The sequence below is a fragment of the Pseudomonas sp. H3_A02 genome, from assembly GCF_054671965.1.
Map to the genome: position 1 here is coordinate 460468 of NZ_CP162807.1, position 57671 is coordinate 518138.

General features: G+C 62.7%; 50 protein-coding genes (2 of these 50 only partly in view). 32 read left to right on the forward strand and 18 right to left on the reverse strand.

What is annotated here, in order from left to right:
- The 5 genes from AB4N80_RS01925 to cobG form a co-directional block, all read right to left on the reverse strand.
- On the reverse strand, positions 1–3595 hold the 5' portion of the coding sequence (locus tag AB4N80_RS01925; protein WP_460080438.1) for a TcdA/TcdB pore-forming domain-containing protein. It extends 3461 nt beyond the left edge of the window; the window shows 3595 of its 7056 coding nt (coding positions 1–3595); the start codon lies at positions 3593–3595; its stop codon lies off the left edge, out of view.
- A 380-nt stretch (positions 3596–3975) separates the two neighbouring features.
- Positions 3976–5673, reverse strand: a complete 1698-nt coding sequence (cobJ, locus tag AB4N80_RS01930) for a precorrin-3B C(17)-methyltransferase (protein WP_460080442.1) — start codon at positions 5671–5673, stop codon at positions 3976–3978.
- Entirely contained in the window at positions 5673–6404 is a 732-nt protein-coding gene (locus AB4N80_RS01935) for a precorrin-2 C(20)-methyltransferase (RefSeq protein ID WP_018608198.1), read from the reverse strand. The genes cobJ and AB4N80_RS01935 overlap by 1 nt, the downstream gene beginning before the upstream one ends.
- Entirely contained in the window at positions 6404–7030 is a 627-nt protein-coding gene (locus AB4N80_RS01940) for a precorrin-8X methylmutase (RefSeq protein ID WP_003197389.1), read from the reverse strand. The genes AB4N80_RS01935 and AB4N80_RS01940 overlap by 1 nt, the downstream gene beginning before the upstream one ends.
- Entirely contained in the window at positions 7023–8342 is a 1320-nt protein-coding gene (cobG, locus tag AB4N80_RS01945; RefSeq protein WP_460080446.1) for a precorrin-3B synthase, read from the reverse strand. Before cobG ends, AB4N80_RS01940 begins: the two co-directional genes overlap by 8 nt.
- Before the next feature lie 505 nt (positions 8343–8847).
- Here cobG and cbiE point away from each other — a divergent pair.
- The 22 genes from cbiE to ureC all read left to right on the forward strand — a co-directional run bounded on the left by cbiE (position 8848) and on the right by ureC (position 30947).
- The gene (gene cbiE, locus AB4N80_RS01950; protein WP_460080449.1) at positions 8848–10059 is read left to right on the forward strand and encodes a precorrin-6y C5,15-methyltransferase (decarboxylating) subunit CbiE; all 1212 of its coding nucleotides are present in this window, start codon (positions 8848–8850) and stop codon (positions 10057–10059) included.
- Entirely contained in the window at positions 10052–11149 is a 1098-nt protein-coding gene (locus AB4N80_RS01955; protein ID WP_460080451.1) for a cobalt-precorrin-5B (C(1))-methyltransferase, read from the forward strand. The genes cbiE and AB4N80_RS01955 overlap by 8 nt, the downstream gene beginning before the upstream one ends.
- Positions 11146–11883: a cobalt-precorrin-6A reductase gene (locus AB4N80_RS01960; protein ID WP_460080454.1), complete on the forward strand. Its 738-nt coding sequence runs from the start codon at positions 11146–11148 to the stop codon at positions 11881–11883. The genes AB4N80_RS01955 and AB4N80_RS01960 overlap by 4 nt, the downstream gene beginning before the upstream one ends.
- 329 nt (positions 11884–12212) lie before the next feature.
- Positions 12213–12611 (forward strand): DUF2946 domain-containing protein, encoded by a 399-nt coding sequence (locus tag AB4N80_RS01965; RefSeq protein ID WP_460080458.1) that lies wholly within the window; start codon positions 12213–12215, stop codon positions 12609–12611.
- 46 nt (positions 12612–12657) lie between these two features.
- Entirely contained in the window at positions 12658–13137 is a 480-nt protein-coding gene (locus AB4N80_RS01970; protein ID WP_460080461.1) for a copper chaperone PCu(A)C, read from the forward strand.
- 57 nt (positions 13138–13194) lie between these two features.
- Positions 13195–13581, forward strand: a complete 387-nt coding sequence (locus tag AB4N80_RS01975; RefSeq protein ID WP_305471143.1) for a DUF2946 domain-containing protein — start codon at positions 13195–13197, stop codon at positions 13579–13581.
- 84 nt (positions 13582–13665) lie between these two features.
- Positions 13666–15792: a TonB-dependent copper receptor gene (locus AB4N80_RS01980; protein WP_122567253.1), complete on the forward strand. Its 2127-nt coding sequence runs from the start codon at positions 13666–13668 to the stop codon at positions 15790–15792.
- Between the two features lie 163 nt (positions 15793–15955).
- Entirely contained in the window at positions 15956–17335 is a 1380-nt protein-coding gene (locus AB4N80_RS01985) for a PepSY-associated TM helix domain-containing protein (protein ID WP_460080465.1), read from the forward strand.
- Between the two features lie 200 nt (positions 17336–17535).
- Complete coding sequence (locus tag AB4N80_RS01990; RefSeq protein WP_122567255.1) at positions 17536–18324, forward strand: ABC transporter ATP-binding protein; 789 nt, start codon at positions 17536–17538, stop codon at positions 18322–18324.
- Positions 18321–19268 (forward strand): ABC transporter substrate-binding protein, encoded by a 948-nt coding sequence (locus AB4N80_RS01995; RefSeq protein WP_122567256.1) that lies wholly within the window; start codon positions 18321–18323, stop codon positions 19266–19268. Before AB4N80_RS01990 ends, AB4N80_RS01995 begins: the two co-directional genes overlap by 4 nt.
- Complete coding sequence (locus AB4N80_RS02000) at positions 19265–20275, forward strand: FecCD family ABC transporter permease (RefSeq protein WP_305469519.1); 1011 nt, start codon at positions 19265–19267, stop codon at positions 20273–20275. The genes AB4N80_RS01995 and AB4N80_RS02000 overlap by 4 nt, the downstream gene beginning before the upstream one ends.
- Positions 20276–20605: 330 nt before the next feature.
- Positions 20606–21871, forward strand: coding sequence for an urea ABC transporter substrate-binding protein (gene urtA / locus AB4N80_RS02005; protein ID WP_025211599.1), 1266 nt, complete (start codon positions 20606–20608; stop codon positions 21869–21871).
- Positions 21872–22031: 160 nt separating this feature from the next.
- Positions 22032–23534, forward strand: coding sequence for an urea ABC transporter permease subunit UrtB (urtB, locus tag AB4N80_RS02010; RefSeq protein WP_460080470.1), 1503 nt, complete (start codon positions 22032–22034; stop codon positions 23532–23534).
- On the forward strand, positions 23534–24613 hold the full coding sequence (gene urtC / locus AB4N80_RS02015) for an urea ABC transporter permease subunit UrtC (protein WP_460080473.1): 1080 nt from the start codon (positions 23534–23536) through the stop codon (positions 24611–24613). Before urtB ends, urtC begins: the two co-directional genes overlap by 1 nt.
- Positions 24610–25470, forward strand: coding sequence for an urea ABC transporter ATP-binding protein UrtD (gene urtD / locus AB4N80_RS02020; RefSeq protein ID WP_122567260.1), 861 nt, complete (start codon positions 24610–24612; stop codon positions 25468–25470). The genes urtC and urtD overlap by 4 nt, the downstream gene beginning before the upstream one ends.
- Positions 25471–25637: 167 nt before the next feature.
- Entirely contained in the window at positions 25638–26336 is a 699-nt protein-coding gene (gene urtE / locus AB4N80_RS02025; protein WP_122567261.1) for an urea ABC transporter ATP-binding subunit UrtE, read from the forward strand.
- A gap of 30 nt (positions 26337–26366) precedes the next feature.
- Positions 26367–27218 carry an urease accessory protein UreD gene (locus AB4N80_RS02030; RefSeq protein WP_460080477.1) on the forward strand — a complete coding sequence of 284 codons (852 nt, stop codon included), beginning with the start codon at positions 26367–26369 and terminating at the stop codon, positions 27216–27218.
- Positions 27219–27416: 198 nt separating this feature from the next.
- Positions 27417–27719 carry an urease subunit gamma gene (locus AB4N80_RS02035; protein ID WP_016967035.1) on the forward strand — a complete coding sequence of 101 codons (303 nt, stop codon included), beginning with the start codon at positions 27417–27419 and terminating at the stop codon, positions 27717–27719.
- 9 nt (positions 27720–27728) lie between these two features.
- Positions 27729–28262 carry a GNAT family N-acetyltransferase gene (locus tag AB4N80_RS02040; protein ID WP_305469513.1) on the forward strand — a complete coding sequence of 178 codons (534 nt, stop codon included), beginning with the start codon at positions 27729–27731 and terminating at the stop codon, positions 28260–28262.
- Between the two features lie 7 nt (positions 28263–28269).
- Positions 28270–28803, forward strand: a complete 534-nt coding sequence (locus tag AB4N80_RS02045) for a GNAT family N-acetyltransferase (protein ID WP_060739380.1) — start codon at positions 28270–28272, stop codon at positions 28801–28803.
- Positions 28800–29105, forward strand: a complete 306-nt coding sequence (locus AB4N80_RS02050) for an urease subunit beta (protein WP_014336352.1) — start codon at positions 28800–28802, stop codon at positions 29103–29105. Before AB4N80_RS02045 ends, AB4N80_RS02050 begins: the two co-directional genes overlap by 4 nt.
- Positions 29106–29246: 141 nt before the next feature.
- A complete protein-coding gene (gene ureC, locus AB4N80_RS02055) occupies positions 29247–30947 on the forward strand; it encodes an urease subunit alpha (protein ID WP_305469508.1) in 1701 nt (566 codons plus the stop codon).
- A gap of 159 nt (positions 30948–31106) precedes the next feature.
- Here ureC and AB4N80_RS02060 read toward each other — a convergent pair whose 3' ends face one another.
- The 3 genes from AB4N80_RS02060 to AB4N80_RS02070 all read right to left on the reverse strand — a co-directional run bounded on the left by AB4N80_RS02060 (position 31107) and on the right by AB4N80_RS02070 (position 37645).
- Positions 31107–36131, reverse strand: a complete 5025-nt coding sequence (locus AB4N80_RS02060) for an NEL-type E3 ubiquitin ligase domain-containing protein (protein ID WP_460080483.1) — start codon at positions 36129–36131, stop codon at positions 31107–31109.
- Between the two features lie 123 nt (positions 36132–36254).
- Entirely contained in the window at positions 36255–36554 is a 300-nt protein-coding gene (locus tag AB4N80_RS02065; protein WP_305469505.1) for a chaperone modulator CbpM, read from the reverse strand.
- A 152-nt stretch (positions 36555–36706) separates the two neighbouring features.
- A complete protein-coding gene (locus AB4N80_RS02070) occupies positions 36707–37645 on the reverse strand; it encodes a DnaJ C-terminal domain-containing protein (RefSeq protein ID WP_122567268.1) in 939 nt (312 codons plus the stop codon).
- Positions 37646–37939: 294 nt separating this feature from the next.
- On the opposite strand from AB4N80_RS02070, the gene AB4N80_RS02075 reads away from it, so the two are divergent.
- On the forward strand, positions 37940–39214 hold the full coding sequence (locus AB4N80_RS02075; protein WP_305469502.1) for an Hsp70 family protein: 1275 nt from the start codon (positions 37940–37942) through the stop codon (positions 39212–39214).
- Positions 39215–39347: 133 nt separating this feature from the next.
- Here the strand turns inward: AB4N80_RS02075 and AB4N80_RS02080 are convergent, their stop codons facing one another.
- The 4 genes from AB4N80_RS02080 to AB4N80_RS02095 all read right to left on the reverse strand — a co-directional run bounded on the left by AB4N80_RS02080 (position 39348) and on the right by AB4N80_RS02095 (position 42719).
- On the reverse strand, positions 39348–40361 hold the full coding sequence (locus AB4N80_RS02080) for an AI-2E family transporter (RefSeq protein ID WP_092171427.1): 1014 nt from the start codon (positions 40359–40361) through the stop codon (positions 39348–39350).
- 219 nt (positions 40362–40580) lie between these two features.
- Positions 40581–40862, reverse strand: a complete 282-nt coding sequence (locus AB4N80_RS02085; RefSeq protein WP_122567270.1) for a PsiF family protein — start codon at positions 40860–40862, stop codon at positions 40581–40583.
- Between the two features lie 208 nt (positions 40863–41070).
- Complete coding sequence (locus AB4N80_RS02090; RefSeq protein ID WP_122567271.1) at positions 41071–41961, reverse strand: lipase family alpha/beta hydrolase; 891 nt, start codon at positions 41959–41961, stop codon at positions 41071–41073.
- Between the two features lie 119 nt (positions 41962–42080).
- A complete protein-coding gene (locus AB4N80_RS02095) occupies positions 42081–42719 on the reverse strand; it encodes an FMN-dependent NADH-azoreductase (RefSeq protein ID WP_122567272.1) in 639 nt (212 codons plus the stop codon).
- A 136-nt stretch (positions 42720–42855) separates the two neighbouring features.
- On the opposite strand from AB4N80_RS02095, the gene AB4N80_RS02100 reads away from it, so the two are divergent.
- Entirely contained in the window at positions 42856–43797 is a 942-nt protein-coding gene (locus AB4N80_RS02100; protein WP_122567273.1) for a LysR substrate-binding domain-containing protein, read from the forward strand.
- Between the two features lie 57 nt (positions 43798–43854).
- Entirely contained in the window at positions 43855–44385 is a 531-nt protein-coding gene (locus AB4N80_RS02105; RefSeq protein WP_060739387.1) for a ferritin-like domain-containing protein, read from the forward strand.
- Positions 44386–44502: 117 nt separating this feature from the next.
- On the opposite strand, the gene AB4N80_RS02110 is transcribed toward AB4N80_RS02105, so the two are convergent.
- On the reverse strand, positions 44503–46578 hold the full coding sequence (locus AB4N80_RS02110) for an AsmA family protein (protein ID WP_460080493.1): 2076 nt from the start codon (positions 46576–46578) through the stop codon (positions 44503–44505).
- A gap of 376 nt (positions 46579–46954) precedes the next feature.
- Here AB4N80_RS02110 and AB4N80_RS02115 point away from each other — a divergent pair, with 376 nt between their 5' ends.
- From AB4N80_RS02115 to AB4N80_RS02145, 7 genes are all read left to right on the forward strand, one after another.
- Positions 46955–47488: a hypothetical protein gene (locus AB4N80_RS02115; RefSeq protein WP_354338488.1), complete on the forward strand. Its 534-nt coding sequence runs from the start codon at positions 46955–46957 to the stop codon at positions 47486–47488.
- 158 nt (positions 47489–47646) lie between these two features.
- Complete coding sequence (locus AB4N80_RS02120) at positions 47647–48279, forward strand: TetR family transcriptional regulator (RefSeq protein ID WP_122567276.1); 633 nt, start codon at positions 47647–47649, stop codon at positions 48277–48279.
- 274 nt (positions 48280–48553) lie between these two features.
- Entirely contained in the window at positions 48554–49054 is a 501-nt protein-coding gene (gene ureE / locus AB4N80_RS02125) for an urease accessory protein UreE (RefSeq protein ID WP_305469494.1), read from the forward strand.
- Positions 49051–49740, forward strand: coding sequence for an urease accessory protein UreF (locus AB4N80_RS02130; protein WP_305491617.1), 690 nt, complete (start codon positions 49051–49053; stop codon positions 49738–49740). The genes ureE and AB4N80_RS02130 overlap by 4 nt, the downstream gene beginning before the upstream one ends.
- A 9-nt stretch (positions 49741–49749) precedes the next feature.
- Positions 49750–50364 (forward strand): urease accessory protein UreG, encoded by a 615-nt coding sequence (gene ureG / locus AB4N80_RS02135; RefSeq protein WP_060739393.1) that lies wholly within the window; start codon positions 49750–49752, stop codon positions 50362–50364.
- A gap of 31 nt (positions 50365–50395) precedes the next feature.
- Positions 50396–50968, forward strand: a complete 573-nt coding sequence (locus AB4N80_RS02140; protein WP_122567278.1) for a HupE/UreJ family protein — start codon at positions 50396–50398, stop codon at positions 50966–50968.
- A gap of 228 nt (positions 50969–51196) precedes the next feature.
- On the forward strand, positions 51197–52330 hold the full coding sequence (locus AB4N80_RS02145) for an AGE family epimerase/isomerase (protein ID WP_122567279.1): 1134 nt from the start codon (positions 51197–51199) through the stop codon (positions 52328–52330).
- A gap of 159 nt (positions 52331–52489) precedes the next feature.
- Here AB4N80_RS02145 and AB4N80_RS02150 read toward each other — a convergent pair whose 3' ends face one another.
- From AB4N80_RS02150 to AB4N80_RS02170, 5 genes are all read right to left on the reverse strand, one after another.
- On the reverse strand, positions 52490–53254 hold the full coding sequence (locus AB4N80_RS02150; protein ID WP_095963256.1) for an SDR family oxidoreductase: 765 nt from the start codon (positions 53252–53254) through the stop codon (positions 52490–52492).
- Between the two features lie 850 nt (positions 53255–54104).
- Complete coding sequence (locus AB4N80_RS02155; RefSeq protein ID WP_122567281.1) at positions 54105–54821, reverse strand: ABC transporter ATP-binding protein; 717 nt, start codon at positions 54819–54821, stop codon at positions 54105–54107.
- Positions 54818–55690, reverse strand: coding sequence for an ABC transporter ATP-binding protein (locus AB4N80_RS02160; protein ID WP_122567282.1), 873 nt, complete (start codon positions 55688–55690; stop codon positions 54818–54820). The genes AB4N80_RS02155 and AB4N80_RS02160 overlap by 4 nt, the downstream gene beginning before the upstream one ends.
- The gene (gene livM, locus AB4N80_RS02165) at positions 55687–56970 is read right to left on the reverse strand and encodes a high-affinity branched-chain amino acid ABC transporter permease LivM (RefSeq protein ID WP_122567283.1); all 1284 of its coding nucleotides are present in this window, start codon (positions 56968–56970) and stop codon (positions 55687–55689) included. Before livM ends, AB4N80_RS02160 begins: the two co-directional genes overlap by 4 nt.
- 3 nt (positions 56971–56973) lie before the next feature.
- Positions 56974–57671, reverse strand: the 3' portion of a protein-coding gene (locus tag AB4N80_RS02170) for an ABC transporter permease subunit (protein ID WP_046064350.1). Its footprint extends 217 nt past the window's final position; only the last 698 of its 915 coding nucleotides appear in the window; the start codon falls outside the window, past its right edge — the gene reads right to left on this strand; the stop codon is at positions 56974–56976.

Consider the following 57671-nt stretch of genomic DNA (forward strand, 5'->3'; position numbering starts at 1 on the left):
CATTGCCATGCACCAACTGCGCATAGTTGACGTAGGCGTGCAGGCGCACCGCAGTGGTCAGCGTTCGGTCATCCCCTTCCCGGCCGCGCAAGACATTCATCAAGGCCTGGATGGTGAAACCGGCATTGAGGGTATGGACACTGCTGGCCTCGGTCGGGTCCAGGACACCAGCCGTTTCCACGGGTTTGCGCGCCAGGGTCGAAAACTGTTCCGACAGCCAGTTCTTGATCCGCAACAGGCGCTGATCGTCGCTGAGCACCTGAACCGGCTGTTGCGGTTGCGCGGGATCGATCAGGCTCACCCGGTATTTGCCTTCGGGGGTGATTTCCAGCGTGTCGAACAAGGGCACCAGCGACGTCGCCGAGTCATGCAAATCCTGCAAAGCGACCGTTGCCTGGGCGATCTGCTGGCCCCACCAGTGGCTATCCAGCTCGAGCAAACTGCTGCCCAGGTGTGAGTTGTCCACCAGGGATCTACCGTGGGCACTGTTCAGCCGCTGGCGAATCGCGAGCGCCGGTTTTCCGGGCAACGGGTCGGGCTTGAGCAGGTGCTCCACGGTGAACCCGTCAGCCAGTTCCAAGCCGGCGATCTTTTGGCTGTGCAGATCAATCAGATCGAATTCCGGTCGAGCGTCAGGGCCATAGGCGGCGTAGTAGCGAGCCATGCCCTCGATCCGGAAAAACGTCTCCAGCGCCCGTTGCAGGCCATCCGCATGGTCGAACTTGCACAGGCCGAAGTTGGGGTCGAAAAAATGATAGGCGACACGTTCTCCGCTGACGGTCTTGGCCACCAGCATCGAATGGTTGTCCGAGTTGAGCATCAGCGTACGAGGGCCAATGTGCTTCTCGAGCGTAGCCCTGACCTGATCCAGGCTCGCCTGCCCCAGACGCGTTCCGACATCCGTCATCGGTACGTCCCGCAGCGCTTCCAGGGTTTGCAGGAAGGCTTGGGAATCGGCTTGCCCGGGGTCGAGCACCGCGAGGAAGAAACGCTCGCGCAAGTGCCCGGAGGAAGCATCGCCCTGGGCAAGCGCTGCGCTCATCACCAACGCCAACGGATAGCAGCGCCCGCCAATGGCCTCGCCATCACCGTTGAGCAGCAAATCCTGGGGGACCATTTGCACACCGGCATGACCGAATCCGTCCAACACTTGCGCGGAGCGTTCGACGACCTGGAGACGGTGCTCCAGGGTCGCCACTTTCTGGATCCGCGCGACATGACGGCCCCACTGAAGCAGCGTCCGCGCCTGTTTCAAGGCGGTTTTCTTCAGCTCCAACGCGCTGTCGGACGGCAGCGGGGTATCCGCCGGATCGCTCACCAGGCCGTTCATGAACCCTGCCGCCTTGCGCTTGAACAATTGCCGCTCGATGACCGCGTAACGGCCGGACACACCCTGTTCGGCAACGCTGTTGGCCAGGTTCTCCAGCTCACTGGTGGAAGCGTTGAAGCGCGGGTTATCCAAGGTGTCCAAACCGAGCAACACGCCCAGTGACAACCTTTGCACAGGGCTGACCTCAATGACGCGCCGGGTACCGCTGGCGATCTCGTTCAGCACGTCGTCGATCCCCAGGCTTTGCATCTTGGCATCGCTCAGGAACACCGGCACCAGCGTATCGGGCGCCTGGCGCCGGATACGCTGGCGATCATCGAAACTCAGCGGCAACGGCTTGTCGAAACGGATTTCACCGTCATGGCCCTGGCTCATCGCCTCGAGGAACGGCTCACCGAGCCCCTCGACCAATCGTTCCAGCACATCGGTCAGCAGCACCGCCCGCCCCTCGATCAGCGGCCAGCCCTGTTGGAACTCCACGGTCGAATGCTTGAGCAACTGCGTGATGTCGCCGCTGTAGCGCGTGCGGTACTGACCTTCACGCCAGCGTGCCTGCTCATTGGCGACCCATTTTTCGGGTTGGTTGCCATTTTCTTTCCAGGAGTGGTCCTGCTCTTCTTCGGTGGCGCTGTTCACCGTCAGGTGGGGGGCGATGCCCGCCTCCTCGCGCAAGGTCTTGGCAACTGCCGTGCTCAAGTGCGCGTTCGCGTAGTCGGCCATGCCGTCGCGCATGGCACCGGGGCCCGTCAGATGGACAGTGCCTTCGCTCTCAAAGCGAATGCCGTCGCCGAAATGGGTGGCCACGGCCGATATTCGCGCGATAGCCCTGAGCACTTCACCCATCGGCAGGCGGCTCAGCGGTCCATCGGTTTGTTCGAAGATTTCTTCCACCAGCCCCAACATGCCAGCAACGTCGCTCAGGGCAACATCGCGCTGGGCGGCCAGTTGGACCGACGCTTCAATCAGCGCGTAGTTGGAGCGCATACGATCAATCACGCTTTTAAGAATCCCGGCGCCCGGATGGGCCATCAGAAAGGCATTGGATAACGACAGCTCCATGCTCAAGGCCCGTAGCGCGAAAGGCCGGGCCAGCCGCTCCGCCGGCAGCTCGAAGACCTCGCTCAAGCTTGGCCGGCTTCGCGCGAACGCTTCCAGTGCCGGAAGGTGCTCGGCAGGTATATGCACACGATAACGGGAGGAGGCCTGGCGACCCGGCATCCATTCGGGGTTCTCGTTCAGCAGCAATTGCAGAGTGCCCAGACGGGCATCGTAGTCAAAACCGCTGATGTCGACGCCGCCCAGGGTCGCCGATAACGGCGGAAGGTGGTCGATATCGGTATAACTGCCACCTTCGGCGTACAGGACTTCCGCGCGCACCACATCCGATGCCGCCGCCATATTGCCGAGCAAGCGCATCTCCCGGTCATAGACCTCCTGCAACTGCAGCGAAACCGCACCAGCGGCAAGATCACGCAACGTGAAGCCGTCCATGTCCAGGACAGTGCGCCGATTGCGTTCCAACTGTTGGCGCAGCACTTGCGCATCCTGACCGTAGGCGCGGGTCAATAAATCGATCCGGGCCTCATCGGCGGATCCGCCATTCGCCACCGTGGCATTGATATGGGCCTGCATCTGTTGTTTCAGAACAAGGGCATGTTCGTTGTACAGGCCACCCAACTCGACTTCGGTAATACGCTCATCCGGGTCTTGTAAAAAAACATTGGCCTTGGCGGCCTCGACAATAAGCTTATTGGTTTGCCAAGCCAGTAATGCATCGCTGTCATACCAGAGATTGAGGGTATAACCTTGTCGGGCCAACACCTCTCGCCATACAGTGAGGTAATCGCGCTGAATATCGCCAAGGCCACCGCCGAGCCAGACGAAGTGAAACGTCTTAGGCACTTGCGTGGGCAACTTTTTCATCTGCTCGGTACTGAACTGAAGGCGCGCTTCATGCTGTTCGACTCTGTCGTATATCTGCGGCAGGTCAATCCCGGCACCGGCAGGACTGGAGATATGCGTATCCTGGCTGCGCTTGACCCTGCGCTTGCCCACCAGCTTGGCGAGCGTCTGCTTCAAGAGCCCTAATGGCTCGAGCAGCCTGTGGGAATCCGGCATGCCGATACAGGCAAAGTAATAACGGATGACCGTGTCGTAGTGCTCAGTGTTCTTGTAAGGCAACAGTGCCCAGTCGAGGTCGGCCAGTTTGAAAAGGCTGATGAAACCGACCGAGCTTTCGCCGGTCTTGATGTTCGCTTCCTGCATAAAAGATACTCCTCGGCCTGTTCTGCCACATAAAGAACAGGCACATAAAAACGCCGCCACCAGAACGTGTTCTGGCGAGCTGTTATTCAACTAATATTTTGCAACTTGGCGATCCCTGAACGTTTCGCCAAACACTGACAAGCGCACACCGACAACTTATCAGGCATGCAAACTAACGCTTAAAACCCAGCAACTCAAACAGGAAGGCTTTCAATGCATTTCAAAGGAGAAATAAGACTACAACTTGCTATTTTATTTATACGGACGACAACTAAAGTGAAAAAATCGAGAGCGCAATTCTGAAGCCCATATTCATCCTGTGGCGAGGGAGCAAGCTCCCTCGCCACGCTAACTCCCCCAGCCCAGAACAGGGTCGCGGTTCAGGCAGGTTTGGCCCCATACCAACGAGGCGTGTACACCCAGCTCCCACCGGATGCGCGCGGGAACACGCAGGTGGTGGAAGAACCGATCAGCACCATGGTGCGCATGTCGACCTGCTCCGGGGTCAGTTGCCCCAACGTAGTGACACGCAAGGTCTGGCCCGGGCGGCCGATATCACGCCCCAACACCACCGGCGTCTCCGGCGTTCGGTGCAGGGCGACGATCTCCAGCGCACGTCCCAATTGCCACGGTCGCGCACGGGAAATCGGATTGTAGAAGGCCAACGCCAGGTCGGCTTGGGCAGCCAGGTCCAGGCGTTTTTCGATGATCGACCAGGGCTTGAGATTGTCCGACAGCGACATCACGCAGAAGTCATGCCCCAACGGCGCACCAGCCTGGGCAGCGGTGGCGAGGGAGGCGGACACGCCGGGCAGGATCTCCAGGTCAACCTGATGCCAGGCTGGGTCGCTGGAGTCGTGCAGCGCTTCGAGCACCGCCGCCGCCATGGCGAAGACACCCGGGTCGCCGGATGACACCACGATCACCGAACGGCCTTGGGCAGCCAGTTCAAAGGCGTGGCGAGCGCGCTGCATTTCTTCGCGGTTGTCGGTGCAGTGCAGCACTTGATCGTCGCGAAACGGACCGGCCATGCGCACATAGGTTTCGTACCCGAGCACATCGGTGGCTCGCGCCAGTTCGGCTTTCACCGCCGGGACCATCAACTCGGCCGCGCCCGGTCCCAGGCCGATCACCGCCAGGCGTCCACGCGGACGACCGATCCGGGCCACCTCCAAGGGCTGCGCGGCGACGGCGATGGCCAGGTTGTCCGTCGTCGAAAGGAGGGTCGCCGCCGGCACCGAATCGCGGGCCAAGGTGGCGGCATCGCCGGTCGCCGCCACAAAGCGCAGCGCCACCCCGAACTCCAACGCGGCTTCACGCAAGGCCGTGCTGGCCATCAGCGTCTCCGCCGCCACCAGGCACGCCAGGCTCGCAATCGCCACGTTGGCTTGCTGCAACGCTGCACGAACAGCGCTTGGCAAATCAGCCACCTCGGCGCTCACCACCACCGCGACACTGCGCGGATAAATCAGCAGCTCATGGGCACTCGCCTCACGTTCGGCATGGCCAACGTGGATCGTGCGTCGGGCTTGCGGATCTTGCGGCAACTGCGCCTGATCCAGCCACGGTGCTGCGCCTTCGATGCGCACCGATTCACCGGCCAACAGGTCGGAGACGAAGCGCTTGCCTTGCTCCAGGTCGCCAAGGCTGTAGCCGCTAGGCGGGTTGAGCAGGCAGGTGCCAAAACGCAATTCGCCGCTGGTGGTGATCGCCGGCGCGACATGCAGCGTGGCCGCGATGTCCCGGGCCATACCATTCACCCCGCCCAGGCCGCCCAACAGCGGCACCACGGCGCTGCCGTCCTCGGCCACTGCCAGCACCGGCGGCTCGGCGCCTTTTTCCAGCAACAGCGGCGCCAGGGTACGGATGACAATACCCGCCGCGCACAGGGCGATGATCGGGGTGTCCTGTTGATAAAGTTCGCGCAATGTCGCGCCGAACTCAAGGTATTGCCGATCCCCCTCGACCCGCCCGGCCAGGCCGTGGATCAGGGCTTCGGGATAGCGCTGCTGGATCCGTCGCGCCGTTGCCAGGCTGCCGGGGCCGAGGATGACGATGGCCGGCGTCTTGGCGGCCATCAACCCTGCCACCGTTCGCCCGGCACGATGATCAGCGAGAAGTACGGCGACGACATCGGCTCGACTTCATCCAACGGCACGATTTTCTGGTTGGCCATGGTCGCTCGCTCGACGTACAGCGCCCGCCCATCCATGCCCAGTTCCTGAAGCACTTGGCGAACCTTGGGAAAATTGCGTCCCAACTTCATGATCACCGCCGCATCGGCGTCGGCCAGGCGCCGCTTGAGATCGTCGTGGGGCAAGACGCCGGAGAGCACCGACAGGCTCTGGTTGCGATAGACCAGCGGTGCACCGAGCACCGAAGCGCCGCCCAGCATCGAGCACACGCCGGGAATGACTTGGGCCTCATAGCGCTCGGCCAGGCGATCGTGCAGGTACATGTAGGAGCCGTAGAAGAACGGGTCGCCCTCGCAGATCACCGCCACGTCGCGACCGGCATCCAGGTGCACGGCCAACTGTTCGGCGGCGGTGTCGTAGAAATCGGCGATCACCTGCTCGTAGGACAGCGGCGCAGGCAGCGCTTCGGTGGTGACCGGGTAGACCAGTGGCAGCAACGTCTGCGCATCCTGCAAATGGGCCTCGATGATGCCGAAGGCGTTGCCCTTCTTGCCCTTGGCGACGAAGTACGCCACCACGGGCGATTCACGCAGCAGGCGCAGGGCCTTGACCGTAATCAGTTCCGGGTCACCGGGGCCCACGCCGAGGCCGATCAGACGTCCAGGCTGCTGCATCATTCAATCTCCGTGGCGAGGGCGTTGACGGCGGCGGCGGCCATGGCGCTGCCGCCCAGGCGGCCTTGCATGATCACGAATGGCACGCCACGGCTGTTGGCCGCCAGCATCGCCTTGGACTCGGCGGCGCCGACGAAGCCCACCGGGAAACCGAGGATCAATGCCGGTTTCGGCGCGCCGGCATCGAGCATTTCCAACAGGTAGAACAGCGCGGTCGGTGCGTTGCCGATGACCACGACGCTGCCCTCAAGGTGTGGGCGCCACAACTCCAGCGCAGCGGCCGAACGGGTGTTGCCCAGTTCAAGGGCCAATGCCGGCACGCTTTCGTCGCGCAAGGTGCAGATAACCGGATTGTTGGCCGGCAGGCGAGCGCGGGTCACGCCCTCGGAAACCATCCGCGCATCGCACAGGATCGGCGCGCCGGCAGCCAGCGCCTGGCGCCCAGCCGTGCCCGCGCCCTCGGAAAACTGCAAGCCATCGATGGCCTCGACCATGCCGCAGGCGTGGATCACCCGCACCGCGAGTTTCTCCAAGTCGGCCGGAATGCGCGCCAGGTTGGCTTCGGCGCGGATGATCGCGAAGGAGTTGCGATAGATCTCCTGACCGTCGCGGATGTAATCAAGCATCAAGGGGGCTCCGGGGGCGAGCGTCGAGCCAGTGGCCGAGCGCTTCAATAGTCAGATTGTGTGCCTGCAACGCGCCGAAACCCGGCAGCGTGGCATCGCGAAAATACAGGTTGTAACGACCGGGGGCGACCGCCAGCAAGGTGGCAGGCGCGACATGGGCCGCCGCGCAGGAACGCGGGCAGCCCGACAGATGAACCTTCAGGGTTTGGCCCTCGCGTTGCAACTGCTCGGCCAGTTGGCGGGCGTCGGCCTTGGTGTCGGCCAGGGCTTTGCCGCAGCCACTGGAACCGGTGCAGGCGATGAGTTGCGCCAGGGGTTGGTCGACCGAAACCAGCAGGCCCAGCGTTTGGAGCTGCGCCAGCACTTCGTCGGCATCCTCGATGCACACGTTGGGCAGCAACAGGCTTTGCCAAGGCGTGAAACGAAGGCTGCCGTCGCCCTTCTCCCGTGCCAACTGCGCCGCCTCCCGCAGCATGACCGCATCGAGCCGGCCAAGGGGCGCTGCGGCGCCGACGTAGACACGATCGTCGTGCTGGGGATGGACGCCGATGTGCAGTCCGTCGTTGGACATATCCCGCTGCCAATCCAGGCAAGCTTGCAGCGGCACGCGACGGGTCAACTGGGCCATGAATTCATCCATGGGGATTTCAGCCAGCAAATGGCGCATGCGGATCTGGTCCGGGCGGGCCAGGTCGAGGAACAGCTCCAGCACCGCTACCACCAAGGCATGCCCCTGGGCCAGGGGCACCCTGCCTGCCGGTTCATCCAGCGGGGTGCCGGCCAAGCCGAAGGCCAGCCAGGGCTCGCCGTCATGGACAAGGGCCGAGAGCCACAGGTCGTGGTGATGTTCGAGCATCGCCATGGCTTCACCGCCGTCCAGTTGCACGGCGAACTTGGCCGACAGTTCATGGAAACGTTCATGGGTTTGCAGGGTGACGAGGATCTGCTCGGCCAATGGACGGGTGTCGAACAGCATCTGCCGATCGATCCCGGCCGCGGGGCTGAGCATCAGATTGCGCACGTCATCGCCAGTCGGGGTTCGAGGCCCAAGCCCGGCGGCCAGCAATTGTTCGATCAACGCAGCGTGTTCGAGGCCAATGCCGCGGACTTGCAGGTTGCCACGGTTGGTCGCCTCGATCACGCCCCCGGCAAACCGCTCGGCGGCCGACGCCACGGCTTCGGCCTGATCCGCCTGGATGGCCCCGCCATCGAGCTTGATCCGACAGATCCCACCGTCCAACGCCTGGACAACACGCAGCAACCCCGGGCAACCCGAAGGGCGGATGACGTTGGAGGATGGACGTTCGTTCAAGGGATAACCGGTAGATAGGCACGCCGCAACGGCGAAGGAGCGCCATTATGCCTGCTTTGCCGGGGGTCATGAAAAGCTTGCTGGTCGGATTGAAGCGAGATTGCTCAAGAACACGGGCGGCTTGTTCCAATGAGGTTGGCTGTTGCGCCGCCATCGCGAGCAAGCTCGCTCCCACAGTTTTGATTGGGTTGTGCACAAACTCTGTGTTCACCCCAGATCCCCTGTGGGAGCGAGCTTGCTCGCGATAGCGGTCTGTCTGAAAAGCTGATGCTGAATGGACCGCCGCCTTCGCGAGCAAGCCCGCTCCCACAGTTTTGGTCAGGTTGTGCGCAAATCCTGTGTTCACCACAAATCCACTGTGGGAGCGGGCTTGCTCGCGAAAGCGGTCTAGCAGCCACAATGATGTTGCGCCAGGCGCCTGATCCGCCGGGGCGCGGTATGATGGCGGCCCGGTTCGCGGCGGCAACGCGCCTGTCGATCAACCCCATTCATTCGAGGAACAGAGATGACCCCCTGGCTGACCGTAGTGGGCATCGGTGAAGACGGCTTCAAGGGCCTGGGCCGAACGGCTCGCCATGCCTTGCTGCGGGCGTCACACATTGTCGGTAGCGACCGGCAACTGGCGCTGCTGCCACTGTGTATCCGCGGCGAGCGGGAGCTGTGGCCGAGCCCGTTCTCCCTGGAACCGCTGCTCGCTCGGCAGGGTGAACCGGTGTGTGTACTGGCCAGCGGCGATCCGATGTTCTACGGCGTAGGCGCCAGCCTGGCGAAACAGGTGCCAAGTGATCAGATGCTGGTCATCCCCGCGCCCTCCTCCTGTTCGCTGGCCGCGGCGCGCATGGGCTGGCCGTTGCAGGAGGTGGTCACGCTGTCGCTGGTGGCGCGTCCCCTGACGGCGCTCAATGGGCATTTATCCACAGGCGTCAGGCTGTTGCTGCTGAGCAACGACCGCCACAGCCCTTCCGCCGTGGCGGCGTTACTATGCGAGCGCGGCTTCGCCCCGAGCGCCATGACCGTGCTGGAGCATTTGGGCGGTGCGGCAGAACGACGGATCGACGGCTGCGCCGCGCAATGGTCCGATGACACCGTCGCCGACCTGAACCTGATCGCCGTCGAATGCCGGGCCGAACCGTCGACACAGCGCCTGTCGCGCCTGGCCGGTTTGCCGGACACCGCGTTCGAGCATGACGGCCAGTTGACCAAACGCGACGTGCGTGCCATCACCCTCGCCCGCCTCGCCCCAACCCCCGGCGAGTTGCTCTGGGATGTCGGTGCCGGCAGCGGCTCCATCGGCATCGAATGGATGCGTAGCCACCCCAGTTGCCGGGCCCTGGCCATCGAAGCCGACGAAGGTCGCCAAGCCTTGATCGAACGCAACCGCGATACCCTCGGCGTGCCCGGCCTGCAACTGATTCGCGGCAGCGCCCCGCAGGCGCTGGAGAACCTGGAGCGGCCAGACGCGGTGTTCATCGGCGGCGGCGTCACCCGCGAAGGCGTGCTCGACGCCTGCTGGGCCCAACTCAAGCCCGGCGGTCGGCTGGTCGCCAACGCCGTGACCCTGCAAAGCGAAATGACCCTGATGCACTGGCGCGAACGTCACGGCGGTGAACTGACCCGGATCCACATCGCCCAGGCCCAGCCATTGGGCGAATTCGACACCTGGCGCCAGGCCTTGCCGATTACCTTGCTGGACCTGACGAAACCTCTCGATGCGTGACGAAACCGCCGAACAACCCGCCCCCCTGCGCAGCGGCTTGACCACCGGCAGTTGCGCCACGGCCACCAGTCTGGCGGCAGCCCGCTTGCTGCTGCGCGGCACCGAAGCCGACGCCGTGGAAATCGTGCTGCCCAAGGGCAAGCAAGTACAGATGCGCCTGGAGTTCTGCCGACTGACCGAGCAAGGCGCCGAGGCCGGGACGATCAAGGACGCCGGCGATGACCCGGACGTGACCCACGGCGCCCTGCTGTTTTCCCAGGTGCGCTTGATCGCCGAACCCGGCGTGCGTTTCGTCGCCGGTCGCGGCGTGGGCACGGTGACGCGACCGGGGTTGGTGCTGGACGTCGGCGAGCCGGCGATCAACCCGGTACCGCGCAAAATGATCAACGATCACCTGGGCCGTCTGGCCGAGGAAAGCGCTTATGCCGGTGGTTTCGAAGTCACGGTCAATGTTCAGGACGGCGAAGCCCTGGCGCTGAAAACCATGAACCCGCGACTGGGCATCCTCGGCGGCCTGTCAATCCTCGGCACCAGCGGCATCGTCCGGCCGTTCTCCTGCGCGGCCTACATTGCCTCGATTCATCAAGGCATCGACGTGGCGAAAACCAACGGCTACCTGCACATCGCCGCCTGCACCGGCAATGCCAGCGAAGACACCATGCGCCGGGTCTACAACCTGCCGGAAATCGCCCTGATCGAAATGGGCGACTTCGTCGGCGCCGTGCTCAAGCATGTGCGCAAGGTGCCGGTGGAAAAACTCAGCCTCTGCGGCGGCTTTGGCAAGATCAGCAAACTCGCCGCCGGCCACATGGACCTGCACAGCCGCCACTCGAGCATCGACCTGCGGCAACTGGCCGAATGGGCGGCCGCCATCGGTGCCGATGAGGCGTTGCAGCAGGGCATCCGAGCAGCCAACACCAGCCAACAAGCCCTGGCCATGGCCAGCGCCGCCGGCATCGCCCTTGGCGACGCGGTGTGCGAGCACGCGCTGGCCTTCGCCCGCAGTGTGGTGCCGGCCCAGGTTCAAGTCGAAGTCTTCGCCATCGACCGCCAGGGTGGGATCGTCGGCCACGCCGGAGCTTTATCATGAAGAGCGTTGTCACGAAACGCATCCTGCTGCTCGGTGGCGTCACAGAAGCCCTGGCCATCGCCCGCACCCTCGGGCCCCGACACATCTACAGCCTGGCCGGCATCGGTCGCATCCCCACGGACCTGACCTGCCAGGTGCGCGTCGGCGGCTACGGCGGCGCCGAAGGGCTGGCGCAATTCATCCGCGCCGAAGGTATCGACCTGCTGCTAGACGCCACCCACCCCTACGCCGCCCAGATCAGCCACAACGCCGCCCACGCGGCCCGTGCCTGTGGCATTCCCTGCTGGGCGCTGCGCCGTCCGGCCTGGCAACCCCGGGCCGGCGATGACTGGCGCGAAGTGGCTGACTGGAGCGAACTGATCCAGGCCCTGCAACCCTTCCACCGCCCGCTGTTCACCCTCGGTCGTGAGCCGCTGCAACATCTGCATGAAATTCCGTTAGAGCAATTCTGGACCCTGCGCGCCCTGGACGTTTACCCCGGTAATGAGCGCTGCGACGTGATTGGGGCCCGTGGGCCGTTTCACATCGAGAGCGAGCGTGAACTGTTCGAGCGACGGCGAATCGACGTACTGGTGAGCAAGAACAGCGGCAGCACGGCTACTGAACCGAAACTGGACGTGGCAAGGGAGCGAGGGGTGCCGGTGTTGGTGTTGAAGCGGCCGGTGTTGCCAGAGGTGGATCGGGAGTTTGGGACGGTGGATGAGGTGTTGCAGGAGCTGCAACAGTTGGCCTGACCGTACAGCCGCACCGTGGCGAGGGAGCTTGCTCCCGCTGGGCTGCGCAGCAGCCCCAAAGAGGTCTCCCGATGAGGGGCCAGCCATGGTCGAAAAATTCACGCGCTTCGACGCTGCCACCTATCTCAATACACATGAGGAAATGGTCGCTTATCGGGTTGCCTGTTTCGAAGAAGATGACGGTGATGGGATACTGGGCGCCTACTTGAAAATCTATTGCTACTGTTAACACCAACCCTGCGACCCTACACCGCACGTGGCTTTTTTACTTCTCAACCCCGATCAGGCTAAATACCGCCACCTGATCGCCCAACCGAGCGGATTGCCCCATGTCCCGACAACGGCTTGCATTTGCCTGGATCGCCTGCTTCGCAGTGCTGTTCAACATGCTTGCCATGCCGCTTTCCAACAGCGCTGGCGCGACGGCCAACTCGCCAGCCGAGCAACTGCTGTGGGGCAGTTTCTGCTCGTCCAGCGGCACGAAAATGGTCGCGGTGTCCCTGGGCACGTTCGAGCAGGGCACGCCACAGCAAGACAATCACTCGACGATGCAACATTGCTGGTGCTGCTCGGGTCCGGCGCCGTTGGTGGCGCTTGCCGGGCATGTCCCGCAGTTGTATCTGGATGCACAACTGGTCCATCGCGGTGCCGTGCACTCGACGCTCGACAGCCCCACGCCACGCCAGCAATGGCCGAGCCTCAATCCCCGCGCCTCCCCTCTGGCCTGATTCTTCCCGCATAAAACTGCGCCCTGAATCGTTCCGGAGAATTGCCATGTTGAACAGACTTATCCTGGCGGCTGCCCTGCTGCTTCCCGTCGGTTTCGCCCAAGCTCACCAGTACAAGGCAGGCGATCTTGAAATCGCCCACCCATGGTCTCAAGAGTTGCCGCCCAATGCGCCGACCGTGGCCGCGTATTTCGTCATCCACAACAGCGGCAAGACGGCGGACAAACTGCTCAGCGTCGAATCGCCCATCGCCGGCAAGGCCGAGCTCCATGAGCATGTGATGCAAAACGACCTGATGAAGATGCAACCGGTGCCCGTCGTCGAGATCGCCCCCGGGGCGACCGTCACCTTCGCGCCGATGGCGTATCACGTGATGCTGCTGGAGCTAACAGACCGCAGCCTGCTCATCGATGGCAAACGTTTCCCCATGACCCTGCATTTCGAAAAAGCCAGGGATGTCACGGTCGACGTTGCGGTGCAGAAAAAAGCGCCCGACGGCACCAAGACACACGTGCACGCCCAGTAGACGTAGCCGCCCGTGCAATCTCTTCGCGCCAGACTGTCCATGCCCCGCCGTCAGCCCATGAGCCTGACACGCGGCAGCTGGATCAGCCTGTTCGCCATGCTGATGATCTTTATCGGTCCGCTGATTTCCCAGTCGATGCCGATGGATCAGCGCATGTCCATGCCTGTGAGCATGAACATGGAGATGAGCATGGACATGACGGCGCACGAAGCGCCGGCAGCCGAACATTGCCCGCCCCAGAGCAGCGAGCATCATGCGCTTTGGGAAAAATGCGGTTATTGCAGCCTGCTGTTTAACTGCCCGGCGCTACCCGGCGGCCACACCTTCGCCGTCTTCGACACACCTCACACCAACACCTACACCAGCCCTTCCCCACGCCTGGGCCATGCCCGGCCAGCGCTCTTCCCGGGTGCCCGCACCCGCGCCCCGCCCCTCGACGCGTAAGCCCGACACTTACCTCACCCCGGTCGCACAAGACAGCCTCAGGCTGCCCGACCGTGTCGTTTATGTCTGTTCGATGGAATCATCATGTCCAGGTTTTCTGCTGGCATCGCGTTGGGCTCTGCCCAGGTTCGCTGCCCCCTGAACGAGCCACGGGTTCGTTTGCGCCAAACCATCGCCGCACTGTGCGGCCTGCTACTCACCCCACTCGTGCTGGCCGATGAGCACGAACATCACGACCATCAGGTCGAAGAACTGAGCCCGACGGTCATCACCGCCATCGCCCCCAGCTCGCCCCTGACCGTCGTCACCAACCCCAAGGATCCGCGCCAACCGGTACCGGCCAGTGATGGTGGCGACTACCTCAAGACCATTCCCGGCTTCGCCCTGGTGCGCAACGGCGGCACCAATGGCGACCCGGTGTTGCGCGGCATGTTTGGCTCGCGGCTGAACATCCTCACCAACGGCAGCATGCTGCTGGGTGCTTGCCCGGGCCGGATGGACGCGCCGACGTCCTACATCTCGCCGGAAACCTACGACAAGCTCACCGTCATCAAAGGCCCGCAAACCGTACTCTGGGGCCCCGGCGCATCGGCCGGGACCGTGCTGTTCGAGCGCGAGCCGGAGCAGTTCGGCGAGCTGGGCACCCGGGTCAACGCCAGCGTGCTGGCCGGCTCCAACGGCCGCTTCGACAAAGTGGTGGATGCCGCCGCCGGTGGCCCGCTGGGTTACGTACGGGTGATCGGCAACACCGCCCATTCGGACGATTACCGCGACGGCAACAACGACACCGTGCCATCGCGCTATGACAAGTGGAATGGCGATGTCACCCTCGGCTGGACACCGGACGCCGACACCCTGTTGGAATTGACCGCCGGCAAGGGCGACGGTGAAGCGCGCTACGCCGGGCGCGGCATGGACGGCTCGCAGTTCAAGCGCGAAAGCCTCGGGCTGCGGTTCGAGCGCTCGAACATCGGCGAGGTGCTGGACAAGATCGAGGCCCAGGTCTACTACAACTACGCCGACCACGTGATGGACAACTACACGCTGCGCACGCCGTCCGGCACCGGAATGATGGCCGGGCCCATGGCCTCCAACGTCGACCGTCGCACCCTCGGCGCCCGCGTCAAGGCCACTTGGCGCTGGGCCGATGTGCAATTGATCAGCGGCCTGGACGCCCAGACCAACGAGCATCGCCAACGCAGCAGCATGGGCGTGGATACCTATAAGGACCTGCCGTACACCAAGGACGCCGACTTCCACAATTACGGGGTGTTCGGCGAACTGACCTGGTACGCCGCCGACCGCGACCGGGTGATCACTGGCGCCCGGCTCGACCGCGCCTCGGCCAAGGATTACCGCCAGAGCATCGGTTCCGGCATGTCCGCTCGCCCCAACCCCACCGCCGACGACACTCGCGCCGACACACTGCCCAGCGGTTTCGTCCGTTACGAACACGACCTGGACGACAGCCCCACTACCCTCTACGCAGGCGTCGGTCACGCGCAACGCTTCCCGGACTATTGGGAGCTGTTCTCGGCGAACGTCGGCCCCAGCGGCTCGTTGAATGCCTTCGACGCGATCAAGCCGGAGAAAACCACCCAGCTCGACTTCGGCCTGCAGTACAAGACCGACACTCTCGAAGCCTGGGCTTCGGGTTATGTCGGACAGGTGCGCGACTACATCCTGTTCGACTACACCCCCGGAATGATGGGTACCACCTCCCGAGCCGAGAACATCGATGCGCGGATCATGGGCGGTGAATTGGGTGCGGCCTACAAGCTGAGCGAGCGCTGGAAAGCCGACGCCACCCTGGCCTATGCCTGGGGCAAGAACAGCAGCGACGGCAGCGCCCTGGCGCAAATGCCGCCACTGGACGCACGCCTGGGCCTGACCTACAGCGAAGACCGCTGGAGCGCCGGGGCCCTGTGGCGGGTGGTGGCGGCGCAACACCGGGTCGATGAGAACAAGGGCAACGTGGTCGGCAAGGACTACGGTAAAAGCTCGGGCTTCGGGGTCTTTTCCCTCAACGGCGCCTACCGCATCAATCAACACTGGAAGGTCAGCAGCGGTGTCGACAATCTGTTTGGCAAAGCCTACGCCGAGCACTTGAACCTGGCCGGCAACGCCGGGTTCGGCTACCCGGCGAGCGATCCCCAGGCCATCAACGAACCGGGGCGCACGCTCTGGACCAAGGTGGATATGAGTTTCTAAAAGCATCGCGGGCAAGCCTTGCTCCCACAAGTACTCCATTGCTGAGGGAACACAACGGGGCCCACAGCAATGACAAAGACTGTGGGAGCAAGGCTTGCCCGCGATCGGTTGCGCAGCAACCGAAAAACATAACAACCCAATTAGCCCTGCGGAGCGCTTTGCAATGAGCCAACCGAAACCGAATTTCTACAACCTGGCCTGGCGCTGGCATTTCTATGCCGGGCTGTTCGTGGCGCCGTTCATGGTGATGCTGGCCCTGACCGGCATCATCTATCTGTTCAAGCCGCAACTCGACCCACTGATGTACGGCAGCCTGTTGAACGTACAGGCCGGGCATCACACCCTGGCGGCGGACGACCTGCTCAAGCAGGTCCGCCAGGCCTACCCCAAGGGCCAGGTCAAACAGTACCTGCCACCGGTCAACGCCGAGCGCAGCGCGCAGTTCGTGGTGATCGACCAGGGCCGGGAACTGAATGTGTTCATCGACCCGTACCACGGCGATGTGCTCGGCGATCAAGATGCGAAAAACAACCTGCAAGCCATGGCCCGGGCGATCCATGGCGAGTTGCTGATCGGCACCGTCGGGGACCGGCTGGTGGAAATGGCCGCCGGCTGGGGCGTGGTGCTGGTGGTCTCCGGCCTGTACCTGTGGTGGCCGCGCGGGCAATCCTCGGCCGGTGTGCTGTGGCCGCGCTGGCACGCGCGCGGTCGGCTGTTCTGGCGTGACTTGCATGTCGTCGTCGGTTTCTGGGGCGCGGCGTTCCTGCTGGTGATGCTGCTCAGCGGCATGACCTGGACCGGCTTCTGGGGCAAGCAATACGCCGACCTCTGGAACCGCTTCCCGGCGGCGATGTGGAATGACGTGCCCAAGTCCGACGTCGAGGCCGGCAGCCTCAACAACGCCCACCGCCAGACCGTCCCGTGGGCGGTGGAAAACACGCCGATGCCGATGTCCGGCGACCATGCCGAACACATGGGCCACGGCAGCATGCACGAAGGCCCCGCCGCCCCGACCGTCAGCCTGCAAGCGGTGCAGGATATCGCCACCGAGCGCCAGGTCACGCCCGGCTACAGCATCACCCTGCCGACCACTGCCAGCGGCGTATTCACCGTCGCCGTGTTCGCCGATGACCCACGCAATGACGCCACCCTGCACGTGGACCAGTACACCGGCAAGGTCCTGGCCGATGTGCGCTGGGAGCACTACAGCGTCGTGGCCCGCGCCACCGAAACCGGCGTGATGCTGCACGAAGGCAAGATGTTCGGCCCGGTGAACCAAATCCTCGTGCTGCTGGTTTGCCTGATGATCCTGCTCAGCGCCGTGAGTGGCCTGGTGATCTGGTGGAAGCGCCGGCCCCAGGGCAAGTTCGGCGTGCCGCCGCTGCGCCACGATCTGCCGACCTGGAAAACCGGGGTGTTCATCATGCTGGCCCTGGCGCTGGTGTTCCCGTTGGTGGGGGCTTCGCTGGTGGTGGTGTGGCTGTTGGACCGGCTTGTTACCCGGTTCAATCGCCAGCCTGAGGCGGCTTCATCTTCAAGCTGAAGACAGTGCGTTAACGGAAGGCGGTGCGAAACCTCTACAATCGTGCCCGCCTTTCAAACACAGAACACCCTCCCCTGTGGGAGCGAGCTTGCTCGCGATGGCGGCAGCACTTCAACAAAGATGCAAGCTGAACCACCGCTATCGCGAGCAAGCTCGCTCCCACAAGGGATGCTTGCGCCACCCATGATTTGAGTAGATGCATGACCTCGCTAACCCTCTCCCATCTCGCCTGGACACCCCTGGGCCATGGCCACTGTCATCACCAGTTCCAGCTGCGTGACGCCACGTTGCAGGTGACGCCCGGGGAGTTTGTCGGGTTGATCGGGCCCAACGGCAGCGGCAAGACCAGCCTGTTGCGCTGCGCCTATCGCTTCAGCCGGCCGGAAAGTGGCGAGGTAAAACTCGAACATCACAACGTCTGGAAACAGTCCTCGCGCTGGTGCGCCCAACGCATCGCCGTGGTGCTGCAAGAGTTTCCCGACGCCTTCGGCCTGACGGTAGAAGAAGTGGTCGCCATGGGCCGCACGCCCCACAAAGGCCTGTTCGACAGCGACAATCACGACGACCGCCGGTTGGTGCTCCAGGCCCTGGAATCGGCCGGACTCGCAGGCTTTGGCGACCATGCATTCGCCACGCTCTCGGGCGGTGAGAAGCAACGGGTGATCCTTGCCCGGGCCCTGGCCCAGCAGCCGCAGTTGCTGATCCTCGACGAGCCGACCAATCACCTCGACCCTCACTATCAATTGCAATTGCTGCAACTGATCAAGGGTCTGGGCATCGGCACCCTCGCCAGCCTCCACGACCTGAACCTGGCCGCCGCCTTCTGCGACCGCCTGTACGTGATCGAACACGGGCGCATCGTTGCCAGCGGCACGCCCAAGGACGTCCTCACCGCCGAGCTGCTGCGCGCGGTGTTTGGCGTCGAGGCCCTGGTGGATGAACATCCGCTGTCCGGCTACCCACGAATCACCTGGATAACCCAACCATGACCTTGCGTTCCCTGCTGTTGCTGCCCCTGCTGCTGGGCAGTGCCCATGCCCTGGCCGAAGCCACCCACTACCCGTTGACGATCCAAAGCTGCAACCGCCAGGTGGTGTTCAACGAAGCCCCTCGGCACGCCGTCAGCCATGACATCAACATGACCCAGATGATGCTCGCCCTGGGCCTCAAGCCACGCATGGTCGGCTACAGCGGCATCAGTGGCTGGAAATCGGTGACGCCCGAGATGGCGAAGATCCTCGATGGCCTGCCGGAGCTGGCCGCCAAATACCCCTCGGTGGAAACCCTGCTCAATGCCAACGTCGATTTTTTCTTCGCCGGTTGGGACTACGGCATGCGCGTGGGTGGCGACCTGACCCCGCAGACCCTGCAACCGCTGGGCATCAATGTCTACGAGTTGACCGAATCCTGCGCGTTCGTGATGAAGCGTCCGGCGGCCTCCCTGGAGGACACCTACAACGACCTGCGCAACCTCGGCAAGATCTTCGACGTGCAGGATCGCGCCAACGCGCTGATCGCCACGATGCAGGCCCAGGTGGCCGACGTGCGCAAGCACTTGCCCGCCCGGCAACCGCGGGTGTTCCTGTATGACAGCGGCGAAGACCGCGCCATGACCTCCGGCCGCCTGGGCATGCCCCAGGCCCTGATCGACGCGGCCGGCGGGCGCAATATTCTCGACGACGTGGAAACCAGTTGGACCCGGGTGAACTGGGAGAACGTGGTCGAGCGCAACCCGCAGGTCATCGTGATCGTCGACTACGGCGAAGTCAGCGCCGAGCAGAAGCAACAGTTCTTACTGAACAACCCGGCCCTGCAGTCGGTGGAAGCGATCCAGCAGCGGCGCTTCATTGTGATCCCCTACGTGCAAGCCACGCCGGGCATCGATAACGTGCTGGCAGTGCAAACGCTGGCTCGGGGTTTCCACGGCCAATGAACGGTCGTCGCTACGGTGCCCTGCTGATCGTCCTCGGCGCACTGCTGCTAGTGTCGTGCGTGGTGTCCCTGGGTTTCGGGCCGGCGCGGGTGCCGGTGGCCGTGGTCTGGGACCTGCTGCTGTACAAGGCCTTCGGTGTGGGCGAGGTGCATTGGACGCCCGGCCAGGAGCATATCGTCTGGCTGATCCGCGTCCCTCGGCTGTTGCTCGGTGCCTTGGTAGGCGCCGGGCTGGCGTTGATCGGCGCGGTGCTGCAAGCGGTCACGCGCAACCCGCTGGCCGATCCGCACCTGCTGGGCGTCACCTCCGGCGCGACCCTGGGAGCGGTGATCGTGGTGTTGCATGTCGGGGAAATCATCGGCCTGTTGACCCTGCCCTTGGCCGCCTTCATCGGCGCATTGCTGAGCATGCTGCTGGTGTTGGCCATCGCTGCGCGCCAAGGTCGTCTGGAAAGTGATCGCCTGTTGCTGTGCGGCGTGGCGGTGTCCTTCGTGATGATGGCGGCGGCCAATCTGCTGTTGTTCCTCGGTGACCATCGCGCCAGTTCGGCGGTGATGTTCTGGATGCTCGGTGGCCTGGGCCTGGCCCGTTGGGAGTTGCTCGCGGTGCCAGCCGCCAGTGTGTTGCTGGGATTGGTTCTGCTGCTGGGCATGGCCCGGCCGCTGAACGCGTTGATGGCCGGCGAACAGACCGCCGTGACCCTGGGCCTGAATGCGGCGAAGGTGCGGTTGTGGATCTTCTTGATCGCCTCGCTGATGACCGGCGTGCTGGTGTCCATCAGTGGCTCGATTGGTTTTGTCGGGCTGATGGTGCCGCACATTGCCCGGCGCCTGGTGGGTGCCGAGCATCGGCGATTGCTGCCGGCCTGTGTGCTGCTTGGCAGCCTGTTCCTGGTGTGGGTGGATGTGGCGGCACGGACGTTGATCGCGCCGGAGGACTTGCCGATCGGGGTCGCTACAGCGGCTATCGGTGGGCTGTTTTTCATCGGCCTGATGCGCCGCCGCTGAGCCATCCTCTTTTCCTGAATCACAAAGCCAACCTGTGGGAGCGAGCTTGCTCGCGATAGCGGTAGATCACTCAGATTAGAAGTGACTGACACACCGCCATCGCGAGCAAGCTCGCTCCCACAGAGGACTTGCAACTCTCTCGCCCCAATGTGGCGCACCTCCTCGCACCAGCCCCCGCAATGCGTTCACTCATGGTGCGTCCGCGCGCACGCATACCCCGCCAACCCCGCGTTTCAACGCCTTCCCCCAACCGGGCACACCCCTTGCAAAAGCGCCTTCAGCGTTTGCATCTGCCATCCAGAAAAACACAAAGACCACGGAGATCGCACAATGAAGCGTCGTAGCTTGATCAAGGCTTTTACACTCTCGGCAAGCATTGCCGCGATGGGCATGGCCTGGACCGTCCAGGCCGCCGAGACCATCAAGGTCGGCATCCTGCATTCGCTGTCCGGCACCATGGCGATCTCCGAAACGTCCCTCAAGGACATGGCACTGATGACCATCGACGAGATCAACGCCAAGGGTGGTGTGAACGGCAAGAAGCTTGAAGCAGTGGTCGTGGACCCGGCGTCGAACTGGCCGCTGTTCGCCGAAAAGGGCCGGCAGTTGCTGACCCAGGACAAGGTCGCCGTGGTGTTCGGCTGCTGGACCTCGGTGTCGCGTAAATCGGTGTTGCCGGTGTTCGAAGAGCTCAATGGGCTGCTGTTCTACCCGGTGCAATACGAAGGCGAAGAGATGTCGCCGAACGTGTTCTACACCGGCGCGGCGCCAAACCAGCAGGCGATTCCAGCGGTGGAATACTTGATGAGCGAAGAAGGCGGCAGCGCCAAGCGTTACTTCCTGCTGGGCACCGACTACGTCTACCCGCGCACCACCAATAAGATCCTGCGTTCGTTCCTGCACTCCAAAGGGGTGGCGGACAAGGACATCGAAGAGGTCTACACCCCGTTCGGCCACAGCGATTACCAGACCATCGTGGCCAACATCAAAAAGTTCTCGGCTGGTGGCAAGACCGCAGTCATTTCCACCGTCAACGGCGACTCCAACGTGCCCTTCTATAAGGAACTGGCGAACCAGGGCCTGAAAGCCACCGACGTACCGGTCGTGGCGTTCTCGGTGGGCGAAGAGGAACTGCGCGGCATCGACACCAAGCCACTGGTAGGCAACCTCGCGGCGTGGAACTACTTCGAATCCGTGGATAACCCGGCGAACAAGAAATTCGTCGATTCCTGGAAAGCCTACGCCAAGGCCAAGAACCTGCCAGGCGCGGATAAAGCCGTGACCAACGACCCGATGGAGGCCACGTACGTTGGTATCCACATGTGGGCGCAAGCGGTGGAAAAAGCCAAGTCCACCGACGTCGACAAAGTCCGCGAAGCCCTGGCCGGCCAGACCTTCGCCGCACCGTCGGGCTACACCCTGACCATGGACAAGACCAACCACCACCTGCACAAGCCGGTGATGATCGGCGAGATCCAGGCCGACGGTCAGTTCAACGTGGTCTGGCAGACCGAGGGCCCGATCCGCGCCCAACCGTGGAGCCCCTTCATCGCCGGCAACGACAAGAAGCCTGACTATGCGGTGAAGAGCAACTGAGCCCATGGGTGTCGGCCCCGGATATCGAGGCCGACACAACTCCCTTGTGGGAGCGGGCTTGCTCGCGAATGCGGATTCACATTCAACATTTTAGTCGTCTGACACACCGCCTTCGCGAGCAAGCCCGCTCCCACAAAAAGCACTGCGCAAGGCCTAGCATATGCCCACCGCCCTTTACCGCCTCATCCTCGCCCTGGTGCTGCTGTTGCCACTGGAGGCCCATGCCGGCGACGCCGAAGACTTCGTCGCCGCCAACCCGACCCAGCAGGCCAAGCTCCTGGAAGCCTGGGCCGCGCAGCCGGAGCCTGAGCGCGTCGAGCTGATCAACGCCTTGCAACAAGGCCAGTTGACTGTCGACGGCCAGCCAAAAACCCTGCGCCTGAACAACCGCTTGCGCGGGCTGATCGAAACCGCCCTGGCCAGCCATCAACTGCTCGCCGTCGATGCCCATGTGCGCCTGGCCGCCGCGCAGCAACTGCAAAAAAGTGCCCGTCCTGCGCAACTGGCGTTTCTCGATCGGCAACTGGCCGGCGAGCAGGACGAAGACGCACACGCCGCCCTGAGCCTGGCCCTGGCGAACCTGCAACTGGTGGACACCAACCCGAACGTGCGCCTGGCCGCCGTCCGCCTGCTGGGGGAAACCGGCGATCCACTGGCCCGCACCCGCCTCGAAGGTCTGCTTGAACCCGGCGTCGAAACCGATGCCGCCGTGCGCACCGCCGCTGAAACCAGCCTCGGCCAGGTCAAGCGCAAACTTCTGATCGGCGAATTGCTGGGCCAGGCCTTCAGCGGCATGTCCCTGGGCTCGATCCTGCTGCTCGCCGCCCTCGGCCTGGCGATCACCTTCGGCCTGCTGGGGGTGATCAACATGGCCCACGGCGAGATGCTCATGCTCGGCGCGTACTCCACGTATGTGGTGCAGCTGCTGTTCCAGCGCTTCGCCCCGAACGCTATCGAGTTCTATCCGCTGATCGCCTTGCCGGTGGCGTTTTTCATCACCGCGGCCATCGGCATGGCCCTGGAGCGCACGGTGATCCGCCACCTCTACGGGCGGCCGCTGGAAACCCTGCTCGCCACCTGGGGCATCAGCCTGATGCTGATCCAACTGGTGCGCCTGGTGTTCGGCGCGCAGAACGTCGAAGTCGCCAACCCGGCCTGGCTCTCGGGCGGGATCCAGGTGTTGCCGAACCTGGTGCTGCCGTACAACCGCATCGTGATCATCGCCTTCGCCTTGTTCGTGGTGGTGTTGACCTGGCTGCTGCTGAACAAGACACGCCTGGGCCTGAACGTCCGAGCAGTGACCCAGAATCGCAACATGGCCGCCTGCTGCGGCGTGCCCACCGGCCGGGTCGACATGCTCGCCTTCGGCCTCGGCTCGGGCATCGCCGGGCTCGGTGGCGTCGCCTTGAGCCAGATCGGCAACGTCGGCCCGGACCTGGGCCAGAGCTACATCATCGACTCGTTCCTGGTGGTGGTGCTCGGTGGTGTCGGCCAGTTGGCCGGCAGTGTGTTCGCCGCGTTCGGCCTGGGCATCGCCAATAAGATCCTCGAACCGCAGATCGGCGCCGTGCTCGGCAAGATCCTGATCCTCGAGCTGATCATTCTGTTCATCCAGAAGCGTCCGCAAGGCCTCTTCGCGCTCAAAGGACGGGTAATCGACTGATGAACCAGCCCCTGATGCTCACGGCCACGCAAAAGGCCGGTCCCAAAGTCACCCTAGCCGTCGGCGCGCTGATCCTGACCGTGCTGCTGAGCCTGCCGTTGCTGTCGCTGTTGGCGGCGGACAATCCGTTGCACGTCTCCGCCTACACCTTGACCCTGGTGGGCAAGATTCTCTGCTACGCCATCGTCGCCCTGGCACTGGACCTGGTCTGGGGTTATGCCGGTTTGCTCTCTCTCGGCCACGGCTTGTTCTTCGCCCTGGGCGGTTACGCCATGGGCATGTACCTGATGCGCCAGGCCGCCGGCGATGGCTTGCCGGCGTTCATGACCTTTTTGTCGTGGACCGAGTTGCCCTGGTACTGGGCCGGCACCGACAGTTTCCTCTGGGCGATGTGCCTGGTGGTGCTGGCGCCGGGCTTACTGGCGCTGGTGTTCGGCTTCTTCGCCTTCCGTTCGCGGATCAAAGGCGTGTATTTCTCGATCATGACCCAGGCCCTGACCTTCGCCGGGATGCTCCTGTTTTTCCGCAACGAAACCGGGTTTGGCGGCAACAACGGCTTCACCAATTTCCGTTCGATCCTGGGCTTTGGCATCACCGAACCGGGCACCCGGGCGGTGCTGTTTTTCGCCACGGTGTTGTTGCTGGTGGCGAGCCTGTTCATTGGTTGGCGCCTGGCCCGCAGCAAGTTCGGCCGTGTGCTGACCGCCCTGCGCGACGCGGAAAACCGTCTGATGTTCTGCGGCTACGATCCCCGTGGCTTCAAGCTGTTCGTCTGGGTGTTGAGCGCGGTGTTGTGCGGCCTGGCCGGGGCGTTGTACGTGCCGCAGGTGGGCATCATTAACCCCAGCGAGATGTCGCCGACCAACTCCATCGAGGCTGCTGTGTGGGTCGCCCTTGGCGGGCGCGGCACGCTGATCGGGCCGTTGTTGGGCGCCGGGGTAGTCAATGGCATGAAGAGCTGGTTCACCGTGGCGTTTCCCGAGTATTGGCTGTTCTTCCTTGGCGCGCTGTTCATCGTCGTGACGCTGTATCTGCCTAAAGGCGTGATCGGCTTGCTGAAGAAGAGAGGCGAACAATGAGAATCACACCGACGGCTGATTTCATGCTCGAACCTATCCTCGAACCCAACAAAGACCAAGGCAGCAGCCGCGACGCCATCGGCCTCGGCCAGGCAGCCGGCGTTGGCCTGAACACCCGTCACGGCACGATCCTGACCCTGGAAGACATCAGCGTCAGCTTCGATGGTTTCAAGGCCCTGAACGATTTGAACCTGTACATCGGCGTCGGCGAATTGCGCTGCATCATCGGCCCCAACGGCGCCGGCAAGACCACCCTGATGGACGTGATCACCGGCAAGACCCGCCCCAGCCACGGCAAGGCCTGGTTCGGCGAAACCCTGGACTTGACCAGCATGAGTGAAGTGCAGATCGCCCAGGCCGGCATCGGGCGCAAGTTCCAGAAGCCGACGGTGTTCGAAGCCCTGAGCGTGTTCGAAAACCTGGAACTGGCGCTCAAGACCGATAAATCAGTGTGGGCCAGCCTGCGGGCAAAACTGACTGGCGAGCAACACGACCGGATCAACGAAGTGCTGGAAACCATTCGCCTCAGCACGTCAGTCAACCGCGCCGCCGGGCTGCTGTCCCACGGGCAGAAGCAGTTCCTGGAGATCGGCATGCTGCTGGTGCAGGACCCGCAACTGTTGCTGCTCGACGAACCGGTGGCAGGCATGACCGACGCCGAAACCGAGTTCACCGCCGAGCTGTTCAAGTCCCTGGCGGGCAAGCATTCGCTGATGGTGGTGGAACACGACATGGGCTTCGTCGGCGCGATCGCCGACCACGTCACCGTGCTGCACCAGGGCAGCGTGCTGGCTGAAGGGTCGCTGGAACAGGTGCAGGACAATGAGCGGGTGATCGAGGTGTATCTCGGTCGCTAGACCTGCAAACACATTCCCTCTGTGGGAGCGGGCTTGTGGGAGCAAAGCTTGCTCGCGATGAACGATAACGCGGTCCTTCTGATGGACCGAGGAGCCGCTGTCGCGAGCAAGCTTTGCTCCCACAGAAAGCCATTGTTCCCACAGGGGACTTGAGGGGAATTCAAGACATGCTGCAAGTCGACAAACTGCACCAATACTACGGCGGTAGCCACATCCTGCGCGGCTTGTCGTTCGACGCCAAGGTCGGCGAGGTGACATGCCTGTTGGGCCGCAACGGCGTGGGCAAGACCACCCTGCTCAAATGCCTGATGGGCCTGTTGCCGGCCAAGGAAGGTGCGGTGAGCTGGGAAGGCAAGCCCATCACCACCTTCAAGCCGCACCAACGGGTGCACGCTGGCATTGCCTACGTACCCCAGGGCCGGGAAATTTTCGGCCGGCTGACGGTTGAAGAAAACCTGCTGATGGGTCTGTCGCGCTTTCCCGGCGCCGAAGCCAAGGAAGTGCCGGCATTCATCTACGAATTGTTCCCGGTGCTGCTGCAGATGAAACAGCGCCGTGGTGGGGATCTGTCCGGCGGCCAGCAACAGCAGCTCGCCATTGGCCGGGCCCTGGCCAGTCGGCCACGCTTGCTGATTCTCGACGAGCCCACCGAAGGCATCCAGCCCTCGGTGATCAAGGAGATCGGCGTGGTGATCAAGAAACTGGCGGCCCGGGGCGACATGGCGATTTTGCTGGTGGAGCAGTTCTACGACTTCGCCGCCGAGCTGGCCGATCAGTACCTGGTGATGTCCCGGGGCGAGATCGTGCAGCAGGGGCGCGGAGAAAACATGGAAGCCGAGGGTGTGCGCGGGCTGGTTACGATCTAGTCTTAGCGTCCCGACGATAATCAGAAAATCATGAATCTACCTGTCTGTTCATTGGCGCCTTCGGCCCTGTTCACCCCCAGCTGGCAAGCCGAGCTGGACTTGGGTTACGCCCGCTTCGGCGATTGCACACGTCCGGTACAGCGCCGCCACAAAGGCCCGCTGCGGGTGCAGAAGCACCTGTACGCCGAAGGCCCCGAGGTGTGCCAGCACATCATCGTCCACCCGCCCGGCGGGATTGCCGGCGGTGACCGGTTGGACATCTCGGCCCACGTCGGCCCTGGCGCCTGGGTGCAGTTGACCAGCCCCGGCGCGGCCAAGTGGTACCGCGCCGCGGGGCCGGCGTACCAACAACTGACCCTGAGCGTAGCCCCCGGCGCGACCCTGGAATGGCTGCCCCAGGAAACCATCGTCTTCAGCGCGGCCCAGGCCGAACTCAGCACGAGCATCGACCTGCAGGGCGACGGGCGCCTGCTCTACTGGGACATGGTTGCCCTCGGCCGACCGGCCAGCGGCGAGCGGTTCGACCTGGGGCACTTTCAATCGCGACTGGACATTCGCCGCGATGGCCAGTTGCTGTGGCACGAGCGCCAGCGCATTGTGGGCGGTGATGGGCTGCTCGACTCACCCATCGGGCTGGGCGGTGATCCGGTGTTTGCCACGTTGCTGGTGACCGGCGAGATCGACAGCCAATTGCTGGAACACTGCCGATCACTGGGCCATGCCGTGCGCGGCGACCTGACCCAATTGCCCGGCCTGGTCGTGGCCCGCTGCCTGGCGAGCGAGGCGTTGCTGGCGCGGGGGTGGTTGATTGAATTGTGGCGGCTTTTGCGCCCGGCGTTGCTCGGTCGAGAAGCTGTGCCACCGAGAATCTGGAGTACCTGAATTGCGTTCCTGTAGGAGCAATGGTGTGGAAGCAATGACTTTCTGTGGGAGCAAAGCTTGCTCGCGATGGCAGCGCCTCGGTCGACCGGAAGGACCGCGTTATCGTTCATCGCGAGCAAGCTTTGCTCCCACAGGCGTTGCTCCAACAGGTAGCTGTGTTTACAGCCCGAATTTTTTATCTGCCCTTATGGATTGCACATGGACCTGACCCCACGCGAAAAAGACAAGCTGCTGATCTTCACCGCCGGCCTCGTCGCCGAACGACGCTTGGCTCGTGGCTTGAAGCTCAACTACCCGGAGGCCATGGCCTACATTTCCGCCGCGTTGCTGGAAGGCGCCCGTGACGGCCAGACCGTCGCCGACCTGATGCATTACGGCACCACGCTGCTGAGCCGCGAGCAGGTGATGGAAGGCATCCCGGAAATGATCCCGGAGATCCAGGTCGAGGCGACGTTTCCCGACGGCACCAAACTGGTCACCGTCCACCAACCCATCGCCTGAGGCCACGCCATGACTGCCCACGTTCGTGACGCCCATGCCGTCGACCTGCCGGCGATCCGCGATATCTACAACGATGCCGTGCTCAACACCACGGCGATCTGGAACGAACAAGCCGTTGACCTGGGCAACCGCCAGGCGTGGTTCAGCGCCCGGCAAACCCAGGGCTACCCGGTGCTGGTGGCCGTCGACGCCGAAGACAACGTGCTCGGCTACGCTTCGTTCGGCGACTGGCGACCGTTCGACGGCTTCCGCCACACCGTGGAGCATTCGGTGTATGTACGCAGCGACCAGCGCGGCAATGGCCTTGGCCCGTTGTTGATGAGCACGCTGATCGAGCGCGCCAGGGCCTGCGATAAACACGTCATGGTCGCCGCCATCGAAAGCGGCAACGCGGCCTCGATTCGCCTGCACGAGCGGGCCGGTTTCGTGATCACCGGGCAGATGCCCGAGGTGGGGACCAAGTTCGGCCGCTGGCTGGACCTGACCTTCATGCAGTTGAACCTCAACCTCGGGGCGCTACCGCCCGCCGTCAACAAGGAGTGAAAAGCCAATGAACGCTGCCCAGTTGCGTCGAGTCCACGCCGAAAGCTTTGCGCATTATCGCCAGGGCTTGATCGATCTGTTGCTCGACGCCGTCGGCTACGGCGCCAGCGTGGGGTTCATGGCCGATCTCGATGCCGTCCAGGCCCGCGCCTATTTCGACGAAGTCCAGGCCAGCCTCAACCAGGGCCACCTGTTGCTGTGGGTGGTGGTCAAGGATGAACAGGTGCAGGCCAGCGTCCAGCTTGCCCTGTGCCAGAAACCCAACGGCCTCAACCGTGCCGAAGTGCAGAAGCTGCTGGTGCGCGGCGAGGCCCGCCGTCGGGGGCTGGGCCAGCAATTGATGAGCGCCCTGGAGCTCGGCGCCCGCCAGCACAAGCGGGGTTTGTTGTACCTCGACACCGAGGCCGGTTCCGAGGCCGAGGCGTTCTACCGCGCCATGGGCTACACCCGCGTCGGTGAACTGCCCGACTACTGCCAGAGCCCGGACGGGACCTACACCCCGACCGCCATTTACTACAAGATTTTGGGGCAACCGCAATGATTCCAGGGCAATACCAGGTCCAGCCCGGCGACATCGAACTCAACGTCGGCCGCCGCACGCTCACGCTGAACGTCGCCAACAGCGGCGACCGGCCGATCCAGGTCGGTTCGCACTATCACTTTTTCGAGACCAACGACGCCTTGACCTTCGACCGCGCCGCCAGCCGAGGCATGCGCCTGAACATCCCGGCCGGCACCGCGGTGCGCTTCGAACCGGGCCAGAGCCGCGAGGTGGAACTGGTGGACTTGGCCGGGCATCGCCGGGTGTTCGGGTTTGCCGGGCGGGTGATGGGCGACCTGTAAGTCATAGGGTGCCTGCACTGACCTCATCGCGAGCAAGCTCGCTCCCACAGGGAAACGCGATCAAATGTGGGAGCGAGCTTGCTCGCGATGAGTGAGCGCAGCGAACGGTTTCAAAACTCAATTGAATCTCAAGGCAAGCACATGAAAATCTCCCGCCAAGCCTACGCCGACATGTTCGGCCCCACCGTCGGTGACAAGGTCCGCCTGGCCGACACCGAGTTGTGGATCGAAGTGGAAAAGGACTTCACCACCTACGGCGAAGAAGTGAAATTCGGCGGCGGCAAGGTGATTCGCGATGGCATGGGCCAGAGCCAGCTGCTGGCCGCCGAGGTCGTCGACACGCTGATCACCAACGCGCTGATCATCGACCACTGGGGCATCGTCAAGGCCGATGTCGGCCTCAAGGACGGGCGCATCGCGGCCATCGGCAAGGCCGGTAACCCGGACATCCAGCCTGACGTGACCATCGCCATCGGCGCCAGCACCGAAGTGATCGCCGGCGAAGGTATGATCCTCACCGCCGGCGGCATCGACACCCACATTCACTTCATCTGCCCGCAGCAGATCGAAGAAGCGCTGATGAGCGGCGTCACCACCATGATCGGCGGCGGCACCGGCCCGGCCACCGGGACCAACGCCACCACGTGCACCTCCGGGCCGTGGCACCTGGCGCGCATGCTCCAGGCCGCCGATGCCTTCCCGATGAACATCGGCTTCACCGGCAAGGGCAACGCCAGCCTGCCGGAACCGTTGATCGAGCAGGTCAAGGCCGGGGCCATCGGCCTGAAGCTGCACGAAGACTGGGGCACCACGCCCGCGGCCATCGACAACTGCCTGAGCGTGGCCGACCAGTACGACGTGCAGGTGGCGATCCACACCGACACCCTCAACGAGTCCGGTTTTGTCGAAACCACTCTCGCCGCGTTCAAGGGCCGCACCATCCACACCTACCACACCGAAGGTGCCGGTGGCGGGCATGCGCCGGACATCATCAAGGCTTGCGGCTTCGCCAATGTGTTGCCCAGTTCCACCAACCCGACCCGACCGTTCACCCGCAACACCATCGACGAGCACCTGGACATGCTGATGGTCTGCCATCACCTGGACCCGAGCATTGCCGAAGACGTGGCCTTCGCCGAAAGCCGCATCCGCCGCGAGACCATCGCCGCCGAAGACATTCTCCACGACCTCGGCGCCTTCTCGATGATCAGTTCCGACAGCCAGGCCATGGGCCGCGTCGGCGAAGTCATCACGCGCACCTGGCAGACCGCCGACAAGATGAAGAAGCAACGCGGCGCCCTGCCCGGTGACGGCGAAGGCAACGACAACTTCCGCATCAAGCGCTACATCGCCAAGTACACCATCAACCCGGCGATCACCCATGGCATCAGCCATGAAGTGGGTTCCATCGAAGTGGGCAAGTGGGCCGACCTGGTGCTGTGGCGCCCGGCGTTCTTCGGCGTCAAGCCGACGTTGATCCTCAAGGGCGGAGCGATTGCCGCCAGCCTGATGGGCGACGCCAACGCCTCGATCCCGACGCCGCAGCCGGTGCACTACCGACCGATGTTCGCAAGCTTCGGCGGCTCGCGGCATGCCACCAGCCTGACCTTCATCAGCCAGGCCGCCGCCGAGGCCGGATTGCCGGAGCAGTTGGGGCTGAAGAAAAGAATCGCCGTGGTCAAAGGCTGCCGTGATGTGCAGAAGACCGACCTGATTCACAACGACTACTTGCCGAACATCGACGTCGATCCGCAGACCTACCAGGTCAAGGCCGACGGCGTGTTGCTGTGGTGCGAACCGGCCGAAGTGCTGCCGATGGCGCAGCGTTATTTCCTGTTTTGAACCGGCGCAGTTCTTGTGCAGTTCTTGTGGCGAGGGAGCTTGCTCCCGCTCGGTTGCGCAGCAACCGCAAAAAAAGCGAGGGCTGCTTCGCACCCCAGCGGGAGCAAGCTCCCTCGCCACGGGTTTTATGCCTGTCTGAGATGACGGGACTGGTTCACCCTACAGATCGGTACTTTCCGGCAGCGCTTCCAGCTCGGTTCGCGTCAACGCCTGGACCAGCTCCGCTTCCTTGATCTTGTGCTGCAGGCCCAACGCCTCGGACTGGCTGACGTAGTCCGCTTCCTCCAAAGTGCCTGCGGCCTTCGCTTCATCCAGCTCAATCTGGTTGGCGATGAGGGTGTCATTCAGCGCCTGGAAGGCAGCCCCATGCTGCTGCTTCAAATAATCGATCCAGAAATCCCGACCCACCAGCGATTGAAACTGCTGGGGTGAATCGTCCAGTTCCAGGACCTGATTGGCGGCGGCGTCGAGCATGTCAGGGCTGACATCTCCCAGCGTGAGAAAAACCCCGCCCGCGGGTTGCCCCGGTAACCCCAGTCGATCCTTGAGCCCCGCCCGGTAAGCCAGACGGACCTCGACCTCTTCGATCAGCGCCAGGTTCTCGATCTTTTGATCGTTGGTCAGGTCGGTGCGGGCATTGATAGCGTCACGGCGCCGCTGGATGTCCTGCAGGGCAATACGCTCCACCTCATCGAGGCGAAACAGCCCCTTGGCCAGCTGGAAGAGCGTTGCCGCTTCATCCGTTCCAACCGCCAAGGCCCTGGCGTTTTGGATCATCAAGCGGATTTCCAGGTAGCTGAACGACAAGGCTGCGCGATCTTCACAGGCCGGTTGGCCGGCCAGGTCGAACAGTTCATCACGCAGCTCGGTGGAACGCCCCATCGCGTCGAGCATCTGCCAGACGCGGGCCTGGAGGTCCGGATAATCTTTCAGGCTCTGATAAGATTTAGCCAACCGATGCAATAACTCAAAAAATTCTCCCGATTGCGGTTCATCCGCCAGGCTTTGCCACACAGCTCTTTTGTCCGCCAGTTGGCCCGCAGGCAGGTTGAGCAGCCATTGCTGCATATTCGACGGCCCGACCGACGCTGAAAACCCAAACGCCTCGGGCAAACGCAGGACTGCCCATTCAGGACGCGTCTGCAAGACCGTCACCCAATAATCACGCAAACGCTGTTGGACCACCTCGCTCAACGGGTTGCCCTGCAACAGCGTCACGCGATTGAGGCGTGCCGTGGCATGGGCACGCTCGGCGGGCGGGTCGAGCAGGTGATCCGGCACCTGGGTCAAGCCGTTGTCGCGCAAATCAATCAGCTCCAGCGGCTGGTCGCGCAGGCCGGTGGGCCAGGCAGTGATCCCGGTATTTTTCAGGTTCAATCGCTCCAGGTCAGGCAACCTGCTGAAGTCCGGTAGGCGCCCCAGCGGGTTGTTGTCCAGGTCGAGGTTTCTCAAGCGAGTAAGGCCTTGCAGGATGTCAACGCTACGCGGTGTCAGGCCGATCCGGTTCGCCTCCAGTTGCAGCGTCTCCAAGTCCCTCATCCCCTCCAAGGCCCTGGGAATATCGATCAACCGGTTCCTGGACAGGTCCAACCGGCGAATGGAGGAAAATCCGCTGAGGAAGCTTTCGCAGTGATGCAGCGTCAAGCCCATGTCACGCAGCTTGAGCACCCCTACATGACTGAAGTCGGCCGTCAGTTCCGGCAGTGCCCCGATGTCCAATCCGCTCAAATCAAGCTCATAGCCGATCGTGCGCAGATCCGCTGCCACAACGAGCCGGGTCTGACGCCGCCAGCATCGCTCGATTTGTTCGGCCATCACCTGCCTGATCGTCTGCGGTACTACAGTCGGGTGATTACCCACGTCACGCCAGCCGAGGGTAGCGACCCAACGGTCCAGATCCCGGCGCAGCATTTTCAGCTCGACGTTACGTCGCTGGAGCTCCCTCACCGCGCCATCGCCCAGAGCTCGCAACAGCGCATCGGTTTGTGCCGCCGTGTAACTCGGGTACAGCTCCAGCACCCGGCTTTCCGCCGTTCGGCCCAGGCCCAACCAATCCCGTAGTCCACCCAAGGGATAACCGACTTGGCCCGAAGCCAGGCGCATCGGCGATTTAAAGGCGGGCTTGAGTGCGGGCATCTTCAAGCGGCGCGCCAGCGCATCCCGGTCCACCGGCGAAGCGCCGACCGCCTCTTTCAACAGGTCGCCGTGATGAATCGAAGGTCGAGCCATGGCCCGGCGTTCGGCATCCGGCAGGGCATGCTGCAAGGCATCGAAGAGGCTGCCCCAATGGCTCAGTTCATTGCCGTTGTCGTCAAAGGCCTGGTAGCGCTCATCATCCCTGACCACGACCTTGGTCTGCGCCGCATTTTGCGGCCCGATGCTGTCGATCAAGGTGCCGGACACAACGGCCTCGCGCAATTCGATGCGCAGCGTGCCGCTCCAGCCGGGCAAGGTTTCCAGGGTAGCCAACACCAGTCGAGGCGTGTCCGCCGTGACCAAGGCGTCCTGATACAGGCCTTCGTAGGCGCGGTTCAGACGCACCACACGCTGGAAGTGGCGCAACTCTTCGGCGATGCGCAGAGGGATGGGTTTGGTCTGATTCGCATCGGCGAAATCCCAGGCGGCCATTTGCTGCAGCTCTTCAGTGCCGGCCAAGGTGATGACCTGCTCGATCGCCGTGGCTGGAACCGAAGGAAAGCGGGACTTGATCAGCGCCACACGGGGGTCGCCTCGCGTCTCGCCCAGGGCGAAGTAATCGTTGAGCAACTGCACCTTTTCATTCACTGCCGTCTCGGCGAGTGCCTGGCGCAGGTGCCGGACGCGAGCGTCCATGTGGGCTTTCGCAATCGGCGGGCTCGCCGTGGCCAACAGATCGACGCCTGCGGCATCCACCGCTTCGATCAGGTTTTTCAACAGCGCAGGCGTGCGGACCTTGGCCTCGGTCAGGCTGGCCTCACGAACCGGCGTCTCGCCTTCCGAGGGCCGGACGTATTCCCAGCGCGTCCGGCCGGCGCCGTCGACGATCTTCAGCTTCAACCCTCTTGGCCACGGGCCGTATTGGGTCAGCAGGTGCAACATCGGCTCGGCCAGGTCATGGCCCGGCGGCTCCTCGCTTTGCAGTTGCCCGATGAACGTGTCGATTTGTCGGCAGAGGTCGAAGCGACCCAGGGTATCGGTCAGCAATGCCGGCACCGGCTCGCCCTCGACATGCAACCGTCGCAGCACGTCCTGCGGGGTCGCGCTGGCGAGGCGGATCTGCTCCAGTTCGGCATCGCTGAAATCCTTGACGCCATGGCCCAGACGTCTCATCAGTGTCGGGCCTTCCCAGGTACGCGGTTGTTCCAGTTCGTGGTGCCAGGCACCGCTGCCGTTGTGCGTCAGCTCGGGCTGGTAGGCCTGCGGACGGGAAGGATGACGAATGCGATAGCGGAGGGTTTGCGGGTCCTGTTGCACTTCAAAACGTTGCTCACCCAGCGGCAAGACCTGCTGATTCTCGACCCGATAGAGACCCTGGCTATCCGAGCTTGAGGCCGCGGGAGGCTGCAGCTCACTCTGGTAAACGCTCAGGTCGGGGCGCCACAGGCGCGACTCGCCATTGGCCAATTGAACCGGCTCCAACTGATCCACCGTGCTCGACCATCGAATATGCGGCAGTACCGCTGCACCGGTGGCGACGAAGGCCGTATTGAGGGCCACGCTGGAGAAATGCGCCCACATTTCCCGGGTCTCCCCACGCTCGAACGCTTCGATGCCTTCGAACGCCTCGTTGAACATCTGCACGGCCCCGACCGTCAACATCAGTGGCCCCAGCCCTGGCACGACGAACGCCGCCAGGTTGAACACATCGACCACCGCGTCCAGGTAACTGTCCAGGCGCGCCAGGCGTGCTTTTTTGTCTTCAACACCGGTAGGCACGGCCACCGCGCGTGCGTCGGCCTGGATCTTCTCGATTTGCCGCAGGCGCAGCGAGCCCCACAGGTCGCCGGGAATCGGCTCCGTGCCCATGGGCAGGTTGCGCAACGACGATTTGAGTGGGAAATCGGCCTGGTCATCGGCCATCGGGGAGATTTGATAGAGGTGCTTGAACTGCCGAAAAAACGCGCCTTGCTGACGCAGCGGCACGAAACGGCTGAAGAAGCGGCGGTAGGCGCCACTGTGCAAGCGTCGCCGCAGTTCGGCCATGAAGTCGGCGCTGGAGGCGTAGGCTTTCAGAGGATGCTCGGGATCGCCCGGAAGGTAGGCCACGACCGGCACCACCCGGCGACTGTTTTCAAGGTCGGGGCCGATCAACAGTGGGCCGACCAGTTCGATGTCGAACACTTTCAGGGAAGTGAATCTCACGGCCTGGCCATCGAGGGTGACGTCGCTGGCCCCCTCGGCCACCTGCTGCAACATCTGGTAGATCGTCGGGCTGATGTCGGCCTTGGCCCTAGCGATCTGGATGCTCAGTGCCAAGCCCTGCCGGTGATGCTCCTCCAGCGAATGATCCAGCGGGTTGTACGTCTTGCTGTCGTCGGGCCGCAGGACAGCGCTGATGTGCTCCTGATACTGGCGTCCCAGATCCAACGTGCGACACAACTTGGCGAAGGCTTCAGGGGCAATCGACAGTGCCCCTGCGCGAACGGCGTCGGTGGAGGGCACCACAGCGCCGCCCAGGGACGGGCGCACCGTGGTGATGAGGTTGCAATCGGCACAGGCGGGTTTGCGCGCTTCCTCTGGCGCGAAATTGGCCAGCGCCGCCTCCAGCAATGACGTGCCACGGTATTCGTAGCGATAGAAATGGCCGCCCTCGCTGTCCAGGACCAGTGCCCCAAAAAAGTCATCGCGGGTCTTGCGCCCGTACTTGCGGACGAAATACACCTCGTTGACGTTCAGCGCGAAGCCGAATTCATCCAGGATCGCCTGCTCGAGCAAGGGTTCGGCGAAGGCGCGAATGTCCTGGATATTGCCCAGCCGGTTGTCGACCTGGTTCAGGCGCTCGCGGTAGCGGGAATGACTGTCCTTGAGGCTATTCCAGAGATCGGGGGAGGCTTTCGCATACCAGTGCGGAAGCGTCAGTTCATGATCGCTCAGTTCCTGCTGGCGTTGCACGATGGCCCCGCTGTACCAGCCGGGAATACGGGCTTTGAGCAGGTCGAAATGCTCGCCCTGGGGAATGGCGAAACGGGGGGTGAAGCCTGGCATATCGGGTCATCCTTGACGTTGGAAAACCCGAGCCTATCCCGTGTGTCAGCGATGAGTGCGGTATCTATTTATCGCTTTTTCAGGTTTTTGCCTGTCCAGGCACTGATGCGCTCGGCAGTCCTGTCAGTCCACCCAGCGGCCCAGTTGCTGACGTAGCCGACGGTTCTCGGCTCGCAGTTCTTGAACTTCCTCCAGCAGGTCCAGCGCCAGGGCGACGCCTTCCCACTCCAGGTCCAGGTCGTGCCGCAGCTTCGCGGCACGCTTGGCCAGGGCCAGCTCGTAATCGGTAAACCGCCAATCCGTCGGGGCCGCGCCGTGGGGTTCGAGGATGCCATGCTCGACGATTTCGATCACATGGACATCGGCCAATGCGGCGGCCTCACAGAATTCCAGCAGGTTCAGTTCAATGATCGGGTTGTTCATGGTCTGCTTCTCCCAATGCTTCAACTGTCGAGTCTAGCCCCGCCGCACCGTGGCGGGGATCCGTGGGAGCAAAGCTTGCTCGCGATACAGGCGCCTCGATTTTTGAGAAACCGCGTTGAATTCATCGCGGGCAAGCCTTGCTCCCACAGCTGTCAGAAATTCTCCCGCGGATCGAACGCCGCTTTCTTCGCCAGTTCCGCCCACAGCGCCTTGACCGCTTCGTCGCTAGCCTTGGGCATCACGGCCTTGAGTTGCACGAACAGGTAGCCGCGCTCGCCGGCCTTGTTGCGCAGGCCGTGGCCCTTGGCGCGCATGCGCTGGCCGTTCTGGCTGCCGGCCGGAACCTTGAGGTTGATCTTGCCGGTAAGGGTCGGCACCGCCACTTCGGTGCCCAGCGCCAATTCCCACGGGGCCAGGGGCAAGGTGATGATCAGGTCCTGGCCTTCGACGTCGAATTTGGGGTGCGGGGCGAAACGAATGGTCAGGTACAAGTCGCCGTTGGCGCCGCCACCGACACCCGGCGCGCCCTGGCCCTTGAGGCGAATGCGTTCGCCGTCGGTCACGCCCAGCGGGATCTTCACGTTCAGGCTCTTGCTGGTGTTGCTCACGTGCTGGCCGGCCGCGTTGTATTGCGGCACCTGGAACGTGACTTTCTTCGACTCGTTCGACAGGGTTTCTTCCAGGAAGATCGGTAATTCCATTTCCACGTCTTGCCCTCGACGGCCGGCGCTGCGACCTGACTGTCCGCCGCCGAAACCCGGGCCGCGATTACCGAAAATCGAACTGAAGAAGTCCGAGAAATCCCCCGTGTCCTGGCCGCCAAAACCGCCACGGCTCTGCCAACCCGGCGGGCCCTGGAACGGCTGGCCATGTTGGCCGTAGCGGCGCAAGTCGTCGTACTCGGCGCGCTTGTCGGCGCTTTTCAGCGCTTCATAGGCTTCGGAGACGTCCTTGAACTTGGTCTCGGCGTCCTTTTCCTTGCTCACATCCGGGTGGTACTTGCGCGCCAGCTTGCGGTAGGCAGCCTTGATCGTGCTGTCGTCCGCCGTTGGCTCAACACCCAGGATCTTGTAATAGTCTTTGAAGTCCATCTAAGCATCACCATCCGTTATCGATGTCGCACCGCCACGCACAGCATGCCCGGATGACCGGACAGCGGGTTGACCGACCTCAAGATTGGGACCGGGCGGCACGTCAGAAGTTTATCGGCAGCGGGTGGCGGTTCTTGTGTCCGCCCTGTGGCTGCCAGGCTATGCCTGCAAGTTTGGGGGTATAAGAGTGTCTTTCAAGGCCTGCGTTCGAGAATTAGCAGATAACCGGCCTTCGAATCCGCGCCGCACTGACATACACTGCGCGGCCGTTTTTTCAACTGGAACCTGAAAGACATGAAAAACGCATCCCCGGCCCGTGCCTGCGGTATCGACTTTGGCACGTCCAACTCCACCGTCGGCTGGCTGCGCCCCGGCATGGAAACGTTGATCGCGCTGGAGGACGACAAGATCACCCTGCCCTCGGTGGTCTTTTTCAATCTGGAGGAACGCCGCCCGGTGTATGGCCGCCTGGCCTTGCACGAATACCTGGAAGGCTACGAAGGCCGGTTGATGCGCTCGCTCAAGAGCCTGCTGGGCTCCAAGCTGATCAAGCACGACACTAGCGTGTTGGGCACGGCGATGCCGTTCAAGGATCTGCTGGGGCTGTTCATCGGCCAGTTGAAGCAACGTGCCGAAGCCACCGCCGGTCGGGAATTCGAAGAAGTGGTACTGGGGCGCCCGGTGTTTTTCGTCGATGACGATGAAATGGCCGACCAGGAAGCGGAAAACACCCTGGTGGACGTGGCCCGCGCCATCGGCTTCAAGGAGGTTTCGTTCCAGTACGAGCCCATCGCGGCGGCCTTCGATTATGAATCGACCATCGAGAAAGAAGAGCTGGTGCTGATCGTCGACATCGGCGGCGGTACCTCGGACTTCTCCCTGGTGCGCCTGTCCCCCGAGCGTCGCACCCACGACAACCGCCACGCCGACATCCTCGCCACCGGTGGCGTGCACATCGGCGGAACCGATTTCGACAAGCAACTCTCCCTGGCCGGCCTGATGCCACTGTTCGGTTACGGCAGCCGCATGAAAAGCGGTGCCTACATGCCCACCAGCCACCACATGAACCTGGCGACCTGGCACACCATCAACGCGGTGTACTCGCAAAAGTCCACCCTGGCCTTGGGCAGCATGCGCTACGACATCGAAGACACCGGCGGCATCGATCGGCTGTTCAAGCTGATCGAACAGCGCGCCGGGCATTGGCTGGCGATGGAAGTGGAAGAAACCAAGATCGCGCTGACCCACACCGACCAGCGTCATTTGCTCCTGGACCGGATCGAGCCCGGCCTGAGCGTGGATCTGAGCCGGGCCCTGTTCGAAACGGCCATCGACGGCTTGCTGGAGCGGGTGCGCGGCAGCGTCACGCAGTTGCTCAACGATGCCAACGTGCGGGTCGATCAGGTCGACACGGTGTTCTTCACCGGCGGTTCCAGCGGCATTCCGGCATTGCGCAACAGCGTCTCGGCGATGCTGCCCCAGGCGCGGCATGTGGAAGGCAATATCTTCGGCAGTATTGGCAGTGGGTTGGCGATTGAGGCGATGAAGCGCTATGGGAGCCAGGTCTGATCCAGGACCGAGGCGCGTGAATCGCGAGCAGGCTCGCTCCCACAGTTAACCGAGTTCCTTCAGAAGGAATGCGCTCAACTGTGGGAGCAAGCTTGCTCACGATGGCGCCAGATCAGTCACCATCACTATCGGATCAGACCATCCCCACCTGCTTCAACTCACTCTTGAGATACGCATAATAAATCGGCCCCGCCACCACCCCCGGCAGGCCGAACGCGGCTTCGAACACCAGCATTGCCATGAGCAGTTCCCAGGACTTGGCGCTGATCTGCCCACCGACGATGCGGGCATTGAGAAAGTACTCGAGCTTGTGGATCACGATCAGGTAACCCAGCGCCGCCACCGCCACCCAGATCGACAACGACAGGGCAACGATGGTGATCAGCGTGTTGGACATCAGGTTGCCGATGACCGGCAGCAGCCCCAGCAGGAAGGTCATCACGATCAGGGTCTTGGTCAACGGGAGATGAATACCGAACAGCGGCAGCACCACCGCGAGGAAAATCCCGGTGAAGAAGGTGTTGAGCAGGGAAATCTTGATTTGAGCGAAGACGATGTTGCGAAACGCCTTGACCAGCAGGTTCAGGCGATCGAACAGCGCGGCGGCCAGGGGCTTGCGCTTGGTCAGGTCGGGAATGCGCTGCAGGGCAACGATGGCCCCCAGCACCATGCCGATCAGCAGCGTCACGAACATGTGGGCCGCGTCCTTGCCCACCAGTTGCAGGTCGCTCAGGTGCTTGCTCACCCAGTCACCGATCGCCACCCGGAACTCGGCGGCGCTGGCCGGCAGGTAGGCGTCGATGAACGGCGGCAATTGCCCACGGGCGCGATCGACCACCGCCATGAACTTGTCCAGGGAGGCCCCGGGGTTTTCCGCCTCATGGAGCAGGAAACTGAAGGCGCCGGCGAAGATCAGCGTTAGCACACTGACCACCAGCGTGCCCAGTAACGCCACCGCCAGCCAGCGGGCGCGGCGACCTTCGATCAGGCGCTGCAACTGCGGGGTGAGCATGTTGACCAGCTCGAACACCAACAGCCCGGCCAGCAGGCTCGGCAACAGGCGCAGCGGGAGCACCAGCAACAACCCACCAAAAATGATCACCCAACTGATCACCAACAACACATGACGCTGAGAAAACGTTGGCATACAGCCTCAGGACAAAACGGCGTGAAAGGATCGGCAGTCTGCCAGCGATCCGCTGGCAGCACTAGGGATTGTGTCGGCCGACCTTGGTCGCAGTTCAGGGGTTTTTTGTAACTTTTGCGCCGGCCCCATCGCGGGCAAGCTCGCTCCCACCCTGGACCGGGCAATACAGATCCACTGTGGGAGCGAGCTTGCTCGCGATAGGGCCCATGGATTCAACACTTATTTCTTCTTCAGGCACTCACTCATGAACGCCTTGCGGGCATCACCCTTCAGCGCCTGCTCGGTGGCCGTGGCGTTGCAGCTCTTCATGCGTTCCTGCGGGGTGCTCGGTGCAGCCTTGAGGCAAGTGCTCATGAACGCCTTGCGCTCGTCGCCCTTGAGCGCCTTGGCGGTGGCGTCGGCGTTGCAGGTGGTCATCTTGGTCTGCTGTGCCGTCGCGGCGAAGCCCTGGGAACACAGCAGCAAACCGATCATCAACAAAGGCACACGAAGCATCTTCATGGTGTTTCTCCTCGCTGCCGCACGAGGGTGCGGCGATGAGGTGCAGTGTAGACAAAGCCTGTTACACCTTCATCTGTGTTCAGTGGTAAACCGGCGGCGCCCTGGCTGACGCCATCGCGAGCAAGCTCGCTCCCACAATGGACCGAGCACTGCAAATCCACTGTGGGAGCGAGCTTGCTCGCGATGAACGATAACGCGGTCCAACCGGTTACACCCCCGCCGCCTTCAACCGCTCGGCATGCTCGACAAACAACCGGATCGGCTCGGCCCCCTTGCCCACCAGCCCTAGCGACTGATTGACGATGTCGAAGTGATCCAGCGGATAGTCATCGCCGATAACCATGCCCAGGTGTGAGCTGTAGCGCCCGACCAAACCGTCGCACTGCCCCGCTTCCCTGACAAAGGTGCGGGCAAATAGACGGCAAGTGCGGTTGGTGCCGTCGAACAGGTTGCGCCCTTTATCGGTCTTGCCCGGCTGCAAGGTGCCGGACCAGGAGTAATAGCGCACGCCATTGACCTCTTCCGGCCCCCGCCCGCCCCAGGTGACCGGCAGGCCCTGTGGATAACGTTGATTGAACAGCGTCACTCCGGCGGTGGTCAGGGAGGCATGGGAAGCATTGAGGTTGACCGGCAGCTTTGGCCCGCGATAGCCGATGTCCAGCAGGCTCATCAGGGCGTTGATCAAGCGCAGCGCGACACTGAGCACACGTCCCTTGGCGCTGTCGGCCGGGTAGTGGGCCTGGAGGTAATCGGCCAGTTCGGAGCCATGGTTGGGGCCGGCCACCGACGTGACCGACGCCACCAGGTCCGGGCGTTTGGCGGCCGCATAGCGGGCGGTGAGGCTGCCCTGGCTGTGGCCAATCAGGTTGACCTTCTGCGCACCGGTTTGCCGCAGTATGTCGTCGATCAGTGCCAGCAATTGCTCGCCGCGCACCTCGGACGAATGCAACGGCGAAACCTTCACCGCCACCACCACGGCCCCACCGCGACGCAACGCCGAGACGATCCCATACCAGTACGGATACAGCACCAGGCGTATGAACCCGAACATGCCCGGGACCAGCACCAGCGGGTAACGAGTGGCGCAGCGTTGCGACATGGCGACATCCTTGTGATCAAGAGGTGATCAGCATCGGTACCGATGATGACCAGTCTATGACACCCGTACGAATCCGTGGCGAGGGAGCTTGCTCCCGCTGGGCTGCGCCGCAGCCCTTCTCAGAAAGACCGTGCCAGTGCCAGCAAGCGCTCCTCGGCCTCGGCACAGGACAACGCAAAGCTGCGCTCGGCCGACTCTTCGCCTTCGGCCGCCACCACCGTCACATCAGTGATGCCGATGAACCCCAATACAGTGCGCAACAGCGTGTCGGCGTGGTTCATGCTCTCCAGCGGTCCGCCCGGCCCGAAACCGAAATCGCCACGGCTGGTCACGATCAGCGCCTTCTTGCCCAGCACCAGCGGCTCGTAGTGCGACACGCCGTTGTCCAGGCTGTGGTTGAACGTCAGTCCGATGCGCACGATCTGGTCGATCCAGGCCTTCACACCGCTGGGCACGCTGAAATTGTGCATGGGCGCGGAGATCACCAGTCGATCATGGGCTTGCAGCTCCGCGACCAAGGCATCGCTCAGGGCCAGGTCCGCTTGCATGATCAACGGTCGAGCCTGAGGCTCGGGGTAGAACGCCGCGGCGATAAAGGCTTCGTTGACCGGCGCAATGACCGTGCGTCCGACTTCGCGACGGGTCACTTGGGGTTGCGGGTGGGCGACCTGCCACGCCGAGACAAAGGCCTCGGCCAGGCGCCGGGAATGGGAACGCTCGCCACGGGGACTGCCATGCACCACAAGAATCTTGCTCATCTGAATCTCCTTTTATGCGGCTACAATCGACATTGCTTGTGCCTTGCAGCTTGAAGTTCAGAGCTGCTTACAGACAAATGAGCGTTAGTTAATCTGGATGAGTTAATTTCATCCATTGCGTTCCAGGAGAATTAAAATGTTCGCCAACCTGCCGCTCAACGCTCTGCGCGCCTTCGAATCCGCCGCGCGGCTGCTCAGTTTCAAGGCGGCCGCGGCGGAGTTATCGGTGACGCCGACGGCGGTCTCCCACCAGATTCGATCCTTGGAGAGCTGGCTGGGGCTGATGCTGTTCGAACGCCTGCCACGCCAGGTGCGCCTCACCGAAGGCGGGCAACGCTTGTTCCACAGCCTGCACGGAGCCTTGCTGGAAGTGGCGCAAAGCGTCGACACCCTGCGCCCGCAACGCAGTACCACCCACCTGACCCTGTCCACCACCGCCGCGTTTGCCGCCCTGTGGCTGGTGCCTCGCCTGGGGCGCTTTTATGCACGTCACCCGAACATCAACGTGCGCCTGGACACCCATTGCGAGGTGATCGACCTGCATCAGGACGCCAGCGTCGACCTGGTGGTGCGCTACAGCCTGGACGCCTACCCGAACCTGTACGGCATGTGCCTGTTCGATGAAAGTTTCGGGGTCTACGGTTCGCCTGAGCAGGTGGCCCTGGCGACCCGGCAGCCACCGACGCTGATCAGCGTGCGCTGGCACAACTCCAAGCTGTACGCCCACGGTTGGGACGCCTGGTGTGCCCAGGCCGGGGAAACCTGGCTCACCCGGCAGCCGTGCATGCGCGAGTACGACGAGGAGCATTACGCCTTGCAAGCGGCGATTGCCGGGCAGGGCCTGGTGTTGGCGAGCAATATCCTGGCATCGGAAAGCATCGCCAGCGGCTTGTTGGTGGGCTATCGCCCGGACGTCCAGGTGAGCGGCGCCGGCTACAGCGCCCTGTGCGTCCCGGGCCGCGAACGCCATCCACCGGTACGGGCCTTCTTCCAGTGGCTGGGGGAGGAAGCGCGGCTGTCCGGTTATGCGCTGAAAAATTCGGTAAAACTTTTTCAGGACCGCGTCACTCAGATTTAAAGTGATCGCGCCAGCAGAGCGTGACGCCTCAACCGGATCAGCCTCCAGGAGAACGAGATGAGCGACATGCACTTATCCGATGTAACCACCCTGCGCGAACGGGCACGGCAGAACGTGCAGAACGGCGCAGTGACCGAAGGCTACGGCGCCGATCGGCAGGAAGTCATCCGCCTGCTCAACGAAGCGCTGGCCACCGAGCTGGTCTGCGTGCTGCGCTACAAGCGTCACTACTTCATGGCCTCCGGCCTCAAGGCCAGCGTGGCGGCCAGTGAGTTTCTCGAGCACGCGAACCAGGAAGCCGAACACGCCGACAAACTCGCCGAGCGCATCGTGCAGTTGGGCGGTGAGCCGGAGTTCAACCCCGACCTGTTGACCCGCAATTCCCACGCCCAGTACGTCGCAGGCAACACCCTCAAGGAAATGGTGTACGAGGACCTGGTGGCCGAACGGATCGCCATCGACAGCTACCGGGAAATCATCCAGTACATCGGCGAAAAAGACCCGACCACCCGGCGCATCTTCGAAGACATCCTGGCCCAGGAAGAAGAGCATGCCGATGATATGGCCGATATCCTGGCCGATCTGTAAGAGCCTTTAGGTCCCCATCGCGAGCAAGCTCGCTCCCACAAGGGGCCGAGCGCTGCAAATCCCCTGTGGGAGCGAGCTTGCTCGCGATGAGGCCAGTCGCCTCACCGCACAATCCGGCTACCGGGTAGGCTTGACCGTCACCGGCGCCTTGCCCGCCTTCATCTGCTCCAGCAGCGGCGCACACTGGTTCGGCTCACCGCCGCTGGGCGCCACCAGCGCCAGCAACCCGGCCGCCGGCGCGGCGATCACGCCCAACGCCACCATCCCGGCACCGCGCAACATCAGGGGCACGGCCTTGACCCCCGCGGCGGGCTTGGCGAACGGGCCGCGCACGTACAACGGCGAGCGCAGGGAAATCAGGCGCCAGCCTTTGGACTCGGGGGTGACGGTCAGGTCCAACTGTTCGGTCGCCATGTTCGCCGTGCCGTCGATGTAGATGATCGCGTTCTCGGTGTCGAACACGAACAGACGCGTGGTCGCCAGGCCCGTCTTGATGTCGAAATCCGCCGCCGCGCAGTTGATCTTCACTTCCTTGTCGCCAAAGATTTTCCCCACCACGTAGTTGCCGACGTTCAGTCCCGCCAGCTCCATCAATTCCCGACTGATGGCACCATCGTTGATGAGCATTTTCAGGGTGCCGTTGGAGGTGCCCAGCAACGCCGCCACCGAATTGCCGCGTCCGGTGATGTCAGCATCGCCGTTGAGCTCGCCGAAGCTGGTTTTCATCGGCACGAAACCCGGGAACAGTTGCTTGAGCTTGAACCCTCGCGCCGTCAGCTTCGCCTGGCCTTCAAGGGGTCGGGTGCGCCCGTTAAGGCGGATCTGCGCATCGAGCCGGCCACCGGCCACGCCGAAGCGCAGGGGCTCAAGGCTCAACTGCCCATCGTTGAGCACCAGGTGAGTGTACAGATCGGTGAAAGGCAGTTGCTCGCTGTGGACGATGCGCTTGCCGGTGAACTCCACATCGGCGTCCATCACACTCCAGCGCTCGGTGCGAAACTCTTCCACGGGCAAGACCTTGCCGGTCGGCTGTTTGCTCGCGCCGCCCCGGGCCTTTTGCTCGGCATTGGAGTCCGCACCGATCAGCGGCGCCAGGTCGCTGAACAGCAGTTGATTGGAAACCAGCGCACCACTGAGTTTCGGCCGCGGCTGGCTGGCGACATAGGCCAGGTCGCCATGGATATCGCTATCGCCGATCTTGCCGTTGAATGCCTCATAGCGAAACAGTGCCCCACCCGGCTCATGCAGCTTGGCAATCAAGCGTCCGTCGGTGGCGTAAGGGGGTGAATCCGGCAGGGTCACGCCGGTGAGCGGGTAGAGATTGGCGAGGCTGTTGCCGGCCAGTTTCAGGCGCAAGTCCAGGGCCCCGAGGTTCAGCGGGTCGGTGAGGGTGCCGGCCAGTTCGACGCGGGTGTCGCCGATCTTCGCCTGGGCCTGGAGCGGAAAGGGTCGGGACGCATCCTGCAAGGCCAGCAAGCCACCGACCTTGCCGGAGCCGGTCAGGTTTTGCCCGTGATACTGCCCGTTGACCTTGAAGGCGAACGCGTAGTCCTGCGGCGTCGCGCCTTGGTCCTGGGCTTTTTTCGCGGCCTTGTCGCCGACGATATCGCTGAACGGAATGGGTTTGCCCAACGGATCGATCAACAGGTCGAGTCGGGTCTTGAGCGTCTGGTCGTCCAGGGTGACGTGCCCCTTGTCGAAGCCGATGGCGCCGATGTCCACCACCCAACTGGACGGCTCGGCGTCCGGGTCTTTTGGATCGAATTGGAAGGTCCAGTTGGCGCGACCGTCCGCCAGGCGTTGCAGGTTGGCGTTGGGCTCCGTCAGGTCGATACGTGGAATCGCCACTCGCCGGGCCAGCAAGGCCAACGGCGAAATGCGCAGTTCGACACGCTTGAGCGTGGCCATTTGCGGGGTTTTCGACCAGTCCGGGTTACCCAGGCTCAAGTCTTCGGCCACCACATGGGGCCACGGCAACCAGGCACGCCAGCCACCTTCTGCCGGCTCGCGCTGCCAGACCACCGCCAGGTTGCCGTTGATGGCGAAGGGGCGATGCAATTCCTCGGAAACCTTGGCATTGAGCGCAGGCTTGATGCGGTTCCAGTCGAAGAGGGCAATGACCAGGACCAGCACCGCCAGCAGGACAACAAGGCTGGCAAAGCTCCAGGCGAGGATTTTCGAGGTGCGCGTCATGCACAAGGCTCCTGATGACAAATCAGCGTCCGCAACCGCGACGCCCTGAAAACACGAACCTGCAGTCGGTTCGCCATGAAGGGTTGGACTGGTAAAACCGCCAACAGGTGCCGATGAGCGGCACAAAAAAACGCCAGGTTCCTGACCGATCAGCCAACAAACTGTTACCGCGCCCGCACATTTACGAGGCAGCGATGGGTACAAAATACCCACCACGGTGCAAAAGCGCACCCCTGAAACCCCCGTTCTAGAGCCTTCGCTGCGAACAATCAATTCCGTTGATTATTACCATTGCGTTTATGAACTTTTATATCGACTTATCGAGAGTAGCATTGCCCTCGTACCCACTTTATCGCCCTCCCAAGGAGCAACGATCATGAAACGCCAATTACTGATGAGCCTGTCCCTTTCACTGCTGGCCTCTACTGCCTTCGCACTGCCAGCGTCCGAACAAGCCACGCCACAGGTCAAGGACAACCACTCTGTCTACAGCCAGACTGTTGCCGAAGGTGGTCGCGATCGCCTGGAACAAAAAGGCCTGGTCGAGGACGGTTATGACCGCACCAAACAAAGCGATACCGTTGCAGCTGATGGTTCCGACCGCACTCCAGGCCAGACCTTGGCAGCTGACGGTTCCGACCGCACTCCAGGCCAGACCTTGGCAGCCGACGGTTCCGACCGCACTCCAGGCCAGACCTTGGCAGCCGACGGTTCCGACCGCACTCCAGGCCAGACCTTGGCAGCCGACGGTTCCGACCGCACTCCAGGCCAGACCTTGGCAGCTGACGGCTCCGACCGCACTCCAGGCCAGACCCTCGCCGAAGACGGTTCTTCCCGCACCAAAATGGGCGACACCGTGGCCGAAGGCGGTGGTGACCGTGTGATCGAACGCAACAGCACAGTGAGCTGAGCCCATGCTGGCCCAGAAAAAAGCCCGATTCCCCCAATCGGGCTTTTGACTTTCCAAGCCCCCTCGTTTCCCCCGCCCGATCCCTCTCTACCGTTCGACGTCGGCAAAGCCGATTTGCTAGAGTGCATCGCTCCCGTGAATCAGAAGTCAGCCTTGTGATGCTGCCCCGCGCCGAACAGAAACAACAGACTCGAATTGCCCTGATGGACGCAGCCCGTCATTTGATGGAATGCGGCCGGGGATTCGGCAGCCTGAGCCTGCGGGAAGTCGCCAGGACGGCGGGCATCGTGCCCACCGGGTTCTACCGGCACTTCGAGGACATGGACCAACTGGGCCTGGCATTGGTCAGCGAAGTCGGCCAGACCTTCCGCGAAACCATCCGCCTGGTCCGCCACAACGAGTTCGTCATGGGCGGCATTATCGATGCGTCGGTGCGGATCTTTCTCGATGTGGTGCAGGTCAACCGATCCCAATTCCTGTTCCTGGCCCGCGAGCAATATGGTGGCTCGCTGCCGGTGCGCCAGGCCATCGCCCAATTGCGCGAAGATATCAGCTCGGACCTGGCCGCCGACCTGGCCTTGATGCCCAAGCTGCAGCACCTGGACCTGGCCGCCCTGGGCGTGATGGCCGACCTCATCGTCAAAAGCGTGTTTGCCACCCTGCCGGACATCATCGACCCACCCGCCCAAGCCCTCCCCGAGCACCTAACGCCCCAGGCGAAGATTACCCAGCAACTGCGGTTCATCTTTATTGGCCTCAAGCATTGGCAAGGGCTGGGCAGTACCGAATAAACCCCGAATGTACTCACTGTGGGAGCGAGCTTGCTCGCGATAGCGGTCTGTCAGTGGCATTGATAGTGGCTGATCCGCCGCTATCGCGAGCAAGCTCGCTCCCACAGTTCTTTTTTGTTCCTGTCGCAAAATGGTGCGCCATATCTCGACACGCACCGATATGGCACGCATTCCGCCCCATCCTGAAACGCCATACCCGCTATTTCCTACACCTCCTTCGATTGGCAAGCCCCTTGCTCTAAACACAGCACCGTTCATTGCTGGAAGCACTCCGATGCTGGTGATTCACCGCAGAATCGACACTCAACCGCGCTGGGACGCCGAGCTGCACCTGACCTTTGACGCCCGCAGCAAAAGCCGTCTGCGCTGTTTCAGTGCCGAAGGTGAAGACGTGGGGTTATTCCTGGAGCGAGGCCAGCCGCCGCTGTACGACGGCGAATGCCTGCAGGCCGAAGACGGGCGCATCGTGCGCGTCTGCGCCCGTGCCGAACAATTGCTGCACGTCACCTGCGCCAACGCCTTCGAACTGACCCGCGCCGCCTACCATCTGGGCAATCGCCACGTGGCCCTGCAAGTCGGCGATGGCTGGCTGCGCCTGCTGGACGATTACGTGCTCAAGGCGATGCTCGAGCAACTGGGCGCCAGCGTCGAATCCATCGAGGCCTCGTTCCAGCCGGAACACGGCGCCTATGGCGGCGGCCATCATCACTCCCGGCATGGCGACGAAGACTTCAACTACGCGCCGCGCCTGCATCAGTTTGGCGTGCGCACATGAATCCGGCCTGGGCGCTGCTGCGCCTAGCCAGCCCGCAGTTGCCGATTGGCGGCTACAGCTATTCCCAGGGGCTGGAGATGGCGGTGGACAATGGCCAAGTGAAAAACCCCGATGACGCACGGCGCTGGATCAGCGATCAATTGCTGCTGAACCTGGCACGCTTCGAAGCGCCCTTGCTGCTGGCACACTGCACCGCAGCCGCCGCTGACGATTGGGACGCGCTGCTGCAACGTTGCCAAGAGCACCGCGCCAGCCGGGAAACCCGTGAGCTGTATCAGGAGAGCCGGCAGATGGGCTACTCGTTGCAGCAATTGCTCGTCGGTCTGCCGGAGCTTGACCGTGCCGCGCGCGGCTTTCTTGAACAGCTCAGTCTTGAACAGCGCAGCGAGCCGCATCTGGCACTGGGCTGGGCCCTGGCCGCCCGCGCCTGGCAGATCGCCCCCCAGGACGCCCTCGCCGCCTGGCTGTGGAGTTGGCTGGAAAACCAACTGGCGGTGCTGATGAAAACCCTGCCCCTGGGCCAGCAAGCAGCCCAGCGCCTGACCAGCGAACTGTTGCCACTGTTGCAGCAGGCTCAGCACAACGCCTCGAACATCGACCCCGATCATTACGGCAGCGCCGCGTTTGGCCTGTCCCTGGCGTGCATGGCCCATGAGCGCCAGTACAGCCGCCTGTTCCGTTCCTAGGAGACACACATGAATACACAACCTCTGCGCGTCGGTATCGGCGGTCCGGTGGGTTCCGGCAAGACCGCCCTGACCCTGGCCCTGTGCCTGGCTCTACGTGAACGCTACAACCTGGCGGTAGTCACCAACGACATCTACACCCGCGAAGACGCCGATTTCCTGGTGCGCAACGAAGCCCTGGCGCCCGAGCGGATCATCGGCGTGGAGACCGGCGGCTGCCCGCACACGGCGATTCGCGAAGATGCCTCGATCAACCTTGAGGCGGTGGACCAGTTGAACCGGCGCTTCCCGGGCCTGGATCTGATCCTGGTGGAATCGGGCGGCGACAACCTGTCGGCGACCTTCAGCCCGGAGCTGTCGGACCTGACGATCTATGTGATCGACGTCTCGGCCGGCGACAAGCTGCCGCGCAAGGGCGGGCCGGGTATTTGCAAATCCGACCTGCTGGTCATCAACAAAATCGACTTGGCCCCCCTGGTGGGCGCGTCCCTGGAGATGATGGACAGCGACACCCGGCGGATGCGCAACGGCAAGCCTTTCGTGTTCAGCAACCAGAAGACCGGCCAGGGGCTGGACGACATCATCGCCTTCATCGAGCGCCAGGGCCTGCTGAGCGCCGCCTGATTTTTCCGACTGACAACAAGGAAGCTTATCCATGACGTTCAAACGCATCCTCGGCGCCCTCGCCCTGCTGCTGACCCCGGCCCTGGCCTTCGCCCACCCCGGCCATGGCGACAATGGCCTGATCGCCGGCCTCGGCCACCCCATCGGCGGGCTCGACCATTTGCTGGCGATGCTGGCGGTCGGCCTGTGGGCCGCGCAACAACAAGGCGCCGCGCGTTGGGCACTGCCATGCACCTTCGTCGGTACGATGCTGCTCGGCGGCCTGCTGGGCTTTGAAGGCCTGGAGCTGCCGGCGCTGGAAAGCGGGATCGCTGCCTCGGTGCTCGCCCTGGGCCTGGCGGTGGCACTGGCGGTGCGTCCGCCGTTGAGCCTGGCGGCCGGTGCAACCGCGCTGTTCGCGCTGTTCCATGGCGTGGCCCATGGCTTGGAACTGCCAGACATGTCGAGCCCGTGGGCCTATGCGGCAGGTTTCGTCGCGGCCACGGCGGCGCTGCATGGCGCAGGTTTTGCGCTGGTGCGGGTATTGCCGCGGGCGGCGGCGCCATTGGTCAGGTTGGTTGGGGCTGCTTCGGCGGGAGCTGGGGTGTGGTTGTTGGCGAGTTGATTCTCTAGCGCCTGCCTGGCCGCTATCGCGAGCAAGCTCGCTCCCACAGTTTGATCGGGGTACACCGGCCCCGTGGGAGCCAGCCTGCTTCACACCTTGATCGAGGTACACCGGCCCCTGTGGGAGCGAGCTTGCTCGCGATGACGGACTTGCAGGCGCCATCTCTCTGGAGTCGGTCACTCTGCTACCATGTCGCGCAATCGCCCCCAGCCGTGACGACGTCCGCCCATGCCTGATGCTTCCCGCCCCGCTCCCCAGCCTGAATTGACCGCCCTGTTCGCAACAGTGCGTCAGCATTTTCACGACGTGATCGTGCCAATGTGGCAAGGCCCGGGCTGGAATGCCGAACTGGCGCTGCCCTATGAATCACTGGATGCCGGACATGCACCACTGCCGCCCCAGCGCTACCGCGCCATGGCCTGTGCGCGGCAGTTGTATGTGTTCGCCAGCCTGATTGGCGAAGTGCCCCAGGCCGAGGATCGGGCCAGTGCCCTGTTCCGCTCGCTACAGCGTCATTTCCACGATGCCGAACACGGCGGCTGGTTCTACAGCATCGACCCCCAGGGCGCGCCGCTGGACACCGGCAAAGATCTCTACACCCACGCCTTTATCCTGTTCGCCTGCGCCCATTACTGGGGCAAGGTCCGCGAACCGCTGGTGGAGTCGGTGCTCAACGCCAGCCTGGAGGTCATCGCCCAGCGCTTTGCCAACACCGACGGTCTCTACGAAGCCAGCCTCAAGCGCGATTGGTCGACGACCGGCTCCGGCCCGTTGCAGAACCCCTTGATGCACCTGGCCGAAGCCTTCCTCGCCACCCTCTCGGTCCGCGACGACGCCAACGTCCGCCAGGCATTGTTGAGCCTGTGCGACGGCATGGCCAAGCATTTCATCGAACCGCAGCAACGGGTCATGATGGAAAAACCGCTCAAGGCTGTGGATAACTGGTTCGAGCCGGGTCACCAGTTCGAATGGTATTACTTGCTGGCCTCATCGCCCCTGTTGCGCAACGGCAAGTTGCACACCGCCCTGGAGCGCAGCTTCAGCCATACCGAACAACGCGGCGTCGATCCGAACTCCGGCGCCGTTTGCGCCATGCTGGCCCTGGAACCACAGGCCGGCCCACGGGATGTCACCCAACGCATCTGGGCTCAAGCGGAGTACTTGCGGGCACTCACATTGCGCCCGGGTCACCAGGGCGTGTTGCTGCGTCAATTGCAGGCGCTGCAGCAGCATTTCCTGCATGCCAAGGGCTGGAACGAATGCCTGGACGCCGACGGCAGGGTCAGCCGCCGGGACATGCCGTCCACCACGCCGTATCACCTGCTGACCTGCTATCGCGGGCTGGCCGATTATCTAGGCTGATTGGCAAACCGCTATCGCGGGCAAGCCTTGCTCCCACAGGGATTTGAGCAGCCCTGCTCCCCCAGGGATAGATCAAACCTGTGGGAACAGCCCTACTTCCCAGAAATGAATCAAAACCTGTGGGAGCAAGGCTTACCCGCGATGAACGATAGCGCGGTCTTATGTTTTGTTGCGCTCAATGGCGAAACCAGCCCAGGTCTGGCTCACCGGCATCAGCTCCAGGCTGTTGATGTTGATGTGTGCCGGCGTGTTGAGCACCCAGAAAATCGTATCGGCGATGTCCTGTGGCTGGATCGGCTCGGCCCCGGCGTAGGTCGCGTTGTAGCGCTCCTGATCGCCACCGAAGCGCACCAGGGAGAACTCGCTCTCGCACAGGCCCGGCTCGATGTTGCTCACCCGCACGCCCGTGCCTTGCAGGTCGCAACGCAGGTTCAGGGAGAACTGTTTGACGAACGCCTTGCTCGCGCCATACACATGGCTGCCCGGATACGGGTAGTTGCCAGCGATGGAACCCAGGTTGACGATTCCGGCTCCACGGCCATGGGCGATCAGGCGCGGCAACAGCAGGCGGGTGCTGTAGAGCAGCCCTTTCACATTGGTGTCGACCATGGTGTCCCAGTCATCGAGGTCGCACTTGGGTGCCGGGTCGACGCCCAGGGCCAGGCCGGCGTTGTTGATCAGCCCGCGCAACTTGGCGAAGGACGGCGGCAGGTTGGCGATGGCCTCTTCCATGGCCTTGCGATCACGCACGTCAAGGACCAGGCCATGGACCTCGGTCTGCTTTGACAACTCCGCGCAGAGAGCATTGAGGCGTTCTTCACGACGACCGGTCAGCACCAGTTTCCAACCGGCCTCGGCAAAACGACGGGCACAGGCCTCACCAAAACCAGACGTTGCGCCGGTGATAAACAGGGTGTCAGACATCGTGTTCTCCTTGTTTGAACTTCAAAAGCCATTGAATGGAAATCGGTCCACAGCATGCCCGGCCTGGCACACCAGGGGCAAGGCTTGCGCATGAGCTTTTGGCCTACAGCTGCTCATAAAACAACCAATTCCCGCCAGGCCTTGCCCAACAAGGCCCGCAGCCGGTTGCGCGCACCTTATCCACAGGCACGTCCACAGTAATCGGGGGCAAGTGCAAACCCCACAAGCCGCTGTGCATAAGGCTTTGCGGGGTATTTGGAAAATTTTTTCGCTTGACCCTGCAAGCGAGGTTGTGCAGCGCGAGTTATCTGCTATAAGCCAGTGCGCGATGGGCGATGGCTCCAAGCCAGTAACGACGGCGCTCAGCGCAGTCTTTCCAGAGTTTAGTCACAGACTTATCCACAGGCTTGCCCACCGTCTTTCGAGCCCATTCCCGTGCTCATAAAAGTGTTGACAACAGCCGCTCCCGCTTGACCAAAAATGCCTGATCAAAAAACGATCACAACCCTGCAAGCCACGTATTCAAAGGCTTGCAGCCAGCTACTCCCACGTTACCCACAGCCAGTTCCACAGCAAACGGGGACAAGTCAAAACCGTGACAAAACAACTGTTTGCGGCGACTTTATGTCGCGGTTTCGCAGGGGCTCAGGATTGTTGTCCACAATTCTGAAAACGGTACAAATCCCTGTGGGAGCGAGCTTGCTCGCGATAGCGGTGGATCAGCCGACATTGATGTTGACTGAACCGCCGCTATCGCGAGCAAGCTCGCTCCCACAAGGGGGAAAGTGGTGGTTTGGAGAGATAAAAAAACCGGCGATTCCTCGCCGGTTTTTTCATTGCCGCAGTCGCTTCAATGCCCGCCCAGGTACGCGTTGCGCACCTCCTCGTTGGCGAGCAGTTCCTTGCCGGTGCCGGTCAGGCGGATTTCGCCGTTGACCATCACATAGGCCCGGTCCGACAGCTTGAGGGCGTGATTGGCGTTCTGTTCCACCAGGAAAATGGTCATCCCGGTGGAGGCCAGTTCACGCAAGGTGGCGAAGATCTGTTTCACCACGATCGGCGCCAGCCCCAGGCTCGGCTCATCGAGCAGCAACAACTTCGGCCGGCTCATCAATGCCCGAGCAATGGCGAGCATTTGCTGCTCGCCGCCAGACATGGTCATGGCCCGCTGGTTGCGCCGCTCCTTGAGCCGTGGGAACAGCTCGAACATGCGTTGCATGTCTTCGCTGGCGTACTTGTCACCGATGGGAATGGTGCCCATCAGCAGGTTTTCCTCGACGGTCATGTCAGGGAACACCCGCCGCCCTTCCGGCGACTGCGCAATACCGTGGGACGCAATGTAATGGGACGACTTGTGGGTGATGTCCACGCCCTGGTAAATGATCTGCCCACCCGCCGCTCGCGGCTGGCCGAAAATCGACATCAGCAGCGTGGACTTGCCGGCACCGTTGGAGCCGATCAGGCTCACGGTTTCCCCTTCACCAATGTGCAGCGAGACTTTTTTCAAGGCCTGGATCGGCCCGTAGAACACGTCCAATTCCTTGAGCTCGAGGATAGGTCCACTCATACCAGCTCCTCTTCGTCGGCACCCAGGTAGGCCGCAATCACTTTCGGATCGTTGCGAATCGCCTCAGGACCGCCCTCGGCGATCACGGTGCCGTGGTCCAGTACCACGATGTGGTCGGAAATGCTCATTACCATGCCCATGTCGTGTTCGATCAGCACTACGGTCAGATCGTGCTCGTCGCGCAGCAGCCGGATCATCGCGCTCAGCGCTTCGGTTTCCTGAGGGTTGAGGCCGGCGGCCGGTTCGTCGAGACAGATGATCTGCGGTCGGGTGCACATGGCCCGGGCAATTTCCAGACGCCGTTGCTGGCCGTAGGAAAGCTCCCCGGCGAGGCGGTTGGCACAATCCACCAAGTCCACCACTTCCAGCCAGTAGAAGGCATGGTCCAGGGCATCGCTTTCAGCCTTGCGGTAGCCCTTGGTGTTGAGGATGCCCGCCACCAAACTGCGATTGACCCACATATGCTGAGCCACCAGCAGGTTTTCCAACACCGACATTTCCTTGAACAGGCGAATGTTCTGGAAAGTACGCGCCAGGCCAGCGCGGTTCACCAGATGGGTGCCACCGAACATCTTGTAGTACATCCGGCTGGCGAAGGATTTCGGCGACACGAAGTCCGTCGGGCGAAATGCTTCGCCCAGCAGCTTGATGACGTTGGTCCGCTCGCCGCGCACATTGAGTTCGATCTTGCCACCCGTGGCCTTGTAGAACCCGGTCAGGCAGTTGAACACCGTAGTCTTGCCAGCACCGTTGGGGCCGATCAGGGCGAAGATCGAGTTGCGTTTGACTTGCAGGCTGACGTCGTTGAGGGCCTTGATCCCACCAAATTGCATCATCAGGTTTTCGACGGAGAGTACGACTTCGCTCATGGCGCTACTCCTTTACGCGGCGTCACACCTGTGCGGCTGATGCGGATCAACCCGCGAGGGCGCCAGATCATCATCAACACCATCAGTATGCCGAACAGCAGCACCCGATATTCCGCGAAGCCGCGCAGCAGTTCCGGGGCCACGGTCAGCACGAAGGCCGCAATCACCACGCCAATGGTCGAGCCCATGCCACCCAGCACCACAATGGCGAGGATCAGGGCCGATTCGAAGAAGGTGAACGATGTCGGGTTGACGAAGCCTTGGTAAGTGGCGAAGAACACCCCGGCCAAGCCGGCCGTCGAGGCGCCGATGGTGAATGCCGAGAGTTTGACCAGAACGTGGTTCAGGCCCATTGAGCGGCAGGCGATTTCATCTTCACGCAGGGCTTCCCAGGCACGACCGACCGGCATGCGGGTCAAGCGATGCTTGATGTACAGCACGGCCAGCACGACGAGGAACAACACCGCGTAGATGAAGTAATACTTCACGTCCGGGTTGTAGGCGATGCCGAAAAACTCATGGAAAGGTATGCCGCCGTCCTTCGCTCTTTTACCGAGCTCCAGGCCGAAGAAGGTTGGCAGTGGTGCCGGCATGCCATTCGGGCCGCCGGTCAGGGACAGCCAGTTATTGAGGACCAGCCGGATGATTTCACCAAAGCCCAGGGTCACGATTGCCAGGTAGTCACCGTGCAGGCGCAATACCGGGAAACCGAGGATGCAGCCGGCCAGCCCCGCCGTGATCGCGGCCAATGGCAGCACTGTCCAGAAACCCAGCCCCAAGTATTGATACCCGAGAGCCAGTCCATAGGCACCGATGGCGTAGAACGCCACATAACCGAGGTCAAGCAGACCCGCCAGGCCCACCACGATGTTCAACCCCAAGCCGAGCAGTACGTAGATCAGCCCAAGGATGACTACGCCCAGCAGGTACGAGTTGGAGAAAAACGGGAACACCACGGCGATGACAATCACCAGCGGGATGATCCAGCGCAATCGGGTCTTGTAGTCAGGTGGCAGTACATGAACCCCGGAGCCAGTGCTTTCGAAGCCTTCAAGAATTTCCAGGCCCTTGGGCGTTTGCAGGAACAGGCCCAGGGCAAAGCGGCCAGCCATGACGATGGCGACAATCCAAGCCACCCGAGTCGTTTCCATGTTGAAGCCGTAGCCGTCCAGGACTACGCCGACAATCGGGCCGAACACAATCAGGGCGACCAGACCGGCAAGAATCGCGTCAACCAGGCTTCTTTTGAGATCAATGGTTTTTTTAGTGGTTGAAGACATCGCTTACACCTTCGACACAAGAGGACGGCCGAGCAGGCCTTGGGGCCGAAAGACCAGAACGAGAACGAGCAGCGAGAAGCTGAAGACGTCTTTGTAGTCCGAGTTGACCAGGCCCGAGAACAGCGACTCGGAGATCCCGAGAATGATCCCGCCGAGCATCGCCCCCGGCAATGAGCCGATCCCGCCGAGGACCGCTGCGGTGAATGCCTTGATGCCAATGATGAATCCGGCATAGAAGTCGAACGTGCCGTAGTTCATGGTGATCAGCACGCCGGCCAGGGCCGCCATCGCGGCACCGATGATGAATACGTAGGAAATCACGCGGTCGGTATTGATCCCCAGGATCGAGGCCATCTTGCGGTCTTGCTGGGTCGCGCGGCACATGCGGCCCAGCTTGGTGTACTTGATGATGTAGGTCAGCAGGGCCATCCCCGCAAACGCTGCGATCAGAATGAAAACCTTGGTGTAAGTCAGTTGCACGAATCCTGTGCCGACTTCAACGCGCCAAGCCCCCGTCAGCAGGGTTGGGACGCCTTGTTGCTTCGCACCCTGGGCGATCTGTGCATAGTTTTGCAGGATCAGCGAAATACCGATGGCGCTGATCAGCGGTGCCAGGCGGGTAGAGTTACGCAGGGGTTTGTAGGCGACACGTTCGATGACCCAGCCATACACCGCCGTGACGACGATGGTGAAGATCAGCG

What these genes read in the sequence shown, in the direction of transcription:
- cobJ (WP_460080442.1), bottom strand. Translation starts at nt 5,673, where the DNA reads ATGGCCGCCAAGACGCCGGCCATCGTCATCCTCGGCCCCGGCAGCCTG.
- AB4N80_RS01935 (WP_018608198.1), bottom strand. Translation starts at nt 6,404, where the DNA reads ATGCAGCAGCCTGGACGTCTGATCGGCCTCGGCGTGGGCCCCGGTGAC.
- AB4N80_RS01940 (WP_003197389.1), bottom strand. Translation starts at nt 7,030, where the DNA reads ATGCTTGATTACATCCGCGACGGTCAGGAGATCTATCGCAACTCCTTC.
- cbiE (WP_460080449.1), top strand. Translation starts at nt 8,848, where the DNA reads ATGACCCCCTGGCTGACCGTAGTGGGCATCGGTGAAGACGGCTTCAAG.
- AB4N80_RS01955 (WP_460080451.1), top strand. Translation starts at nt 10,052, where the DNA reads ATGCGTGACGAAACCGCCGAACAACCCGCCCCCCTGCGCAGCGGCTTG.
- AB4N80_RS01960 (WP_460080454.1), top strand. Translation starts at nt 11,146, where the DNA reads ATGAAGAGCGTTGTCACGAAACGCATCCTGCTGCTCGGTGGCGTCACA.
- AB4N80_RS01965 (WP_460080458.1), top strand. Translation starts at nt 12,213, where the DNA reads ATGTCCCGACAACGGCTTGCATTTGCCTGGATCGCCTGCTTCGCAGTG.
- AB4N80_RS01970 (WP_460080461.1), top strand. Translation starts at nt 12,658, where the DNA reads ATGTTGAACAGACTTATCCTGGCGGCTGCCCTGCTGCTTCCCGTCGGT.
- AB4N80_RS01975 (WP_305471143.1), top strand. Translation starts at nt 13,195, where the DNA reads ATGAGCCTGACACGCGGCAGCTGGATCAGCCTGTTCGCCATGCTGATG.
- AB4N80_RS01980 (WP_122567253.1), top strand. Translation starts at nt 13,666, where the DNA reads ATGTCCAGGTTTTCTGCTGGCATCGCGTTGGGCTCTGCCCAGGTTCGC.
- AB4N80_RS01985 (WP_460080465.1), top strand. Translation starts at nt 15,956, where the DNA reads ATGAGCCAACCGAAACCGAATTTCTACAACCTGGCCTGGCGCTGGCAT.
- AB4N80_RS01990 (WP_122567255.1), top strand. Translation starts at nt 17,536, where the DNA reads ATGACCTCGCTAACCCTCTCCCATCTCGCCTGGACACCCCTGGGCCAT.
- AB4N80_RS01995 (WP_122567256.1), top strand. Translation starts at nt 18,321, where the DNA reads ATGACCTTGCGTTCCCTGCTGTTGCTGCCCCTGCTGCTGGGCAGTGCC.
- AB4N80_RS02000 (WP_305469519.1), top strand. Translation starts at nt 19,265, where the DNA reads ATGAACGGTCGTCGCTACGGTGCCCTGCTGATCGTCCTCGGCGCACTG.
- urtA (WP_025211599.1), top strand. Translation starts at nt 20,606, where the DNA reads ATGAAGCGTCGTAGCTTGATCAAGGCTTTTACACTCTCGGCAAGCATT.
- urtB (WP_460080470.1), top strand. Translation starts at nt 22,032, where the DNA reads ATGCCCACCGCCCTTTACCGCCTCATCCTCGCCCTGGTGCTGCTGTTG.
- urtC (WP_460080473.1), top strand. Translation starts at nt 23,534, where the DNA reads ATGAACCAGCCCCTGATGCTCACGGCCACGCAAAAGGCCGGTCCCAAA.
- urtD (WP_122567260.1), top strand. Translation starts at nt 24,610, where the DNA reads ATGAGAATCACACCGACGGCTGATTTCATGCTCGAACCTATCCTCGAA.
- urtE (WP_122567261.1), top strand. Translation starts at nt 25,638, where the DNA reads ATGCTGCAAGTCGACAAACTGCACCAATACTACGGCGGTAGCCACATC.
- AB4N80_RS02030 (WP_460080477.1), top strand. Translation starts at nt 26,367, where the DNA reads ATGAATCTACCTGTCTGTTCATTGGCGCCTTCGGCCCTGTTCACCCCC.
- AB4N80_RS02035 (WP_016967035.1), top strand. Translation starts at nt 27,417, where the DNA reads ATGGACCTGACCCCACGCGAAAAAGACAAGCTGCTGATCTTCACCGCC.
- AB4N80_RS02040 (WP_305469513.1), top strand. Translation starts at nt 27,729, where the DNA reads ATGACTGCCCACGTTCGTGACGCCCATGCCGTCGACCTGCCGGCGATC.
- AB4N80_RS02045 (WP_060739380.1), top strand. Translation starts at nt 28,270, where the DNA reads ATGAACGCTGCCCAGTTGCGTCGAGTCCACGCCGAAAGCTTTGCGCAT.
- AB4N80_RS02050 (WP_014336352.1), top strand. Translation starts at nt 28,800, where the DNA reads ATGATTCCAGGGCAATACCAGGTCCAGCCCGGCGACATCGAACTCAAC.
- ureC (WP_305469508.1), top strand. Translation starts at nt 29,247, where the DNA reads ATGAAAATCTCCCGCCAAGCCTACGCCGACATGTTCGGCCCCACCGTC.
- AB4N80_RS02060 (WP_460080483.1), bottom strand. Translation starts at nt 36,131, where the DNA reads ATGCCAGGCTTCACCCCCCGTTTCGCCATTCCCCAGGGCGAGCATTTC.
- AB4N80_RS02065 (WP_305469505.1), bottom strand. Translation starts at nt 36,554, where the DNA reads ATGAACAACCCGATCATTGAACTGAACCTGCTGGAATTCTGTGAGGCC.
- AB4N80_RS02070 (WP_122567268.1), bottom strand. Translation starts at nt 37,645, where the DNA reads ATGGACTTCAAAGACTATTACAAGATCCTGGGTGTTGAGCCAACGGCG.
- AB4N80_RS02075 (WP_305469502.1), top strand. Translation starts at nt 37,940, where the DNA reads ATGAAAAACGCATCCCCGGCCCGTGCCTGCGGTATCGACTTTGGCACG.
- AB4N80_RS02080 (WP_092171427.1), bottom strand. Translation starts at nt 40,361, where the DNA reads ATGCCAACGTTTTCTCAGCGTCATGTGTTGTTGGTGATCAGTTGGGTG.
- AB4N80_RS02085 (WP_122567270.1), bottom strand. Translation starts at nt 40,862, where the DNA reads ATGAAGATGCTTCGTGTGCCTTTGTTGATGATCGGTTTGCTGCTGTGT.
- AB4N80_RS02090 (WP_122567271.1), bottom strand. Translation starts at nt 41,961, where the DNA reads ATGTCGCAACGCTGCGCCACTCGTTACCCGCTGGTGCTGGTCCCGGGC.
- AB4N80_RS02095 (WP_122567272.1), bottom strand. Translation starts at nt 42,719, where the DNA reads ATGAGCAAGATTCTTGTGGTGCATGGCAGTCCCCGTGGCGAGCGTTCC.
- AB4N80_RS02100 (WP_122567273.1), top strand. Translation starts at nt 42,856, where the DNA reads ATGTTCGCCAACCTGCCGCTCAACGCTCTGCGCGCCTTCGAATCCGCC.
- AB4N80_RS02105 (WP_060739387.1), top strand. Translation starts at nt 43,855, where the DNA reads ATGAGCGACATGCACTTATCCGATGTAACCACCCTGCGCGAACGGGCA.
- AB4N80_RS02110 (WP_460080493.1), bottom strand. Translation starts at nt 46,578, where the DNA reads ATGACGCGCACCTCGAAAATCCTCGCCTGGAGCTTTGCCAGCCTTGTT.
- AB4N80_RS02115 (WP_354338488.1), top strand. Translation starts at nt 46,955, where the DNA reads ATGAAACGCCAATTACTGATGAGCCTGTCCCTTTCACTGCTGGCCTCT.
- AB4N80_RS02120 (WP_122567276.1), top strand. Translation starts at nt 47,647, where the DNA reads ATGCTGCCCCGCGCCGAACAGAAACAACAGACTCGAATTGCCCTGATG.
- ureE (WP_305469494.1), top strand. Translation starts at nt 48,554, where the DNA reads ATGCTGGTGATTCACCGCAGAATCGACACTCAACCGCGCTGGGACGCC.
- AB4N80_RS02130 (WP_305491617.1), top strand. Translation starts at nt 49,051, where the DNA reads ATGAATCCGGCCTGGGCGCTGCTGCGCCTAGCCAGCCCGCAGTTGCCG.
- ureG (WP_060739393.1), top strand. Translation starts at nt 49,750, where the DNA reads ATGAATACACAACCTCTGCGCGTCGGTATCGGCGGTCCGGTGGGTTCC.
- AB4N80_RS02140 (WP_122567278.1), top strand. Translation starts at nt 50,396, where the DNA reads ATGACGTTCAAACGCATCCTCGGCGCCCTCGCCCTGCTGCTGACCCCG.
- AB4N80_RS02145 (WP_122567279.1), top strand. Translation starts at nt 51,197, where the DNA reads ATGCCTGATGCTTCCCGCCCCGCTCCCCAGCCTGAATTGACCGCCCTG.
- AB4N80_RS02150 (WP_095963256.1), bottom strand. Translation starts at nt 53,254, where the DNA reads ATGTCTGACACCCTGTTTATCACCGGCGCAACGTCTGGTTTTGGTGAG.
- AB4N80_RS02155 (WP_122567281.1), bottom strand. Translation starts at nt 54,821, where the DNA reads ATGAGTGGACCTATCCTCGAGCTCAAGGAATTGGACGTGTTCTACGGG.
- AB4N80_RS02160 (WP_122567282.1), bottom strand. Translation starts at nt 55,690, where the DNA reads ATGAGCGAAGTCGTACTCTCCGTCGAAAACCTGATGATGCAATTTGGT.
- livM (WP_122567283.1), bottom strand. Translation starts at nt 56,970, where the DNA reads ATGTCTTCAACCACTAAAAAAACCATTGATCTCAAAAGAAGCCTGGTT.